General features: G+C 72.2%; 39 protein-coding genes and 5 pseudogenes (1 of these 44 running past the window's edge). 21 read left to right on the top strand and 23 right to left on the bottom strand.

Annotated elements, in window-relative coordinates; genetic code table 11:
• On the top strand, positions 1 to 111 hold the final stretch of the coding sequence (locus ADL12_RS07605; RefSeq protein ID WP_062699886.1) for a maleylpyruvate isomerase family mycothiol-dependent enzyme. It extends 573 nt beyond the left edge of the window; 111 of the gene's 684 nt are visible here — the last part of the coding sequence; its start codon lies beyond the left edge, outside the window; it ends in the stop codon at positions 109 to 111.
• A gap of 26 nt (positions 112 to 137) precedes the next feature.
• Here ADL12_RS07605 and ADL12_RS07600 read toward each other — a convergent pair whose 3' ends face one another.
• A complete protein-coding gene (locus ADL12_RS07600) occupies positions 138 to 485 on the bottom strand; it encodes a hypothetical protein (protein WP_062699884.1) in 348 nt (115 codons plus the stop codon).
• Positions 463 to 720 (bottom strand): hypothetical protein, encoded by a 258-nt coding sequence (locus ADL12_RS53790; protein ID WP_159053102.1) that lies wholly within the window; start codon positions 718 to 720, stop codon positions 463 to 465. The genes ADL12_RS07600 and ADL12_RS53790 overlap by 23 nt, the downstream gene beginning before the upstream one ends.
• On the opposite strand from ADL12_RS53790, the gene ADL12_RS07595 reads away from it, so the two are divergent.
• Together ADL12_RS07595 and ADL12_RS07590 are read left to right on the top strand one after the other, a co-directional pair.
• Entirely contained in the window at positions 714 to 974 is a 261-nt protein-coding gene (locus ADL12_RS07595) for a hypothetical protein (RefSeq protein WP_062699881.1), read from the top strand. The two genes, ADL12_RS53790 and ADL12_RS07595, sit on opposite strands and share 7 nt — an antisense overlap.
• A 114-nt stretch (positions 975 to 1,088) precedes the next feature.
• Positions 1,089 to 1,883, top strand: coding sequence for an SAM-dependent methyltransferase (locus ADL12_RS07590; RefSeq protein ID WP_062699879.1), 795 nt, complete (start codon positions 1,089 to 1,091; stop codon positions 1,881 to 1,883).
• 469 nt (positions 1,884 to 2,352) lie between these two features.
• On the opposite strand, the gene ADL12_RS07585 is transcribed toward ADL12_RS07590, so the two are convergent.
• From ADL12_RS07585 to ADL12_RS07575, 3 genes are all read right to left on the bottom strand, one after another.
• Positions 2,353 to 3,624 carry an MFS transporter gene (locus ADL12_RS07585; protein WP_208614494.1) on the bottom strand — a complete coding sequence of 424 codons (1,272 nt, stop codon included), beginning with the start codon at positions 3,622 to 3,624 and terminating at the stop codon, positions 2,353 to 2,355.
• A gap of 1,057 nt (positions 3,625 to 4,681) precedes the next feature.
• Positions 4,682 to 6,055, bottom strand: coding sequence for a salicylate synthase (locus ADL12_RS07580; RefSeq protein WP_244187812.1), 1,374 nt, complete (start codon positions 6,053 to 6,055; stop codon positions 4,682 to 4,684).
• A gap of 119 nt (positions 6,056 to 6,174) precedes the next feature.
• On the bottom strand, positions 6,175 to 7,869 hold the full coding sequence (locus tag ADL12_RS07575; RefSeq protein ID WP_208614493.1) for a (2,3-dihydroxybenzoyl)adenylate synthase: 1,695 nt from the start codon (positions 7,867 to 7,869) through the stop codon (positions 6,175 to 6,177).
• A gap of 68 nt (positions 7,870 to 7,937) precedes the next feature.
• Here ADL12_RS07575 and ADL12_RS07570 point away from each other — a divergent pair, with 68 nt between their 5' ends.
• The 7 genes from ADL12_RS07570 to ADL12_RS07540 are packed head-to-tail and all read left to right on the top strand — an operon-like array spanning position 7,938 to position 27,624.
• The gene (locus ADL12_RS07570) at positions 7,938 to 17,081 is read left to right on the top strand and encodes a non-ribosomal peptide synthetase (protein WP_062699875.1); all 9,144 of its coding nucleotides are present in this window, start codon (positions 7,938 to 7,940) and stop codon (positions 17,079 to 17,081) included.
• Positions 17,078 to 22,480, top strand: coding sequence for a non-ribosomal peptide synthetase (locus tag ADL12_RS07565; protein WP_063806628.1), 5,403 nt, complete (start codon positions 17,078 to 17,080; stop codon positions 22,478 to 22,480). Before ADL12_RS07570 ends, ADL12_RS07565 begins: the two co-directional genes overlap by 4 nt.
• Complete coding sequence (locus ADL12_RS07560) at positions 22,477 to 23,589, top strand: saccharopine dehydrogenase NADP-binding domain-containing protein (protein WP_062699871.1); 1,113 nt, start codon at positions 22,477 to 22,479, stop codon at positions 23,587 to 23,589. Before ADL12_RS07565 ends, ADL12_RS07560 begins: the two co-directional genes overlap by 4 nt.
• A gap of 5 nt (positions 23,590 to 23,594) precedes the next feature.
• Positions 23,595 to 24,680 carry a Gfo/Idh/MocA family oxidoreductase gene (locus tag ADL12_RS07555; protein WP_208614492.1) on the top strand — a complete coding sequence of 362 codons (1,086 nt, stop codon included), beginning with the start codon at positions 23,595 to 23,597 and terminating at the stop codon, positions 24,678 to 24,680.
• Positions 24,677 to 25,807: a cytochrome P450 gene (locus ADL12_RS55470; protein WP_062699866.1), complete on the top strand. Its 1,131-nt coding sequence runs from the start codon at positions 24,677 to 24,679 to the stop codon at positions 25,805 to 25,807. Before ADL12_RS07555 ends, ADL12_RS55470 begins: the two co-directional genes overlap by 4 nt.
• Positions 25,808 to 25,812: 5 nt before the next feature.
• The gene (locus tag ADL12_RS07545) at positions 25,813 to 26,586 is read left to right on the top strand and encodes a thioesterase II family protein (protein ID WP_062699864.1); all 774 of its coding nucleotides are present in this window, start codon (positions 25,813 to 25,815) and stop codon (positions 26,584 to 26,586) included.
• A 12-nt stretch (positions 26,587 to 26,598) separates the two neighbouring features.
• Positions 26,599 to 27,624, top strand: a complete 1,026-nt coding sequence (locus ADL12_RS07540; RefSeq protein WP_062699862.1) for a methyltransferase — start codon at positions 26,599 to 26,601, stop codon at positions 27,622 to 27,624.
• A 53-nt stretch (positions 27,625 to 27,677) separates the two neighbouring features.
• Here ADL12_RS07540 and ADL12_RS07535 read toward each other — a convergent pair whose 3' ends face one another.
• From ADL12_RS07535 to ADL12_RS07485, 11 genes are all read right to left on the bottom strand, one after another.
• On the bottom strand, positions 27,678 to 29,414 hold the full coding sequence (locus ADL12_RS07535) for an ABC transporter ATP-binding protein (protein WP_062699860.1): 1,737 nt from the start codon (positions 29,412 to 29,414) through the stop codon (positions 27,678 to 27,680).
• Positions 29,411 to 31,213, bottom strand: coding sequence for an ABC transporter ATP-binding protein (locus ADL12_RS07530; protein ID WP_062699858.1), 1,803 nt, complete (start codon positions 31,211 to 31,213; stop codon positions 29,411 to 29,413). Before ADL12_RS07530 ends, ADL12_RS07535 begins: the two co-directional genes overlap by 4 nt.
• Entirely contained in the window at positions 31,210 to 31,959 is a 750-nt protein-coding gene (locus ADL12_RS07525; protein ID WP_062699856.1) for a class I SAM-dependent methyltransferase, read from the bottom strand. Before ADL12_RS07525 ends, ADL12_RS07530 begins: the two co-directional genes overlap by 4 nt.
• On the bottom strand, positions 31,946 to 33,538 hold the full coding sequence (locus tag ADL12_RS07520; protein WP_062699854.1) for an MFS transporter: 1,593 nt from the start codon (positions 33,536 to 33,538) through the stop codon (positions 31,946 to 31,948). Before ADL12_RS07520 ends, ADL12_RS07525 begins: the two co-directional genes overlap by 14 nt.
• A 95-nt stretch (positions 33,539 to 33,633) precedes the next feature.
• Complete coding sequence (locus ADL12_RS07515; protein ID WP_062699852.1) at positions 33,634 to 34,299, bottom strand: TetR/AcrR family transcriptional regulator; 666 nt, start codon at positions 34,297 to 34,299, stop codon at positions 33,634 to 33,636.
• 15 nt (positions 34,300 to 34,314) lie between these two features.
• Positions 34,315 to 36,798: an ABC transporter ATP-binding protein/permease gene (locus ADL12_RS07510; protein ID WP_079051902.1), complete on the bottom strand. Its 2,484-nt coding sequence runs from the start codon at positions 36,796 to 36,798 to the stop codon at positions 34,315 to 34,317.
• Positions 36,795 to 37,775, bottom strand: a complete 981-nt coding sequence (locus ADL12_RS07505) for an ABC transporter permease (RefSeq protein WP_062699850.1) — start codon at positions 37,773 to 37,775, stop codon at positions 36,795 to 36,797. The genes ADL12_RS07510 and ADL12_RS07505 overlap by 4 nt, the downstream gene beginning before the upstream one ends.
• Positions 37,772 to 39,343 carry an ABC transporter substrate-binding protein gene (locus ADL12_RS07500; RefSeq protein WP_159053100.1) on the bottom strand — a complete coding sequence of 524 codons (1,572 nt, stop codon included), beginning with the start codon at positions 39,341 to 39,343 and terminating at the stop codon, positions 37,772 to 37,774. The genes ADL12_RS07505 and ADL12_RS07500 overlap by 4 nt, the downstream gene beginning before the upstream one ends.
• A 130-nt stretch (positions 39,344 to 39,473) precedes the next feature.
• The gene (locus ADL12_RS07495) at positions 39,474 to 40,355 is read right to left on the bottom strand and encodes a metal ABC transporter permease (RefSeq protein WP_062699845.1); all 882 of its coding nucleotides are present in this window, start codon (positions 40,353 to 40,355) and stop codon (positions 39,474 to 39,476) included.
• Complete coding sequence (locus tag ADL12_RS07490; protein WP_062700013.1) at positions 40,352 to 41,158, bottom strand: metal ABC transporter ATP-binding protein; 807 nt, start codon at positions 41,156 to 41,158, stop codon at positions 40,352 to 40,354. Before ADL12_RS07490 ends, ADL12_RS07495 begins: the two co-directional genes overlap by 4 nt.
• Positions 41,159 to 41,226: 68 nt before the next feature.
• The gene (locus tag ADL12_RS07485; protein ID WP_062699843.1) at positions 41,227 to 42,162 is read right to left on the bottom strand and encodes a metal ABC transporter solute-binding protein, Zn/Mn family; all 936 of its coding nucleotides are present in this window, start codon (positions 42,160 to 42,162) and stop codon (positions 41,227 to 41,229) included.
• A 244-nt stretch (positions 42,163 to 42,406) separates the two neighbouring features.
• Here ADL12_RS07485 and ADL12_RS07480 point away from each other — a divergent pair, with 244 nt between their 5' ends.
• The 5 genes from ADL12_RS07480 to ADL12_RS07460 all read left to right on the top strand — a co-directional run bounded on the left by ADL12_RS07480 (position 42,407) and on the right by ADL12_RS07460 (position 46,965).
• Positions 42,407 to 42,718, top strand: a complete 312-nt coding sequence (locus ADL12_RS07480; RefSeq protein ID WP_062699841.1) for a DUF1490 family protein — start codon at positions 42,407 to 42,409, stop codon at positions 42,716 to 42,718.
• An 81-nt stretch (positions 42,719 to 42,799) separates the two neighbouring features.
• Positions 42,800 to 45,079 (top strand): heavy metal translocating P-type ATPase, encoded by a 2,280-nt coding sequence (locus tag ADL12_RS07475; RefSeq protein WP_079051900.1) that lies wholly within the window; start codon positions 42,800 to 42,802, stop codon positions 45,077 to 45,079.
• 176 nt (positions 45,080 to 45,255) lie between these two features.
• Positions 45,256 to 45,558 carry a hypothetical protein gene (locus ADL12_RS07470; protein WP_062699839.1) on the top strand — a complete coding sequence of 101 codons (303 nt, stop codon included), beginning with the start codon at positions 45,256 to 45,258 and terminating at the stop codon, positions 45,556 to 45,558.
• 66 nt (positions 45,559 to 45,624) lie between these two features.
• Positions 45,625 to 45,936, top strand: coding sequence for an ArsR/SmtB family transcription factor (locus tag ADL12_RS07465; protein ID WP_062699837.1), 312 nt, complete (start codon positions 45,625 to 45,627; stop codon positions 45,934 to 45,936).
• 405 nt (positions 45,937 to 46,341) lie between these two features.
• On the top strand, positions 46,342 to 46,965 hold the full coding sequence (locus ADL12_RS07460; protein WP_062699835.1) for a TetR/AcrR family transcriptional regulator: 624 nt from the start codon (positions 46,342 to 46,344) through the stop codon (positions 46,963 to 46,965).
• A gap of 359 nt (positions 46,966 to 47,324) precedes the next feature.
• On the opposite strand, the gene ADL12_RS07455 is transcribed toward ADL12_RS07460, so the two are convergent.
• On the bottom strand, positions 47,325 to 49,040 hold the full coding sequence (locus ADL12_RS07455) for an MFS transporter (protein WP_062699833.1): 1,716 nt from the start codon (positions 49,038 to 49,040) through the stop codon (positions 47,325 to 47,327).
• Positions 49,041 to 49,210: 170 nt separating this feature from the next.
• On the opposite strand from ADL12_RS07455, the pseudogene ADL12_RS56195 reads away from it, so the two are divergent.
• Positions 49,211 to 49,552, top strand: a pseudogene (locus tag ADL12_RS56195) (RNA-guided endonuclease TnpB family protein); the annotation flags it as partial.
• Positions 49,553 to 49,688: 136 nt separating this feature from the next.
• Here ADL12_RS56195 and ADL12_RS07450 read toward each other — a convergent pair.
• A pseudogene (locus ADL12_RS07450) lies at positions 49,689 to 50,371 on the bottom strand (zinc-binding dehydrogenase); the annotation flags it as partial.
• Between the two features lie 78 nt (positions 50,372 to 50,449).
• Positions 50,450 to 50,518 (bottom strand): annotated as a pseudogene (locus ADL12_RS58400) (hypothetical protein); the annotation flags it as partial.
• Between the two features lie 20 nt (positions 50,519 to 50,538).
• On the opposite strand from ADL12_RS58400, the gene ADL12_RS58395 reads away from it, so the two are divergent.
• Positions 50,539 to 50,751, top strand: a complete 213-nt coding sequence (locus ADL12_RS58395) for a hypothetical protein (RefSeq protein ID WP_425265079.1) — start codon at positions 50,539 to 50,541, stop codon at positions 50,749 to 50,751.
• Positions 50,752 to 50,999: 248 nt separating this feature from the next.
• Here ADL12_RS58395 and ADL12_RS07440 read toward each other — a convergent pair whose 3' ends face one another.
• Both ADL12_RS07440 and ADL12_RS07435 read right to left on the bottom strand, forming a co-directional pair.
• On the bottom strand, positions 51,000 to 52,109 hold the full coding sequence (locus ADL12_RS07440; RefSeq protein ID WP_062699828.1) for a sensor histidine kinase: 1,110 nt from the start codon (positions 52,107 to 52,109) through the stop codon (positions 51,000 to 51,002).
• Entirely contained in the window at positions 52,106 to 52,765 is a 660-nt protein-coding gene (locus tag ADL12_RS07435; RefSeq protein WP_062699826.1) for a response regulator, read from the bottom strand. The genes ADL12_RS07440 and ADL12_RS07435 overlap by 4 nt, the downstream gene beginning before the upstream one ends.
• Before the next feature lie 203 nt (positions 52,766 to 52,968).
• Between ADL12_RS07435 and ADL12_RS07430 the strand changes: the two genes are divergently transcribed.
• Entirely contained in the window at positions 52,969 to 54,180 is a 1,212-nt protein-coding gene (locus ADL12_RS07430) for a DUF418 domain-containing protein (protein ID WP_062700010.1), read from the top strand.
• Positions 54,181 to 54,385: 205 nt separating this feature from the next.
• Here the strand turns inward: ADL12_RS07430 and ADL12_RS54870 are convergent.
• Positions 54,386 to 55,102: pseudogene (locus ADL12_RS54870) on the bottom strand (6TM ABC transporter family protein); the annotation flags it as partial.
• 2 nt (positions 55,103 to 55,104) lie between these two features.
• Positions 55,105 to 55,499 (bottom strand): annotated as a pseudogene (locus tag ADL12_RS54865) (histidine kinase); the annotation flags it as partial.
• A 284-nt stretch (positions 55,500 to 55,783) separates the two neighbouring features.
• Here ADL12_RS54865 and ADL12_RS07415 point away from each other — a divergent pair.
• The 3 genes from ADL12_RS07415 to ADL12_RS07405 form a co-directional block, all read left to right on the top strand.
• Positions 55,784 to 56,299, top strand: coding sequence for a hypothetical protein (locus tag ADL12_RS07415; RefSeq protein ID WP_062699820.1), 516 nt, complete (start codon positions 55,784 to 55,786; stop codon positions 56,297 to 56,299).
• 91 nt (positions 56,300 to 56,390) lie between these two features.
• A complete protein-coding gene (locus ADL12_RS07410) occupies positions 56,391 to 57,233 on the top strand; it encodes a DUF4097 family beta strand repeat-containing protein (RefSeq protein ID WP_062699818.1) in 843 nt (280 codons plus the stop codon).
• 70 nt (positions 57,234 to 57,303) lie between these two features.
• Positions 57,304 to 57,671 (top strand): ATP-binding cassette domain-containing protein (locus tag ADL12_RS07405; protein ID WP_425265077.1); only part of this gene is annotated, 368 nt, incomplete at its 3' end.

Here is a 57,671-nt window from a genome sequence, read left to right as displayed (position 1 = left end):
GGCTGGGATGGACCGACCTTCCTTCGCAAGGTCACCGGTCGCGCGACGCTTGACGCGACGGAGACCGCCCAGGTCGGGCGGCTCGGCATTCGGTGGATCACGCTGGGCTGACACCGCGTCGAGTGCAGATCCTGCGGTCAGCTGCATGAGCCGATCACGGTGGTTCGCGGCGTGGGGAGGCGGCTGACGCGACGGGTCCCGGCGGCGGCTTCGCGGAGCCGGACGATCTCTTCGTGCGGTGCGGCGAGCCGGGCCAGGGACTCAGCACGGAAGTCGGTCAGCTCGGTGACCGTCTGGGCTTCGCGGGGATCGGGAATCTCTCCGACCTGCTGGAGCGACTGAAGGCGTCGCTCGAACTGGGTGCGGAGGTGCGCGTATGGGCGGGTGCCGTAGAAGGCGGTGCGGTTGACTGCGGCTTCGCGGGCGAGGGTCTTGATGTCGCACTTTCCGCCGGGCGGGATCTCACCGCTTAGGAGCCGGTCCATGGCGGCCCGGATGCGGTTCTCGTACTCGGTCCGCTGGGCTGCGGAGATTCTCTGAGAGTTCCTCGTCCACGGTGCTGGCGGCGTCGATCTCGGAGATGACGCGGAGGGCCCGGTCGTAGTCGGCTTGGAGCCGGGTGCGTTCGGTCTTGCGGGTGGTGCCGAGCTGGCCGAGGAAGATCTCGGTGCGTTCGGCGTGCTCGGCCCAGACGGGGCGGTGACAAGGTCCAGGTGCCACAGCACGCTGCCGGTCCCGACGTCCTCAACCGGGCAGCTCTGCCGGGCGGCGAGCCCGGCGAGGGTGACGGCCAGAACGCCGCGTACCGCACGTTCGTCCCACGAGACGGCCGGATGCCTGCCGTACCGGGCTACCCGTTCCGCCCGCTCGACCCCGTGCTGCCAGCGCGCTTGGTCCATGCCGTCATTGTGCCGCGCCCCCGGGCCGGCGCTCTGCTCCACCACCGCATCATGCGCCGGTCGTTCGGCGAGTGACGGGGCGCCGTGCAGCGAACACGGGCAGATGATCGCCAAAGATCCAAGCTTCCCCGGTACCTGGCGTGCGATGCAGCTAGATTGCGTGACATCAGGCCAACTCGTGGAGCTCTCATGTCAGTTGAACGTCCGATCATCAACAGCAGCGTGCCGCACTCCGCCCGCATCTGGAACTACTGGCTCGGCGGCAAGGACTGCTACGAGATCGACCGACAGGTAGGCGACCAGATCGCCGAGGCCAACCCGGCCATCCTCGACGTCGCCCGGGCGCAACGGGCGTTCCTGGTCCGTGCCGTGGAGTACCTCATCGCCGAGACCAGCATCCGCCAGTTCCTGGACGTGGGCACCGGCCTGCCCACCGCGAACAACACCCACGAGGTCGCCCAGCGCCTCGTCCCCGAGACACGGATCGTCTACGTCGACCACGATCCCATCGTGCTGGCCCACGCGGAGGCGCTGCTCACCAGCACGCCCGAGGGCTCGACGGCCTACATCGACGCCGACCTGCGCGACCCCGACGCGATCCTGGAACAGGCCGCCAAGACACTGGACCTCACCCAGCCCGTGGCGCTGATCCTGCTGGGCATCGCCGCGCACGTCACCGACGACTCCGTCTACGACATCGTGAGCCGCCTCGTCGACGCCCTGCCGTCCGGCAGCTACCTCGTGTTCTGCGACAGCACCGAGGTCGTCCACCCCGAGCGGCAGCGCGCGATGGTCGAGCAGTGGAACGAGGCGAGTGACAACCCCCGCATCAACCGCAGCCCGGAGCAACTTGCCCGCTTCTTCGACGGTCTGGAACTGCTGGAACCCGGCCTCGTCTCAGTCTCCCGGTGGCGCCCCGCGGCGACCGCTTCCGAAGCGGCGGCCGAGGTCGACGACTTCGGTGGCGTGGCGCGCAAACCATAGTTGAGCCGCGGGACAACGGACGTCATCAAGTCCTCGAAGCTCAGGACGAGTTGAGTGAAGGCGCGAGGTTAAAGAACCGGTGTCGGCACCCTGGAGTGGGCGGCCGGTGGCGGGACGGTGCGCGCGGAGATCCCGCTCGGTGACCTCCTCGACCAACTCGTGGTTGAGCGCGGCGGCACAGGTCGCTCCCATCCCGGCCGCCGTGATCGCCTGGGCCCGTGGATCAACCACGTTCCCGATGGCCCAGAGACCGGCGCGGCTGATGCGCCCGGCGGGGCCGGTGCGCAGGAAGCCCTGCTCGTCCCTCTCGCAGCAAAGCCCTCCCAGGACACCACCGTTCGGGATCCTCCTCGGGAGGAGGAACACCCCTGCTGCCTGAAGTGTCCGCCCGTCGGCGAGTTCTACCCCGCGGAGGTCAACGAGCAACGCCCCCGCCATCGGGCAGGGGCGTTGCTCGAGATGGTCTGTTTCAGGATGCCTTTTGGTCGGCGGGCCTCTCGATCTCGGTGGTCACCCGTGCCCCTCGGAAGAGCACCGGGAGCCACAGGAGACATGCCAGCAGGGGGACCGCGGCGTAGGTGGCCATGCCCACACTGGAGCCCAACCCGTCCATGAGCGCGCCGAGGACGAGATAGCCGATGCCGATGAGCGCCGACTCCACGAATGCGATCATCGACAGCAGGCTCGCCCGGTGGCGCGAGGGCACTGCCTCGTTGAACACGTTGTCCACGATCACGGCGGTGATCTCGGGAATTCCGACCAGAACCAGGAACGCGGCGATGGTGACCCGGACAAGGCCGAGGCCGCTCAGGCCGAGCGCCACGGCGAGCGTCAGGAGAGACACCGGGACGATGACCCGATACCCGATGCGCCGGTCCGCGCGGTCCGACAGCAAGGGAGTGAGTCCGCCGACGAAGAATCCCGCCGATATGACCACGCCGACCCATGCGGTGCCCGCTCCCTGATCGGAGAGGGTCTTCTGCGTAAAAATGATGTACGGCGTCAAAGTCGCATGCATCAATCCGGACACCACGACAAGCGTCACGAGCGCCGGCGTGGCGACCCGAAGCATCGCCCGCCATGCTGTGGCGTCGCCGTGCTCCTTCTCGGCTCCGTCCTGCTCGTCCACCGCGTCCGCGCCGCGGATCTCGGGCACCCGTGACATCAGCACCACCACGGCCAGGACGAGGCACGACGCCGAACCGACGTAGACGACTCCCCAGGAAAACTGCTGCAGTTGGCCACCGAGGACGATGGCGACTCCCGAGGTGACCGTCCCGAGCATGGTGAACCGGGACTTGATCTTGACGTAGCCGGCCGTTGCACCACGACGCACGAGCAGGTCGTACAGCAGGGCGGTGTCCGAACCGGATACACATGCCATGCCCACGCCCTGTCCGATGAACAGCGCCAGGAACACCCAGTAGTTGGAGAACGCCACCTGACCGAGCAGACATCCAGCTATCAGCACCTGGCCGATCACGATGCTGGCACGCCTGCCGATTCGGTCGGCGATGACTCCCGTCGGCACCTCCGCAAGTCCGCTGACCAGATAGAGCAGTGTCTGAAGTAGGGCCACTTGCCCGGCGGAGAAGCCTCGCTCATAAAGGAAGAGGACGAATACGCCACGCTGGAACAGCGAGTTGGCGAGCACGGCGTATACGTAGAACGGGCGCGTGACGCTTCGTGCTGCATCGTCGACTGCAGCCGACCCGCCAAGGGCCTCCGTGGTGCCGGTCATGCTGCGGGCTCCCCCTGGTGACTCCGGTGATCATTGGTGTTGGGCCTCCGCCGTCGACCGGAGCTTCCAGTCCGTACTTCGCGCAGGAGGTGCCAAGTGCTGGAACCGGTGGCGTGCATCTCCTGGAAACGGTTGCGCACATCTTGGAGCCGGCGTGGGCGTGAGGTCAGGGAAATCCCGGATCTCGTCACTTGGTTCCCGGGAGGACGGCCGTGGGCGGCGACTGCGTCCTGTGAGGGTACCGGAGCCCGGTCGGCTCGCACGCGAGTTCTATCACCGCCTGGAATCAGGGTTTCCGCCGTCCTGAAGCGAACGAAGCTTTCAGACACACCAGATCCCCTGGCGTACGGAAGGCCCACACAGTAGTCACCGGAAGAGAGAGCCAAGCCGTCCAGTGTGAGGCTGTGAATGCCGGCCCGCTCCATGGTCGTGATCTCGCGTCCCCAGTCGACGGCCTCGAGAACGTTCGCCTCGGGTGTGGAGCGGTCGATGACGATGCGTCGGCGGGGACCTGGACGCGTGTCGTCGACGGAGATGACCGTCGGACCTGCTGCAGGTACAGCGACAGCAGGTAGAAGGTGCCGTAGGCGTGGGAAAGGACATGCTCGGCGGTGTCGGGCGGCAGGTCGCGGCAGTAGCTCCAGCGGGCCACCGGCCGCGCCGGGCGTGGTGACAGGCCGGAGCGCAGCCGCCTTCGCATCGCCGCGCGGACGACGAGCGGGAAGCCGTCGAGGGCGGAGGTGCCCTCACGCGGCACGGTGGCGGCGAGGAACACCAGCCGGCGGATCCGGTGCGGGAGCAGCGAGGCGACCTGAGGAATGACGACGCCGGCCAGGGAGTGGCCCAACAGGACGACCTGGCGAGTCCGGCCGCGTCGATGTCGTCCGCCACCGCTCGTGCCAGGTCGCCGATGGCCAGCGTGGTGAGATCCGCCGGTCTGCCGGCGCGGCCGGGAAGGTCGGGGGTGAGACACGGGACGGACAGGTGGGGCAGGACGGGCTCCCAGCAGGCGCCCGTGAACCAGCTGCCGGGACCAGGGCTGCGGGCGCCTGATCGTTCATCGCGGCTCCTCGGGTGCCGTGCCGGGGCTGCGGCGGAGGTACGGGGCCACGCTGCGGAGCTTCTCGCAGGTCTCCTCCCACTCCCGTTCGGGTGTCGACTGCCCCATGACTCCGGCGCCCGCCCGCATCCAACTGCGGCCGTCGCGCTGGAAGACGGTGCGCAGGACCAGCGCCGCGTCGAGAGAGCCGTCGGCGTCCGCGGTAAACGCGGCTCCGGCGTACAGCCCTCGGGGTTCGCTCTCGTAGCGGCCGATGGTGCGCAGTGCCTCAGGTTTCGGGCAGCCGGTGGCGGTGATCGCGGGGAACAGCGCCGCGAATGCGTCCCAGGGGCCCTGGTCGTCGGCGAGGCGTCCTGCGGCGCGCGAGGCGAGGTGCTGCACCGAGCCGCGTTCCCGGACCGTCATGAACTCCTCGACCACGACCGTGCTCGGGTGGCAGATGCCGGTCAGTTCGTCGACGGCGAGGCGGACGGAGAGGGCGTGTTCGTGGATCTCCTTCGGGTCGCCGAGCAGGTCGGCCCGTAGCCGCGCGGTCTCCTCGGGGCGGGGGTCGAGGGCGCGGGTTCCGGCCAGCGGCTGGGTGGAGACGCGGCGGGTGCCCCCCTCGACCTCCAACACGGTCTCGGGGCTGAAGCCCGCCGCCCGCCAGCCGCCCAGGTCCAACAGGAAGGACCGGGCGGGGGTGTTGGCGCGGCGGCCCGCCAGGTAGGTGGCGGTCAGGTCGAGGGCCGTATGCGCGGGCAGCGGCAGGGGCCGGGACAGTACGGCCTTCTGGAGGAGCCCTGCCCGGATGTCGGCCACCGTGCGTGCGACAGCGTGCTGGTACGGCCCCGCCCCGGACCCCAGCAGTTCTTCCACGTCGGTGAGGCCGTCGCCGACCGCTCCTGTGGGAATGGCCAGGGCCTTGGCCATGAGGGGCAGGTGTTCCGGGTCCGCCGTGCGTATGCGTGCCGTTCCCGGGGTGAGGGCGACCTCGGTGGCCGGCAGCATGAGGTGGAGCAGCGGGTCGCGGCCCGTGTCCCCTGTGCCGGGGTGCAGCAGGTGGGCCAGTTCGAAGGCCGCCCAGCCGTACACCCGCCAGTCCCGGTACGGCAGTTGGGCCAGGGCATCGGCTACCTGCTTCAGCGGCGCCGCGCCGAGGGGCCGGGTCACGGAGCGGTTGCCGCAGCGTGCGGTGATCCCTTCGGCGTCCAGGGTGACGGTTGCCGCGGGGCCGCAGGCGTAGTGCCAGACCCCGGCGCGTTCGTAGACGACGTACTCGCCGCCGAGCCCGGCGCGCGCGAGGCGGACCGCCGCCTCCGCCGGGTCCTCGGGGGACTCGACGGTGTGCACGGGGCCGGGTGCGGGCAGGGCGTCGGCCCAGGAGCCCAAAGAGTCCGAGGGTGGCAACGAGTCCGAGGAGTGCAACGAGTCCGAGGAATCCCAGGAATCGCCGGACGTGTGGGGCGAGTGTGAAGTCCTGGCAGTACGTCGAGGGTCGGTCGAGCCGGTCATGAACGGGGGTTCCCTTCCTTGCGCCGCGCGCCCTCGGTCGCGAGCTCGCGCGCCAGCGCCGTCAATGCCTTCTTGTCGGTCTTGCCGACGGCCGTCACCGGGAGGGCGCCGAGGGTCTCGACCCGGTCGGGGATCTTGTACGGGGCCAGGCCGCGTTCGCGGAGGAAGGCGGCCGCCTCGTTCCTGTCGGGGGCGGTGGCGCCGGGCCTGGGGACGACGAAAGCGCAGGTGCGCTCGCCGAGCAGGTCGTCGGGGACGGGTACGACGGCAGTGTCCAGGACCGCCGGGTGGTGGGCGAGTTGCTCCTCGACCTCGGCCGCGGCCACCTTGTCGCCGCCCCGGTTGATCTGCTCCTTCACACGGCCCTCGACGACGAGGTGGCCGGTGGGCGTGCGCCGGACGAGGTCGCCGGTGCGGTAGTGGCCGTCGGCGGTGAACGCGGTGGCGTTGTGCTCGTCGGCCCGGTAGTAGCCGCGCAGGGTGTAGGGGCCGCGGGTGAGGAGCCGTCCGGTCGTGCCGGGCGGGACGTCGCGGTCGTCCTCGTCGACGATGCGGAGTTCGTCGTCGGGGGACAGTGGGCGGCCCTGTGTGTGCAGGACGACCTGCTCCGGTGCGTCCGGCTCGGTGTAGTTCAGCAGGCCCTCCGCCATGCCGAACACCTGCTGCAGGACGGGGCCGAAGGCGCCGCGCACCTGGGCGGCGTGCTCGGGCAGCAGCCGGGCGCCGCCGACCTGGAGCAGCCGTAGCGAGGACAGGTCCGCCTCGCCCCACTCCGTCGCCGCCGCCCACATACGGGCGGTCGGTGGTACGAGCGCTGACACGGTGACGCGTTCGCGTTCGACGAGGGCGAACGCCGCGTCGGGGTCGGGCTCGTCCGTGAGCACCGCGGTGCCGCCCGCGTGCAGGGCGCCGAGCACCCCGGGGCAACCGAGCGCGAAGTTGTGGGCCACGGGCAGCGCGGCGAGGTAGACGGTGTCGGGGCCGAAGCCGCACAGCTCGGCGCTGGCCCGCACGTTGTACGCGTAGTCGTCGTGGGTGCGCGGGATGAGCTTGGGCAGCCCGGTGGTGCCGCCGGAGACCAGGAGCAGGGCCACCTCGGAGGCGTCGTCGGGGGCAGGCTGCAGCTCTCCGGCGATTCCCGGGCCGTCCAGCGGGAGGTGCGCGCCCTGGTCGCCGGCCACCAGGACGTGCCGCAGGTCCGGGCACTCCTTGACGACCTCGGTGGCCAGCTCACGGTGGTCGAAGCCCTGATGGATGTCCGGGACGACGTACGCCACCGCCCCCGACAGGCGGCACAGGTGCACGATCTCGCTACGGCGGTGCAGCGGCAGGGCGAGGACGGGGATCGCGCCGAGTCGCTGGAGGCCGAAGAAGACGGTGAAGAACTCCGGCACGTTCGGGAGCTGGAGGACCACGCGCTCCCCCGCCCGGACGCCGAGTCCGGCGAGCCGGCGGGCGACGCGGTCGGCGGATCGCTCCAGTTCCGCCCGGTCCAGGCGTCGTCCGCCGTGCACGAGGGCGGTGCGGTGCGGGTGGGTGCGAGTCCAGGTCCGCAGTAGCTGGTCGAACGTTTCACCTCGCCAGTACCCGGCCTCCCGGAAGCGCGTGGCGAGTTCCTCGGGCCAGGGCGTACAGCCGTCCAGCACGTGGTCCCCCTCTGGTCGTGTCCTGCTCGGCAGGGGCTTGTCCATCCCCCTCTTCATACTGTAGTAAATGAATATCATTTTCAATAACTGATGCCATCGAGGCTGGTGACGCAGTGTCAGAACCCGATCTTCTGCGGACGATCCACCCCCTGCTCGCGGACTGGCTCGGCCCCGACGCCGAGCGGGTCGGCCCTGACGACAACCTCATCGAGCAGGGCCTGGACTCCATCCGCCTGATGACCGTGTCCGCGGCTCTGCGCCGCGCGGGCATACGGCTGACCTTCGCGGAGCTCGCCCGCACCCCCACGCTGCATGCGTGGGAGGAACTGCTGGCCGAGCGATGTCCGAGCGCCGACAGCCGGACTCAGGACCGGACTCAGGAACCGCCCGAGCGCCCCCCGGCCGATGACGAGACCTCCCCCTTCGACCTGGCCCTGATGCAGCACGCCTACTGGGTGGGCCGCGGCGAGGAGCACGAACTCGGGGGCGTGGCCGCGCACTTCTACAACGAGTTCGACGGCGAGGGCGTCGACCCGCAGCGCCTGGAGCGTGCCGTACGCGCCCTGCTCGCCCGGCACGCCCAGCTGCGGGCGGTGTTCGGGGACGACGGCCGTCAGCACACCCCGGCCGCCTCCGCCTGGCCGGGGCTGCGCGTGCACGACCTGCGCGCGCTGCCCGAGGACGAGGCGGACCGCCGGCTGGCGGAGCTGCGGGACACGTTGTCGCACCGCATGCTGCGGGTCGGCGCGGGCGAGGTCTGCGACGTGCAGCTGTCGCTGCTGCCGGGCGGCCGAACGCGCACGCACCTCAATCTCGACATGCTGGCCGCCGACGCGCTCAGCCTGCGCGTCCTCCTCGCCGACCTCGCGGCTCTCTACGACGGTACGGAACAACTCCCGCCCATCGGCTACAGCTACCGCCGCTACCTCGCCGACCGTGCCGCCTCCGCCGAGCGGGAGCGCGACCGCAGCCGGGACGCGGCCTGGTGGGCGGCCCGGCTGCCGGACCTGCCGGGCGCGCCCGCACTGCCCGTCCTCCAGGAGCCGGTCCGACCCCGGGTCACCCGCCGCCACCACTGGCTGCCGCCCGAGGCCCGCGACGCCCTGTTCGCCCGCGCCCACCGGCACGGTGTCACCCCGGCGATGGCCCTGGCTTCCGCGTACGCCGAGGTGCTCGCGGCCTGGAGCGCCGAGCACCGCTTCCTGCTGAACGTGCCGCTGTTCGACCGCGAGCCGCTGCATGCCGACGTACCGCTGCTCGTGGGCGACTTCACCGGGTCGGTGCTGCTCACCGCCGACGTGTCCGGCCGGCAGGTGTTCCAGGAACGGGCCCGGGGTGTGCAGGAACGGTTCCTCGAGGACGCCGCGCACGCCTCGTACTCCGGTGTCGAGGTGCTGCGCGACCTGAACCGGGCCCAGCACGGCGGCGGGCGGGTGCTCGCGCCGGTGGTGTTCACCAGCGCCCTCAACCTGGGCGAGCTGTTCTCCGAGGACGTGCGCGTCTGCTTCGGGCGGCCGGTGTGGATCATCTCGCAGGGGCCGCAGGTGTGGCTGGACGCCCAGGTCACCGAGCTCGACGGCGGTCTGCTCGTGAACTGGGACGCCCTGGAGCAGGCGTTCCCCGAGGACATGCTGGACGCGATGTTCGCCGCGTACCGCACGCTGGTGGACTCCCTCGCCGAGTCCGACGCTCCCTGGGACGCGCCCGTCCCGGACCTGCTGCCCGAGAGCCAGCGGGAGGCACGCGCGCGTGCCAACGCCACCGACGGTCCGCGCAGCGGGCTGCTGCTGCACGAGGACTTCCTGGACCGCGCCGAGCGCACCCCGGACCGGCCCGCGCTGCTGTGGGGCACCGACGGCTGCCTCACCTACGGCGAACTCGCCGACCGGGCCCGGCGGATCGCCGCCGCGCTCGCCGCGCACGCCGTCGGTCCCGGCGACCGGGTCGCCGTCTGCCTGCCCAAGGGGCCGGACCAGATCGTCGCCGTGCTTGGCGTCCTGACCGCGGGCGCGGCCTACGTGCCCATCGGGCGTGACCATCCGCCGGCCCGCCGCGACCGTGTGCTGACCCGGGCGGAAACCCGGGTCGCCTTCGTCACCGAGGACACCGAGGACACGGCGAAGCTGCCCGAGGGGGTGGTGGCCCTGACGGTGGCGGACGCGTTGGCGCACGAACCGGTCAAGGAGCCGGTCGCGGTGCCGGAGGACGACCCGGCGTACATCCTGTTCACCTCCGGCTCCACGGGCGAGCCGAAGGGCGTCGTCGTACCGCACCGCGCGGCGCGCAACACGGTCGACGACCTCGACGAGCGGTTCGGTGTGGGCGGCGACGACCGGACGTTCGCGCTGTCCGCGCTCGACTTCGACCTCTCGGTGTACGACCTGTTCGGGCCGCTGTCCGTCGGCGGCGCGGTCGTGCTCGTGCGGGAGGAGGACCGGCGGGACGCGGCGCGCTGGCACGCGCTGATGGCCCGGCACGGCGTCACCGTCCTCAACTGTGTGCCGTCCGTGCTGGACATGCTGCTCAGCACCGCAGGGGAGGGACTCGCGGCGCTGCGGCTGGTGCTGCTGGGCGGTGACTGGGTGGGCGTAGACCTGCCCGGGCGGCTGGCGGCGCGCGCGCCGGACTGCCGGTTCGTGGCGCTGGGCGGTACGACGGAGACCGCGATCCATTCCACGGTGTGCGAGGTGGCCGGCGCCGCGGTGCCCGAGGACTGGACGGCGGTGCCGTACGGGACGCCGCTGCGCAACGTGCGGTGCCGGGTCGTCGATGCCCGGGGCCGGGACTGTCCCGACTGGGTGCCCGGCGAGTTGTGGATCGGCGGGGCCGGGGTGGCCGACGGCTATCTCGGCGATCCGGAGCGCACCGCCGACCGGTTCGTCCGGCACGACGGGCTGCGCTGGTACCGCACGGGCGACCTCGCCCGCTACCGGCCCGGCGGCACCGTCGAGTTCCTGGGCCGGGCCGACTCGCAGGTGAAGCTGCGCGGCCACCGGGTGGAACTGGGCGAGGTGGAGGCGGCTGTTGAGCGGGCGCCGGGTGTGGGGCGTGCGGTCGCGGCCGTCGTCGGCGAGGCGGACGGAGCAGCGCGGGCACTGGTGGCGGCGTACGCGCCCGCGCTCGGCGAGGTGTCGAGCCGGAACAACGGGATCACTCCGCAGGTCGTGGCCGCACGGCCGGATCCGTTGGAGAGCGATGTCGTCGCGCACGTCATCGGCCGGGTTCTCGACGGCGAAATGCGTCACGCCGAGTCCATGCACGGTCTTGTGCACCTGTGGCGGGACTGGCTGAACCGCCGTCCACGGCCGGTCGACGCGCAGCGTCTGGCCGAGCGCGTCGCCGGAACCCGCCTCGAACCCGTGCTCTCCCGTCTGACCGAGCGGATCCCGGACCTGCGGGCCATGCTCACGGGCGAGCGCGATCCACTGGAGCTCCTCGACGACCCCGTTCTCGCCCCGGAAGCGGCGCTCGATGCGCTGCCCGCCAGTGCGGAAGCCGCCGCGGACTGCGCGGAGGCACTGCGCGCGCTCGCCGCGGAGCCGGGCCGGGGTGGTGTGCTGCGAGTCGCGGTCGTCGGGGCGCGTGGCGGGCTGGGAGTCCTGCGTGTGGCAGGGCAACTACCGGCAGAAACCGTGCAGTTGACGCTGCTCGACACCTCTGCCGGACTACTGGAGCAAGCCCGCGTACGGCTCGCCGGCCTGCCGCACGACGTGCGGTACCAGGCCCTGCCGGACGGTGCGCTGCCCGAGGAGCTGCCCGGCGGGTTCGACGCCGTACTCGCCCTCGGCGCGCTGCACGCCTTCGACGACCCGGCCTCCGGAGTCGCCCAGGCGGCGGCGCTGCTGACGCCCGGTGGCGTCCTGCTCGCTGTGGAACAGGGGGGTCTGCCGCCGCTGGGTCTGATCTGCGCCGCGCTGCCCACGCGGGGGTTCGCGAACGCGGACCAGGCCCGCCGCGCGGCCGGCAGCCCGCTGCTGCCGCCGTCGGCCTGGGAGCAGTTGCTGCGCGGCCATGGATTCGGCGAGGTGGGCACGTCGGTACGCGACCAGGAGCCCGCGCTGCTGATCCGCGCGGTCCGCGACCCGGACGCCCTGCCCTGCGACACCGACCGCGTGCGTGCCTTCGCCACTGACCAGGTGCCGTCGTACATGGTCCCCGACCGGCTGGTCCTGCTGCCGGTCATGCCGCTCACCGCGAACGGCAAGGTCGACCGGCGCGCGGTGCGCGAACTCCTCGCCCGGCACGTCTCGTCCGCACGGGAAGGCATACGGCAGGGCACACCGCCCAGGCCGGGTGTCGAGGAACTGGTCGCCGAGGTGTGGCGGGACCTCCTCGGCTCCCGTGGCGTGCACCGCGAGGACGACTTCTTCGCGCTCGGCGGCGACAGTCTGCTCGCCACGCGGATGCTGCACCGCCTCGGCGAACGCGGGGTGCGTGGTGCCCGCATCGCCGACCTGTTCACCAGCCCCGTACTGAAGGACTATGCCGCGACGCTCACCCTGGACACGGAGCAGCCGACCGCGCTGACGCTCGTACCGGACCCGGAGCACGCGCACGACCCCTTCCCGACGACCGACGTGCAGCGCGCCTACTGGCTGGGCCGGGCCGAGGAGATGCGGCTCGGCGGGGTCGGGTCGCACTACTACTCGGAGTTCGACGGCACCGACGTGGACCTGCCGCGGCTGGAAGCGGCCTGGCGCCGGCTGGTCGTACGGCACCCGATGCTGCGGGCCGTCTTCGACGAGGACGGACGGCAACGCGTGCTCACCGACGCCGAGGTGCCGGACTTCACCATCCCGGTCCGGGACGGCGAGGAACATCTCGCCGCGCTGCGCGAGGAGATGTCCCACCAGGTCCTCGACCCCGCCCGCTGGCCACTGTTCGACGTCCGGGCCGTGCGGTACGGGCAGGGCCGGACGCGGCTCGGCGTGAGCCTCGACAACATCGTCCTCGACGGCCTCAGCATGATGACCGTGTTCACCGAGCTGGGCGTGCTGTACGCCGACCCGGACGCCGAACTCCCGCCCGTGGAGCCGACGTTCCGCGACTACCTCGCCTCCGTACGCCCCGCACCCGAGACGGTCGCCGCCGACCAGGCGTACTGGCGCGACCGGCTGCCCGAGCTGCCGCCGGCGCCCCGGCTTCCGCTGCAACGCGACCCTGCCACGCTGGGCCGCCCCCGCTTCACGCGCACCTCGGGGCAGCTGAGCGCCGACCGCTGGCGGCGTCTGAAGGAACACGCCCGCGAGCACGGCGTCACCCCCTCCACCCTGTTGCTGGCGGCCTACTCGGAGGTGCTCGGCACCTGGAGCGAGAGCCCCGAACTCACTGTCAACCTCACCCTGTTCGACCGGCAGGAGATCCACCCGGACATCAACCGGGTCCTCGGTGACTTCACCTCACTGCTGCTCGCCGCCCACCGGCCGCGGCCCGGCGAGGACTGGCTGACCCGCGTGCGCGGGCTCCAGGAGCAGTTGTGGCGCGACCTCGACCACCGTTCGGTCTCCGCGGTGTGGGTGATGCGGGAACTGGCCCGGGCGCGCGGCGAGCGGGAGGCGGCCGTGCCGGTGGTGTTCACGAGTGCGCTCGGTGTGGACGACGGCGTGTCCATGGACGCGCCCGACGGGTTCCCGCCCCGCGTGTGGGGTGTCAGCCAGACCCCGCAGGTCTGGCTCGACCTCCAGGTCTACGAGGGCCGGGACGGGGTGCTGCGCCATCAGTGGGACGCCGTGCGGGAGCTGTTCCCCGAGGGACTGGTGGAGACCATGTCCGCCGCCTTCGACGAGCTGCTGGGTCACCTGTGCGACAGCGACTGGCGGCTGCCTCGGCCGGCCCTGCTGCCCGACGGACAGCGTGCGGTCCGCGAGCGGGTCAACGCCACGGGGAAGCCCGGCGGCGAACGCGCCCTGCACCTGCCGTTCTTCGAGCGGGCCGCCGCCGAGCCCGACTCCCCCGCCCTGCTCTGGGGCGACGACGGTGTGCTGTCCCGAGGCGAACTGCGCGAGCGGGCGCTGTGCATCGCCGCCGCGCTGGCGGCACGCGGGGTCGAACCCGGTGACACGGTCGCCGTGTCGCTGCCCAAGGGGCCCGAGCAGATCACCGCCGTACTCGGGGTGCTCGCCGCCGGGGCCGCGTACGTCCCGGTCGGCGCCGACCAGCCGCCGGTGCGGCGCGAGCGGATGCTCAAGGCGTCGCGGGCTCGGTGCGTACTCGACGTGGAGTTCCTCGCCGAACCGCTGCCCGCCCCGCTGGCGCAACCCGTGGCCACCGACCCGGACTCCTGCGCGTACGTGATCTTCACGTCGGGTTCCACCGGTGAGCCCAAGGGCGTCGAGCTCACCCACCGGGCCGCCGCCAACACCGTCGAGGACATCAACGAGCGGCACGGCATCGGCCCCGGCGACCGGGTCCTGGCGGTCTCCGCGCTCGACTTCGACCTTTCCGTGTACGACATCTTCGGACTGCTCGGCGCGGGCGGCGCGCTCGTCCTGGTCGCCGAGGAGGAGCGCAGGGACGCCCAGCGGTGGCGCGATCTGGCGGCACGGCACGGTGTCACCGTCTGGAACTCCGTACCGATGCTGCTGGACATGCTGCTCACCGCGTCGGCGGGGCAGGCACCGCCCACGCTCAGGCTCGCCATGGTCTCGGGCGACTGGGTGCCGCTGGACCTGCACGCGCGCCTGTCCTCCGGGGGTGGCTGCCGGCTCATCGCCATGGGCGGTGCCACCGAGGCCGCCATCTGGTCCAACGCCTACGACGCCACCCGTGGCGCACCGGAGGGCTGGCCGTCGGTGCCGTACGGGACGCCGTTGCGCGGACAGCGGTTCCGGGTAGTGGGTCCGCAGGGCGAGGACTGCCCGGACTGGGTGCCGGGCGAGCTGTGGATCGGCGGAGCCGGGGTGGCCACCGGATACCGGGGCGATCCCGAGCGCACCGCCGACCGGTTCGTGACCGAGGGCGGGGAGCGCTGGTATCGCACCGGCGACCTGGGCCGATACCGACCCGACGGGCTCCTGGAGTTCCTGGGGCGGCGCGACCACCAGCTGAAGATCCGCGGCCATCGCACCGAACTCGGGGAGGTCGACGCGGCGCTGCACGCACAGCCGGAGATCGCCCGTGCGGTCACCGTGGCGACCGGGCCACGGGGACAGCAACGGCTGACCGCGTTCGTGGTACCGGAAGGCACGCTCGACCTGGTGGAGGTGGAGCGCCGTCTCGCCGACCACCTGCCCGCGCACGCGGTGCCCTCCGCACTCGTGCCCCTGCCCGATGGGCTGCCTCTGACCGCCAACGGCAAGGTCGACCGTGCCGCGCTCACCGAGCACGCGGCCGGACTCGGGGTGTCGTCCGGCGGGACACGGCAGCCGACCGGCCTGGTCGAGGAGCTGGTCGCCGCAGCGTGGCGGGACCTGCTGGGGGCCGAACAGGTCGGCAGGGACGACGAGTTCTTCGCACTCGGCGGCGACAGCCTGCTCGCCACGCGCCTCGTGGCCCGGCTGCGCGAGGCCGGGGTGCGCGGCGCCCGTATCGCGGCGCTGTTCACCCACCCGGTGCTCAAGGACTACGCCGTCACCCTGGCCCTGGGCACCGAGAAGCCCGCCACGCCGGTCCTGGTGAGCGATCCGGCGCACGCGCACGAGCCGTTCGAGGCGACCGACGTGCAGCGGGCGTACTGGATCGGGCGGACCGCGCAGCTCGACCTGGGCGGGGTCGGCTCGCACTACTACAGCGAGACCGACGAGGAGTACGTCGACATCGCCGGGCTGGAGCGGGCCTGGCGGCGGCTCATCGCCCGCCACCCGATGCTGCGGGCCGTCTTCGACGAGGACGGGCGCCAGCGCGTGCTCACCGACGCCGAGGTGCCGGACTTCACCATCCCGGTCCGGGACGGCGAGGAACATCTCGCCACCCTGCGCGAGGAGATGTCCCACCAGGTCCTCGACCCCGCCCGCTGTCCACTGTTCGACGTCCGGGCCGTGCACTACACGGCGCCGGACGGCGAGCGCCGGACCCGGATCGGGATCAGCCTCGACAACCTGCTACTCGACGGCCTCAGCATGATGATCGTCTTCACCGAACTGCGGCAGCTGCGGGACGACCTGGACGCCGAACTCCCGTCGGTGGACGTGACGTTCCGGGACTATCTCGCCTCCGCCCGGCCGCCGGACGGCACGCTGGCGGCCGACCAGGAGTACTGGCGCGAACGGCTCCCCTCGCTGCCCGCGGCGCCCCGGCTGCCGCTGCTGCGCGAGCCGTCGGCGGTCGGGCGCCCATGCTTCGAGCGACGCGCCACGCATCTGCCGTACGACAGATGGGAGCGCGTGAAGGACCGTGCCCGGGCCTACGGCATCACGCCCTCCGTGCTGCTGCTCGCCGTGTACGCCGAGGCGCTCGGCGAGCACGCCGACAGCCCCGAACTCACCGTCAACCTCACCCTGTTCGACCGGCAGGAGATCCACCCGGACATCAACCGGATCGCCGGTGACTTCACTTCGCTGCTGCTGGCCGCCCACCATCCGCGGGCGGGCGAGTCCTGGCTCGCGCGACTGCGGGGGTTGCAGGCCCACCTGTGGACCGACCTCGACCACCGGGCGGTCTCGGCGGTGTGGGTGATGCGGCAGCTCGCCCAGCAGCGCGGCCCCGGTCAGGCGGCCATGCCGGTGGTGTTCACCAGCGCGCTCGGCATCGACGACGAGCGGGCCCGGCTGCTGACCCCGCCGTACTGGTCGGTGTCCCAGACCCCGCAGGTCTGGCTCGACCACCAGGTGCTGGAGGACGCCGAGGGGCTGCGGCTGACTTGGGACGCGGTGACCGGGCTGCTGCCGGGCGACCTGCCCGAGTCGCTGATGTCCCGTCAACTTGCCTTGCTGGAAGAGCTGTCCTCGGCCGACGACTGGGACGCGTTGACCCTCATCACGGGTCTGCGGGCAGGAGAACAGTCCGCCGTTCCCGTGACGACGGCCGCCGAGGCCGACGCCGGCGGCCCGCCGCGCGGCACCACCGAGGAACTCGTCGCCGAGCTCTGGTCGGAGCTGCTGCCCGACACCCCGCTCGCGGGCCGCGAGCAGGGCTTCTTCGCGGCCGGCGGCGACAGCCTGCTCGCCACCCGCCTCATCGCGCGGCTGCGCGAACGCACCGGCGTGGAGGTCCCGCTGCGGGAGTTCTTCGCCACCCCGTCCGTGGCCGCGCTCGCCGCCGCCGTGGACGACATCACCGACCGCACCACTGATCAGAACTGGGAAGAGGGGGAACTGTGAGCGCCGCCGAGCTGGTGTCGGAACTGGCCGCCGCTGGGGTCGAGTTGTGGGAGGAGGACGGCCGTATCCGTTTCCGGGCGCCGCAGGGCGCCCTCACCGAGGAGCTGCGTGAGCGGCTGCGCGCCGACCGCGACGCCGTACTCGCCCATCTGCGCGACCCCTTCGCCGAGCCCCTGGTGCCCGACCCGGACGGGCAGTACCTGCCGTTCCCGCTGACGGAGGTGCAGTCCTCGTATCTGCTGGGCCGCACCGACGCCTTCCCGTACGGCGGGATCGGGTGCCACGCCTACCTGGAGTACGAGCTGCCGGGCAGCGTCGCCCCCGAGCGGGCCGCCGGCGCGTGGCGGGCGCTCGTCGAGCGGCATGACGCGCTGCGCACCGTGTATCACCCGGACGGGCAGCAGGTGCTCAAGGACCTGCCTCCGTACGAGATTCCCGTGGCCGGGGCCGAGCAGGCGGAGCGGATCCGCGGGGAGCTGGCGCAGCGCACGTACGACCCGGCTGCCTGGCCGCTGTTCGACGTGCGGCTCACGCACTCCCCCGAGCGGCTGCTCGTGCACCTCTCCGTCGACCTGCTCGTCACGGACTTCTCCGGAGTTCAGCAACTGCTGGGCGAACTGGAGCAGTTGTGCCTCGAGCCCGACCGGGCACTGGAGCCCGTGCCGGTGTCCTTCCGCGATCACGTGCTCGCCGAGCGGCGGCTGCACGACAGCGCGCGCTGGGCCCGTGACCGGGCCTACTGGCTGGACCGGCTCGATGATCTGCCGCCCGCACCCGAACTCCCCGTGCTGAGTGAGGAGTCGGGCGCAGGCGTGCGGTTCCGGCGGCTGGCCGACCGGCTGACCGTGGAGGAGTCGGCGGCTCTGCGGCGCCGGGCCGCCGGACGCGACCTGACCGTGTCCACCGTGCTGCTCGCCGCGTACGCCGAGGTGATCGGCCGGTGGAGCGCCAAGCCGCGCCTCACGCTCAACCTGCCGGTGTTCGCCAAGCGCCCGGTGCACCCCGACATCGGCCGGGTCGTGGGCGACTTCACGTCTGTGACGCTGCTGGCCGTCGAGCCCGAGGCCGAGAAGGGCTTCGCGGACCGGGCCCGCGTGCTCGGCGGGCGGCTCTTCGAGGACCTCGACCACGGGCTGTACTCGGGCGTGGAGGTGCTGAGGGAGGCGGCCCGCCGCTCGGATCGGCAGGCGCTGATGCCGGTCGTGTTCACGAGCACCCTTCAGGGCACCGAGGTGCCGGCCACGGGCCCCGGCAGGGTCGTGTACGGCGTGACGCAGACGCCGCAGGTGTGGATCGACTGCCAGGTGATGGAGTCGGGCGGGGAGATCCTGCTGGGCTGGGACGTGCGGGAGGGCGTCCTGCCGGAGGGGGTCGCCGACGACGCGTACGGGGCGTTCGCTTCTCTTGTACGGGACTTGGCCGTCTCCGACGCTCCGTGGGACAGCACCGATCCGGTGCGGCTGCCCCAGGCGCAGACGGACCGGCACGCGGAGGTCAACGCCACCACGCGGCCCTTGCCCGAAGGGCTGCTGCACGAGCGGGTGTTCGCCGCGGCCGTCGCGCACGCCGACCGCCCGGCGGTCATCGCACCCGACCGCAGGCTCACGTACGCCGAACTCGCCGGGTACGCCCACGCGGTGGCCGCCCGGCTGCGGGAGGCCGGGGTCACGCCGGGCGACCGGGTCGCGATCGTGATGGACAAGGGCTGGGAGCAGGTCCCGGCCGTGCTCGGCGCGTTGGCCGCGGGCTGCGTGTACGTGCCGGTGGACACCGTCCACCCGTCCGCGCGCCGCGCGAAGGTGCTGGCCTCCAGTGGGGCGGTCGCCGTGCTCACGCAGGCGCGGGTCGACGGCTCGTACGAGCTGCCGACGATCGCCGTCGACGCGCTTGAGCCGTCGGAGGTGGTGGAGTCGCGGCCCGTGGACCCCGACCAGGCGGCGTACATCATCTACACCTCCGGGTCGACCGGTGAGCCCAAGGGCGTCGTGGTCTCCCACCGGGCCGCGCTCAACACGGTCGCCGACATCGACGAGCGGTTCGGCGTGGACTGCGGCGACCGGGTTCTCGGGCTCGCCCAGCTGGGCTTCGACCTGTCCGTCTACGACCTGTTCGGTCCCCTCGCGCACGGCGGCGCGGTCGTCCTGCCGGATGCGGAGCGCCGTGGCGACCCCTCGCACTGGGCCGACCTCGCGGCCCGCCACCGGGTGACCCTGTGGAACTCCGTGCCCGCACAGCTCCAGATGCTGTACGACTACCTGGCCTCCGGCGCCGGTGCGGCCGACGTGGCAGGACTGTCCGGGCTGCGGCTCGGGCTGCTGTCCGGCGACTGGATCCCCGTACGCCTGCCGGACCGGGTGCGGGAGCTGCTGCCGGGGCTGCGGCTGATCAGCCTGGGCGGGGCGACGGAGGCGGCGATCTGGTCCATCCACCACCCGATCGAGCAGCCCGTCGACCCGGACCGGCCGAGCATCCTGTACGGCAGGCCGCTCGCCAACCAGACCTTCCACGTCCTGGACGAGGCACTGCGCCCCCGGCCTGACTGGGTGCCGGGAGAGCTGTGCATCGGGGGCAGCGGCCTGGCGCTCGGCTACCACAGGGACCCGGAGACGACGGCACGGCGGTTCGTCACCCATCCCGTCACCGGGGAGCGGCTGTACCGCACCGGTGACCTGGGCCGGTGGCTGCCCAGTGGGGACATCGAGTTCCTGGGGCGCGAGGACGGGCAGGTCAAGATTCGCGGCCATCGCATCGAACTCGCCGAGATCGAAGCCGCGTTGACGGGCCTTCCGGCGGTCGGCGGGGCGGCCGTGCTCGCCGTCGGCGACGATCCGCTGCAGCGCCGGCTGGTGGCCTTCGCGGAACCGGCGCGCGTCGCCTCGGTCGTTGAGGCGGGCGAGGCCGCCATGGCACGCCGGGCCCGACTGGCGGCCGACGCGTTCGAGGTGGCCGAGCCGGAGCGGATCGCCGAGTTCGCCAGGCTGCTGGACGAGGCGTCGCTGGCGTCCATGCTCGACGCGCTGCGCGCCCGCGGCCTGTTCGGGGAGCCCGAGGCCGCCCACACCGCGGACGAGGTGGCGCAGGCGGCGGCCGCACCGCGCCATCACCGCGTGATCCGGCGCTGGCTGCGCGTGCTGCACGACGAGGGGCTCCTGGACCTCGGCGCAGGTCGTTACCGGCTCGCGGGTGACGCGCCCTCGGCCGCTGCGGCGTGGGACCGGGTCGCCGCCGTATGGAGCGACGAGCTCGGGCCGACCGACCTGCTGGCCTATCTGCGCGCCAACGCGGACCAGTTGGGCGCCCTGATGGAGGACCGGGTCGCCGCCGTCGACCTGCTCTTCCCCGGCGCCCGGATGGAAACCGCCGACGCGGCCTACCGCGAGAACGTCATGTCCGCCTACCTCAACCGTGTCGTCGCCGAGGCCCTGTGCACGGCGGCCGAGGAACGGGCAGCGTCCGGCCGGCCGTTGCGCGTGCTGGAGGTGGGCGCCGGAACGGGGGCGAGTACGGCAGGGGCGCTGGCCGCGCTGGACGGGACGCCGGTGGAGTGGCTGTTCACCGATGTGAGCCCGTTCTTCCTGGACAAGGCGCGCGAGCGGTTCGGGCCCGACCCGAGGCTGCGGTACGGGCTGTACGACGTGGACCGTGATCCGGTCGAGCAGGGGCTGGTCCCGAACTCGTTCGACGCGGTGGTGTGCGCGGGCGTGCTCAACAACGCCCGTGACACGGCGGCGGCGCTCGCCGCGCTGCGCTCGCTTCTCGTGCCCGGCGGACTGCTGCTGGTCACCGAGCCGACCCGGGAGCACTACGAGATCCTGATCTCGCAGGCGTTCATGATGACCGAGGCGGAGGACCTGCGGCGCGCGGACGACACGGACGACACGGACGCCACCTTCGTCACCCGCGAGCAGTGGCTGCGCCTCTTCGCCGAGGCCGACGGCAAGAACGCGCTCTGCCTGCCCCAGGAAGGCCACCCGCTCGAGCCGCTGGGCCAGCATGTCTTCGCCGTGCGGTTCAAGACCGACCGGGCCCTCGTGGACCCGGCGGACGCCCTCGACCAGCTCGCGACGCGGCTGCCGGTCTACATGCTGCCCGCCGCGCTGCACGTCCTCGACGCGCTCCCGCTCACGCCCAACGGCAAGGTGGACCGCAAGGCTCTCGTGGCCCGGGCGGCCGTCACGGTCGCAGGGCAGGACACGGCCACTGTGGAGGAAACCGCCTCGCCCGCCGACGAGTTGGAGGAGCGGCTGGCGACGGTGGCCGCGGCGGCACTCGGTGTCGCCGCCGTACCCCGGGACCGCAGCCTGTTCGACCTGGGCGCGGACTCTCTGCTCCTCGCCCAGCTGTCTGCGCGGCTGATCGAGGAGGTGCCGCAGGCGGCGGACCAGCAGTTCGACACCCTGCTGCGGGAACTCCTCAACCGCCCGACGGTCGCCGACCTGGCCCGCCATCTGCGTGGGACGGACGACGCGGAGGCCGGTACGGGCGAGGCGAGTGCGCTGCTGCCCCTCGGCGACGCACCGGACGGCGGGGTCCTGCATGTGCTGGTGCACGAAGGCATCGGCACCATGGCGCCGTACCGCGACCTCGCGGCCCGGCTCACCGCGTACGGGCCGCTCGTCGGTCTGGCCGTCGGCGATGTCGAGGCGTGCACGGAGATTCCGGCGGAGGAGTTCGTGGAGCGGCTCGCGGCCGAGCACGTACGGCGATTGACCGCGACCGGTGCCGACCGGTTCCGGCTCACCGGGTACTGCCTGGGCGGCCAGCTCGCCACCGAGATCGCCCGGCAGCTCACCGAGGGCGGGGCGCACGTCGACCGGCTGACGGTGGTCAGCAGCAGCCCGCCCGCCTTCGTGTGCGAGGACGAGCTGCTGATCGAGCACGCCTTCGCACGGGTGCTCGGCGCGGACCCGGCGGCGGCCGGATACCCGGACGACGAGGAGGAGCTGGGGGCGGCGCTGCGGGCCGTCCTCGACACCACCCCCGGCCGGGTGCCGGCCGGGGCCTTCGCCGCCCTGTGCGGTGAGCCGCGCCTGGAGGCGGTGGCCCGCCGCATGCGCTCCCTGGCCGAGGTACCCCAGCCGGAGCGGCTCGCGGCGATCGCCCGCACCTTGGGTGGGGACGGGGATGCCGCCCACGTGCCGGGCCTGTACCGGGTGTTCCGGCACGCCTTCGCCGCCGCGTCGCTGCACACCACCCAGCCGTACGCGGGCGACATCACCCTCGTACAGCCGCGGGGGCGGCTGCGGTTCCTCGCGGGCTTCGGGCAGGAGGCGGACGAGCTGTGGCGTGAGGTGTGCCTCGGTGATCTGACGGTGTTCGACGTCGACGGCGACCACTTCAGCTGCCTGCGCGCGCCGCACGTCGACCAGGTGGCCGCGGCTGCCGGAGGCACACCGTGAACCGAGGCCGTACCGCGCCGGTCGCGGTGGGCGTGGTCGGGGCGGCCGGGGCGGTGGGCCGGGCCGTGCTGGACGAGTTGCTGCGGCTCGGGGTCGGGCCGGTGCGGGCGGCGGTGCGTCGCCCGCCCGGCCGGGCCCTGCCCGCGGGGGTCGGGCTGTGGCCGGATCCAGTGGACGTGACCGACGCGCGGGCCCTCGCCGCGTTCTGCGCCGAGTGCCGTGTCGTCGTCAACGCCACCGGGCCGGTCCGGGCCGTGGGGCACCGTGTGGCGGCCGCGGCTCTCGGGGCGGGTGCGGACCTGGTCGACGTGAACGACACGGCCGAGCTGTCCGAACCGCCGCCGTACGAGCGGCTGTTGCGGTGGCGGACGGCGGTGATCGGGGCGGGGCTGATGCCCGGGCTGGCGGGGCTGCTGCCGGGGCTTCTCACCGAAGGCTGGGAGGACAAGGGCGGCACACTCACCGTGCGCATCGGCGGGCTCCCCCACTTCCCGCCCGCCGCGGCCCGGGACTTCATGGACCGGCTCGCCCGGCCGGGCGGCGAGGTGACGGCCGTCTGGCGCGACGGGCGCCGAGTGCCGGGGGCACTCGCTGTGGAGCGGGAGGCGAGGCTGCCGTACTTCCCCGGGGACGTGACGGCGATCCCGTACCTCACCGAGGAGGCCGTGGCCGTCGCCCGTCGATACGGGCTCGGCGAGGTGCGCTGGTACACGGTGTTCGGCGGCGAGCACACCCGCGCGGTTCTCGACCGCTATCGCGCGGGACTGGCGCCGGGCGGCCGGGCCGTGGACGAAGCGGCGGACGAGCTGTCGCGCGCCACGCTCACCGATCTCGCGGGCCGCGCGCCGTACCAGGCCGTGACCTGCGAGCTGGACGGGCGCGCGCTCGTCCTCACCGGCACCGACTCTTCGGCCCTCACCGGAACCACCGCCGCCCACGCGGCACTGGCCGTGCTGGGCGGTGAACTCCCGCCCGGGCAGCTGCACTTCGCCGAACTCCCCGATCCGGCGCGCCTCACCCGGCGTATCGCCCAGGCCCCTGCCGTGACCGGGCTGCGGCTGCTGGACGGGCCGCTCGCCGAACTCCCCCTGGAAGAAGGAATCCTGTGACTCCCGTGACCCGAGTCGTCGTCTGCGGCACCGGTTTCGGCCGCGTGTACCTCAGTGCCTTCCGGGAACCGGGGCCTGACTTCCCTTTCCGGCTGACCGGCGTTCTCGGCCGGGGCAGCGCCCGCTCCAAGGCCTGCGCGGAACGCTATGGGGTCCCCCTGCTCACCGACCCCGACGAGGTGCCCCGACACGCCGACCTTGCCTGCGTGGTGGTGCCCAACGGGGTCGGTGGCGGGGGCGGCGCGGCGCTGGCGCAGCGGCTGATGGAGCACGGGGTGCATGTGCTGCACGAGCATCCGATCCACCAGGTGGAACTGGCAGCCTGCCTGCGCACAGCGCGCCGCCAGGGCGTCCAGTACCGGCTGAACACCTTCTATCCGCACCTGGCTCCGGTGCGCCGCTTCCTCGCCGCGGCCCGTCATCTGGCCGAGCGGCAGGAGCTGCTGTACGCGGAGGGCGCGTGCGCCGTGCACGTGTCGTACGACCTGATCGACATCCTCGGCCAGGCGCTCGGCGGACTGCGTCCCTGGCAACTCGGCGAACCCATGGCCGGCGGAGGGCCGTTCACGACCCTGGAGGGACGTCTCGGCGGAGTCCCCCTCACCCTGCGCGTCCTGAACCAGCTCGACCCTGAGGACCCCGACAACCACACACACCTCCTGCACCGGGCCACCCTCGGCTTCACCGGCGGCACGCTGATCCTGGCCGGAACGCACGGCCCGGTCCTGTGGAGCCCAGCCCTGCCCGCCCCGCGCGGGGACGACGGCGAGCTGGACTTCGACGCCGAGGCCCACCGTCTGGTGCACCTGCCGAGCGTCCAGCCGGTCGGCCCGGCCGAAGCGCCCACGCACCGGGAGGTGTACGCCGAGGCGTGGCCGGACGGCGTACGGCGGGCGCTGCGGGCGATGGCGGACTCGGCCGGGGCGGGTGAGGACCCGATGCGCGCGGGCCAGTACCACCTCACCCTCAGCCAGATCTGGCAGGACCTCACGGCCCGGCTCGGCTATCCGGACCTCGTACGCCGCCCCGCGCCGGAGCCGGTCACCGCGCCCGACCTGGTCGCGGCGGTGCGTGAGCGGGAGGGCCTGTGACCACCTCGGCGGCTGCTTCCAGCCCCTCCGCTGCTTTCAACCCACTCGACCTGAGGCACACGGACGACCCGTATCCCCGGCTGGCCGCGCTGCGCCGCGAACGGCCCGTCTCGACCCCGCTGCCCGGCTGGCACGTGGTGGTCCGCGACGCGGATGTGCGCGCGGTGCTGGCGGACCCGGCTCTCTGGTCGAGCCGCCGCAACAACACCTCCGTACCGGACACACCTGAAGCGGACCGGGAGTTGGCCCTCTCCCAGCTCGACCCGCCCGCGCACACACGGCTGCGGCGGCTCCTCTCCCCCGCCTTCGCCCGCACCGTCGTGGCGGAGCTGGAACCCGTCGTACGCGAACGGGCCGAGACGCTGGCGGGCCGCTTCGAGCAGGGCACGGACACCGATCTGGTCGCCGCGTTCACCGTGCCACTGCCGCGCGCCGTGCTGGCCGCCTTCTGCGGGGTGGACGAGGCCGATGCGGTGGCCTACGAACGGTGGGCCGGCACCTTCACCGACCTGCTCGGCCAACGGGCGCACCCCGAGTGGCCCGCCTTCGAACGCTGGGCGCTGCGGACCGCCGACGGCCCGGCCCTGAACGGTGTCCTGGAGCAGCTGGACCGCACCGAGGCGGTGACCTTCCTGCACTTCCTGATCGTGGCCGGGGTGCCCAACCTCCGCCATGCGCTGGGGAATCTCGTGCTGCGGCTGCTGCGCGAGGACCACTGGCGGGCCGAGGGACTGCCGGAGGCGATCGAGGAGTCGCTGCGCCTCGACCCGCCGGCGCTGTGGCAGATGCGTACCGCCACCCGCGACACCACCGTGGCCGACACACCCGTACGGGCCGGGGAGCGGGTGATCGCCGTCGTCGCCTCCGCCAACCGCGACCCGGCCCGCTGGGGTGCGGACGCCGACGCGTTCCGGCCCGACCGGCCGGGCGTGCGCGCCCATCTGGCGTTCGGCAAGGGCCCGCACGCCTGCCTCGGCGCCTCCCTCACCCGACTCCAACTGCGTGTGGCTGCCGAGGTGTTGACCAGGCGGTACCCGAAGATGCGGCTCGCCCCCGACTTCCGTTTCCGCCGTGCCGGCGACTTCATGAGCCGCGGCCCCGCCGCGCTTCCCGTCCACCTGGAGTGACTCCTGTGACCAGCTTTGCTTCCTCCTGGCTGCGCCGCCCGCTGCCCCGCCCGGCAGCGCGCGTGTCGGTGGTGTGCTGTCCGCACGCGGGCGGCAGCGCCGCCTTCTACACCGCCTGGGCCCGGCTGCTGCCGCCGCATGTGGAGCTCGTGGCTGTGCAGTACCCGGGCCGGCAGGACCGGCTCACGGAACCCGCCGCCGAGACCATGGACGCGCTCGCCGGTGCCGTCGCCGAGGCGCTGCGCGCCGACCGGCCGGACCGGGAGCACGTCCTGTTCGGGCACAGCATGGGCGCCTCGGTCGCCTGGGAGACCGCCCTGCGGCTGGAGCGCTCGGGCGCGGGCCCGCGGCATGTCGTCGTCTCCGGGCGTCCCGGACCACACCACCAGCGCCCCGGCACGGTGCACCTGCGGGACGACGACGGCCTCGCCGCCGAACTGCGCCGCCTCGACGGCACCCACGCCGCTCTGCTCGACGACCCCGAGGTACGGGCCGTGCTGCTGCCCGCCGTACGCGCCGACTACCGCCTCATCGAGACCTACCGCCCGGACACCACCGCCCGGCTGCACTGCTCCCTCACCGCCCTCACCGGGGACCGCGACGAGGAGGCCACGGAGGCGGACGTGGCGGCGTGGCGCAGCGCCACCTCGGGCGCCTTCGGCAGCCGGGTGCTGCCGGGCGGTCACTTCTACCTGGTCGCGCAGGTGGAGCGGGTCGTCGCGGCCGTCCTCGATGTCTGCGGCGCGTCCGCCCCTGCCGTGCACCCCGTACTCCCCTGAAGCTGGAGCGACATGACCACCCTTCCGGAAGCCGCCCCCTCGCGCGTCGACCTGGCCGCGCTCGCCGACCTCGTCACCCCGTGGGCGATCAGGGTCGCGGCGACCCTGCGCCTGGCCGACCACATCACCGCCGGTCACACGGCGCTGCCCGACCTCGCCCGGGCCGCGGGCGCCGACCCGGACGCGCTGCGCCGCATGCTGCGCGTGCTCACCGGCCGAGGCGTCTTCGCCGAGCCGGTCGAGGACACGTACGCCCTGACACCTGCGGCCGAACTCCTCAAGGAGAGCGGGGCGTTCGGGTTGCGCGCCTGGTACGACCTGGACGGCATGGGCGGGCGCATGGACCAGGCGTTCGGGCGCCTGCTGGACACCGTGCGCACCGGGGAGCCCGCCTACCCCCTCGTGCACGGCCGGTCCCTGTGGCAGGACACCCTGGACGACCCCGAACTCGCCCGCTCCTACGCCGACTTGATGGCCGCGCACACCAGGTTCGCGGCACCGGAGGTCGTCGCGGCGTACGCCTGGCCCGAGCGCGGACACGTGGTGGACGTCGGCGGCGGTTCCGGATCGCTGCTCACGCGGCTGCTCACCGCGCGCCCCGGGCTGCGCGGCACGCTGCTCGACCTGCCGGAGGCGGCCGAGGAGGCCGGGCGTGCGCTGGCGTCGGCCGGGCTGGCGGAGCGTGCCTCGGTGCATCCGGGCAGCTTCTTCGACCCGCTGCCCGCGGGAGCGGATCTGTATCTGCTCACCTGGGTCCTGCACGACTGGAGCGACGAAGAGGCCGAGCGGATCCTGCGCCGGTGCGCCGAAGCGGCCGGCGAGGACGGCAGGATCCTCGTCGTGGAGAACCTGGTCACGGACGGACGCCGCGCCGACGTGGCCGCGGCCATGGATCTACGGCTGCTGGTGCTGTTCAGCGGCCGTGAACGTACGCCCGGGCAGCTGGACGACCTGGTGACGCGGGCGGGGCTGCGGGTCACCGGCCGCCAGGTCACCGGAACCGGCATCCACCTGGTGACCTGCGCGCTCGCCGGGTGACACGCAAAGTGGAAGGGCGGCACGGTGATCCACCGTGCCGCCCTTCCACACATTTACGGACGCGCCGCCAGACGCCACCCGCTCGCCTGCTCCCGCTCGGCCCAGAACGCCGCATAGCGTCCGCCGAGCGCCATCAGCTCCTCATGGGTTCCCTGCTCGACGATCCGCCCGCCCTCCAGGAACGCGATCAGGTCGGCACCCCGGATGGTGTCGAGGCGGTGGGCGACGACCAGCACGGTCCGGTCCGCGGTGAGCGCGGTCAGGGCCTGCTGAACTGCGGCCTCGTTCTCGGCGTCGAGCGCCGAGGTCGCCTCGTCGAGCAGCACGATCGGGGCCTGCTTGAGCAGGGCACGGGCGAGGGAGATGCGCTGCCGCTCGCCGCCGGACAGGGCCGCGCCGCCCTCGCCGACACGGGCGGCCCAGCCGTCCGGGAGCCGCTCGGCGATCTCGTCGACGCGGGCGAGCCGCCCGGCCAAGCGCACTTCTTCGTCCGTGGCGTCCTCGCGTCCGGCGCGGATGTTCTCCTCGATCGTGCCTGCGAAGAGGTACACGTCCTGGAAGACCATGGCGAGCCGCGCCATCAGCTGGTCTGTCGTCAGATCGCGGACATCCGTGCCGCCCACGCGGACCGTGCCCGCCGTCACGTCCCAGAAGCGGGCCATGAGCCGCGTCACCGTCGTCTTGCCCGAGCCGGAGGGGCCGACCAGCGCCACGGTGTGCCCGGCGGGGACACGCAGGTCGAGCCCGTCGAGTACGGTGCGCCCGTCGCCGTAGTCGAAGGAGACACCGTCGAGTTCGATGCCGTACGCCTCCGGGAGCGGCGCCGCGGTCTCCGGCTGCGGCAGCGGATCGGCGGCCAGCGTCTCGTCCAGGCGCTCCAGGGTGCCGCGGGCCATCCGCAGGGAGCCGCCCAACTCGGCTGCGGCGCCCATGGGTTCGACGAAGCGCACGGCCAGCACGAGCACCGCGATCAGTTCACCGGCGCCGACCGATCCGTCCACCGCCAGGACCGTGCCGAGCAGCAGGACGCAGGTGAAGCAGAGCTGCACGGCGAGCGCGAAGCCCGCGATGCCGGGCACGCCGATGCGTACGGCGGCGCGGGCCCTGGCCTGCTGGTCGCGCAGGGCGGCGTCGAGGAGTTCATGGTCCTCGGCGGTCCGGCCGAAGGCCCGCAGCGCGGGCTGGTGCCGGGCGAACTCCACCAGCCGGTCCGCGGTCTCGGCCGCGGCGGCATGGGACTGCCGGTCGACGCGGGACATCAGCCGCCCGGACCAGCGGTACGCGGCGGCCGCGACCGGCGCCGCCACCACCATGGCCAGCGCGAGCCGCCAGTCGAAGACGAACGTGGCCAGGACGACGACGGCGGGCGTGACGAAGGCGTTGCACAGCGGCCGCAGCAGGTTGGCGGCGGCGTTCATCACCTGGACGACACCCTGTCCCGCCAACTGGCCCAGCGGGCCGGTGCGTTCGCCGCCGAACCAGCCGAGCGGCAGCGCGACGACATGGTCACCGATGCGGTGGTGCAGGGTGCGCCCGAGCTCGGCGCTGAAGCGATTGCCCCGCACGGTCGCGCCGAACGCGGCGGCCCCGTAGGCGACCGTCGCGGCAGCGAGGGCGGCGACCCACGGCCAGGCGGCCTCCGGGTCGTCCCCGAGGAGCCGGGTCAGCAGCGGCACCAGCAGGGCGTACGCCACTCCCTGGAGGGCGGCGGCGCCGGCCGCCCAGAGCAGGACGCGGCGCAGCCCCTCGGTCTGCTCCCGTCCCAGTACGCGTGTCAGCAGCGCGGTCATCGCGCGGCTCCCTTCTGCTGGAGGGCCCACATGCGGGCGTAGCGGCCGTCCAGGGCCAGCAGTTCGGCGTGAGTGCCCTGTTCGGCGATGTGTCCGCCGTCCAGGACGACGATGTGGTCGGCGTCCCGTACGGTCGCGAGCCGGTGGGCGATGACCAGCAGCGTGCGCCCCGCGGCCAGCGCGGACAGGGCCTGCTGGACGGCCGCCTCGGACTCGGGGTCGGCGAAGGAGGTCGCCTCGTCGAGGACGAGGACGGGCGCGTCGGCGAGCAACGCCCTTGCCACGGACAGGCGTTGGGACTCACCGCCGGAGAGCAACGCGTCCTCGCCGACCACCGAGTCGTAGCCGCGCGGCAGCACGGTGATCCGCTCATGGATGTGCGCGGCGCGCGCGGCCTGCTCCACGGCCACGTCGTCGGCATTCGGACGGCCGAGCCGGATGTTGTCGTGGACGGTCGTGCGCAGCAGATGGGGTTCCTGGAAGACGAAGGACACCTGGTGGTACAGGTCGTTCGGGTCGATGTCCCGGACGTCCGTGCCGCCGATCCGCACCGTGCCTGCGGTCGTGTCCCAGAAGCGGGGCACCAGCCGGGCGAGGGTGGACTTGCCCGAGCCGGAGGCGCCGACCAGGGCGGTGACGGTGCCCGGCCGCAGGGTCAGGTCGATGCCGCTCAGGACGTCCGTGGCACCGTCGTAGCTGAAGCCGACGCCGGTCAGCTCGACGCGGCCGTCCGCTCCCGGCGCCGCAGGCTCGGGCGCCTCGGGCAGGGCGGGGGCTGCCAGCAGCGCGTGGATCTCGCGGGCGCTCTGCAGGCCGCCCTGGACGGCGTGCCCGGACTGGGCGAGTCCCATCACGGACCCGGTCAGCGCCGGTCCCAGCAGGACGAACGGCACGAGGTCGACGGCGTCGGTCCAGCCCTGGGTGACGAACAGGGTGCCCGCGGCGGTGGCGACGAGCAGGGCGGCCGGGCCGGACAGGGCGAGGCCGGCTGACGTGCTCGCCCGCGTCGTACTCATGATCCAGTCACGGAAGAAGACGGAGAAGCTGTCGGCCGCGTCGTCGTAGGCGCGATGGGCGCGCGAGGTACGGCCGTATGCCTTGATCACCGTGATGCCGTGGACGAGCTCGACGACGGCCGCGTTCACGCCGCCCATCGCGCCGAAGAAGCGGGCCGTGACCTCCTCGCCGCCGGACATGGCCTGCTTGAAGAAGTAGGCGCCGAGCAGGAGCGGGAGCAGGGCGACGAGGGTGAGCCGCCAGTCCACGGTCAGCAGATAGACCAGAGCGGTCAGCGGCGCGACGACCGCGGCGGTGACCTCCAGCGCGGTGTGCGCGACCAGGTGGTGCAGCGTGGAGATGTTGTCGCCCGCCGCCTTCTTCACCTCGCCCGAGCTGTTCTCGGTGAACCAGCCGAGCGGCAACCGCCCGAGGTGCCGGGCTATGCGGCGGCGCAGCCCGAGTTGGAAGTCGGCGTCAGCGTGGTGGGTGAGGACGCCGGCGGTGGCGTACAGCACGAGCCGGGCCACCAGGGCCGCCACGGCGGTCCAGGCCGCGGCCCAGGCGCGGCTCTCGTCCGGGCCGCCGGACGCCAGCAGGGCACGGGCCAGTTCGGCGACCGCGATGAACGGGATCATCGAGCAGACCGCGGCGGCCGCCTGCGCGACGACCGCGGCGATCAGGCGCCCGCGTACAGGGGCGAGCAGGTCACCGAGGCCTGGCGGCTTGCCGGGGTCCTCCGGTGGCAGAGGGGCGGTGTCGGGGGTGCCCTCTCGCGTGTCCGCGAGGGCCGCGCCGGTCATGAGTGTTCCTCTCGGGTGGTGACGGGACGGAATACGGCGAAGTCGGGGGCGAGCGGCGTGCAGAGGAGTCCGGCGGCGCCGGCTTCCTCGGCGAGGACGTCGATGCCGATCCCCGACCAGGGCAGCGGTACGGCGTGTTCACGGACGACCGTCTCCCCGTCGCGCACGCGGTAGGTGAGGGTCCAGCCGTCGTCGGCGCCCTCACTCCACGACTCGTAGGTCAGGTCGCCCACGCGACGCGTCGCCAGCCGCAGCGGGGCCCGGGTCGGGGGTGCGGTGCGGTCGAGGACGTCGACGACGGCGGGCGCTCCGGGCGCCAGCCGCTCGCTCAACAGCCGCCACAGCGCGGCGCGTTCAGCGGACCCGAGATGTCCTACGACGCCCAGGGCGACGGCCGCGCACAGGCGGCCCGGCAGCCGCGCGTCGTGGACCGTGCCCGCGGTGACGGTGACCCGCTCGGCGAGCGCGGAGCGGCAGGCGAGCCGGGTGGACAGCGCGATGCGCATCCCGGCGGACGGCTCCACCGCCAGCACCTGCGCGCCGGGAACGGCGTCGGCGGCGGCCTCGGTGGACAGACCGGTGCCCGCGCCGATGTCGAGCAGGGGTCCGTCCGCCGGGTCGACGCCGTCCAGGGCACGGTGCAGCAGCGGGCCGAGCCGCGCCCAGGCGGGAGCGGCGAGCAGGTCGTAGAACTCGGCGGCCGGACCGTAGAGGTCGTGGACGGCGGTGGTGTCAGGCAGGGGCATCGGCCGGCTCCTTCGCGGTCAGCTGGTCCCGGTCGCGGATGAGCGTCCACGAGGCGAGGGCGGCGAGCAGGCTGACCACGGCCGCCGCGAGGCAGATCGTCGCCAGGCCGCCGGTGAGCGCGGAACGGGCCGCGTCGAGGACCGGTTCACGGGCGGCGGTCGGCAGGGCGCGTTCGAGCTGTCCGAACTGCCCGGCGGCCACGGCGTCCCTCACCTGTTGCCGCATGCCTTCCGGGACGTTGAGCGCGGCGAGCCGCGCGTCGTCGAGGTCGTTGTCGATGCGGGTGCTGAACACGGCGCCGAAGGCGGCCACTCCGGCCGCCGTGCCGAGCGGGAAGAACGTGTTGGTCATCCCGGACGCCATACCCGCCCGCTCCGGCGGTACGACTCCGACGGCGATGCCCATCAGTGGCGGAAAGGCGATCGCCCCGCCGATGCCGAGCAGCACCAGTCCGGGCAGCATCACCAGCCAGGAGTCGTCGGGCCCGACCCGCGCCATGGTGAGCAGCCCGACCGCGGTGATCCCCGTGCCGAGCGCCATGACACCACGCGTCGGCATCAGCTTCAGGAACAGCCCGCTGAAGGGAGCGACCAGCATGATGAAGGCCGTCATCGCCAGCAGACGCAGCCCGGTGCCCAGCGGGCTGTACCCGAGCATCCCCGACAGCCACAGGATCAGGTACGGCAGCACACCGAAGCTGACGACCCGGCAGACGAAGCTGAGCACGATCGCGCCGGTGAACGACGGCACCCGCAGCAGCCGTACGTCGAACATCGCCGCGTCTCGGCGCTTCACCTCCCACGCCGTGAACGCGGCGACGAGCAGCGCCCCGGCGACGAGGGGCAGCAGGGCGGAGGCCGAGGTCCAGCCGTCCTCGGGGCCGGTCACCAGGCCGTAGTTGAGGCCGAGCAGCGCCCCGGCGGCGAGGAGCAGCCCGCCGAGGTCGAACCGGCCTTCGGGGCGGGGCAGTTGGCCGGTGCGGTCGCCCGGCACGCGCAGCACGGTGCCGACGAGGATGAGGACGCCGACCGGCAGGTTGAGGTAGAAGATCCACCGCCAGTCGAGGCCCTCCACCACGGCGCCGCCCACCAGCGGGCCGAGGGCGGCCGCGACGCCGCCCGCCGCGGAGAACATCCCGATGGCCGACTGGCGGCGCCGACTCTCGTAGGCCCCGGCGATGAGGGCGAGCGCGGTCGACATCACCATCGCCCCGCCCAGGCCCTGCACGGCGCGGCAGGCGATCAGCGTCCCGACGCCGGGTGCGGCACCGCAGCCCGCCGACGCGGCGGTGAAGACCGCGACACCGGTCAGGAACATGCTGCGGCGGCCTATGCGATCGGACAACGCGCCCGCGGGCAGCAGGAGGGCGGCGAAGGCCAGCGTGTAGGCGTTCACCACCCACTGGAGGCCGGTCAGTCCGGCGTCGAGATCGGCGGCGACTTCGGGCAAGGCGACGTTGACGACGGTGATGTCCAGCGTCATCAGCACGGCGGCCAGTGACGTCATGGCGAGCAGCCAGCCGCTGCCGGCCGCCGGGCCGGTCTCGGCGGCCGGCTCCTGGCGTACGTCCTGGGTCATGGGCAAACCCCTTGTAGACATGGGTATACGGCGTATACATGTGGGCGGACGGAGACCGACGAGGCACCGCGTGCGAAGTACGTGCCCCTCGAGCCTCAGTCGGGCAGCAAGCCCCGTAGAAGGGCCCTCAGGCCGGGCACGAACGCGTCCTCCGCCTCCGCCTGGCGCGGCGGGCGGGCCAGCATCCGGGCCAGCCGGGGATGGTCGGTCATACGGACTCGGGTCATCAGCTCATGCCGGGCGGGGCGGCCCTCTGGCCGCAGCGCGGGCAGGTACGACAGGTGCCCGAAGGTGTACCACCACAGCGCCCAGTAGGCGTCGGCCGCCTCCTCCTCGGTGAGCCCGGCCTCCTCCAGGAGCGCCAGCACATGCTCGACGAACCGGGAGGCGCGCGGCCCGAACAGCTCGCCGGCCTTCAGGACTTCGGCCACCCACGGCTCGGCCGTCAAGTGGTCGTGCAGCACACGGAAGGCCAGGACCAGCCGGTCCGAGGGCGCCCCGTCGCTGTCCGGGAGCACCAGTTGCTCGGCCACGTCGTCCAGCATCGCGACCAGCAGCTCGCGCTTGTCGCCCACGTGCCGGTACAACGCCATGGCCGTCACGCCGAGTTCCGCCGCGACACGGCGCAGCGTGACCGCCGACAGCCCCTCGTCGCGGGCCACCCGCCGCCCGGCGGCCACGACGGTCGCCCGGTTCAGCGGGGCGCGGCGCTTGCCGGTCCCGGGGCGCGTTCCGTCGCTGTCGGTCGTCGAGCTCGGCATACCGCCACCTTAAGGTCACCGTGTCACGTCCTCTCCGGCGGGCCGCGTCCGGTGCGGCAGCGCCGCCACCAGGGCGCGGGTCACGTCGTGCTCGGGCCGGCTCAGCACCCGGGCCGCCGGCCCCGTCTCACGGATCCGGCCGTCGTGCAGGACCGCCACCCGGCCGCCGAGGCGGGCGGCGACCGACAGGTCGTGCGTGACCATGACGACGGCGATCCCCAACTCCGCCCGCAAACCTGCGATCAGCTCGGTGACCGCGGCCGCCACCGACGGATCCAGGGCGCTGGTCACTTCGTCGCAGAGCAGCACCTCCGGGCCCGCGGCCAGCGCTCGCGCCAGGGCCACCCGCTGCCGCTGCCCGCCCGACAGGGCTCCGGGGAGCCGTCCGCCCAGCTGCGGATCCAGGCCCACCTGCGCGAGCAGCCGGTCCACTTCCGCCGGTTGCCGCGCCGCCGGTATGTCAGGGCGGAACACGAGCGGGCGGCCGACGATCGCGGCCACGGTGTGGCGCGGGTTGAGCGAGGCGTACGGGTCCTGGGGGACGAGCTGCACTCGGCGGCGCTGCCCGGGTTCACGGTCGCGCACGTCGCGGGCCAGCTCCTCGCCATGCAGGCGTATCTCGCCTCGCGTGGGGGTGTCGAGTCCGGCGAGACAGCGCAGCAGGGTCGTCTTGCCGCAGCCGGAGGGGCCGACCACGGACAGGCAGTCTCCTGGGCCGAGGGCGAGGGACACCCCCTCGAGCACCGGCTTTTCCCGGGCGAGTGCGATCTCGGACGCGCGCAACAGGGCGCCCTCGCCCTCGGGTTCATCCGGGCCGGCCGACGCGAGGGCTCCGGGGCGGGCGGCCGCGACCAGCGCTCTCCCGCGTTCACTCACCGGATCGGTCAACACGGCTTCTGCGGGCCCGAGTTCGACGATCCGCCCGCCGTCCATGACGGCCACCCGGCCGGCCACGGAGGCGACCGACGCGAGGTCGTGCGAGACGAGCAGGACCGCCGTGTCCGTCTCGCGCCGCAGCCGGGTCAGGTCGGCGAGGAACGCGGCGGCGGTGACGGTGTCGAGGGCGCTGGTCGGTTCGTCGAGGACCAGCAGCCGGGGTTCGGCGGCGAGGGTCACCGCCAGCGCGGCCCGCTGACGCTGGCCTCCCGACAGCTGATGCGGCAGGCGGTGGGCGACCTCCTGCGGCCGGTCGAGCCCCGCGAGCCGCAGCGCCCGCTCGATCCGCTCCGGCCACTGCTCCCTTGGTACTTGGCGAGCCCGCATCACCTCGCTGATCTGGGTGCCGACCCGCAGATGCGGGGCGAGCGCGGTGCGCGGATCCTGGGCGACGTACCCGCACACGGATGCGCGCAGCCGCCGTAGCCGACGCTCGTCCAGCGTCATGGGGTCATGACCGTCGAGCCGTACGGCGCCGCCCGTGTGCCGCAGCCCCGGCGCGACATGCCCCAGTGCCGCGAGGACGAGCGTGGTCTTGCCGCTGCCCGACTCCCCCACGACGGCGAGGAGTTCACCGGGCGCGAGGTCGAGGTCCACAGCGTCCAGCACCGTGTGTCCTTCGCCGCGCTCGACACGCAACCCGCGCACGGACAGCAGAGCCCCCGACACCTCAGAAACACCCTGCGCGACCTTGCGCCGACGGCCGACGACCCTCGCCTCCGGTCCGGGGAACGCGACGTCGAGCAGCAGGTTCGTGGCGAGCAGGAGGACGAGGAGCAGGACCGCGGGCGCGAGGACCGCGAGGGGCTGAAGGGTGAGGCCGTCGCGGTTCTCGAGGACCATCAACCCCCAGTCGGCGGCGGGCGGTTGGGCACCGTATCCGAGGAAGGCAGCGGTGGCGACGACCGTCACCGCGCCCAGGAAACGCACCCCTGCGTCGGCCGCGAGCACCGGAGCGAGGTTGGGCAGCACCTCGCGCCCCAGCACGTTCGCCGTGCGCTCGCCGCGGGCGACGGCGACCTCCACATAGTCCTGGGAGAGGATGCGCAGGGTCGCGGCCCGGACCACGCGGATGCTCTCCGGCAGCAGGACGAGCCCGGCCGCGAGTGCGACGCCCGCCGTGCCGCGCCCGGTGGCCACGACCACCACGCTCAGCAGCAGGAAGGCGGGCAGCCCGAGCAGGACGTCGGCCAGGCGCAGGATCAGGGTGTCGGTCCATCCCTTGCGGTAGGCGGCGGTCATCCCGGCGACCGCGCCCAGGGCGCAGACCGCGGCCGTGACCAGGAGCCCGTTCAGCAGCAGGGAGCGGCCGCCGGACAGCACCCGGCTGAGCACGTCGGAGCCCAACCGGTCGGTTCCGAGGGGGGCTTGGCGGCTGCCGGGCGCGTACGGGATGTCCAGGGGCTCGGTCACGGGGTACGGCGCGAACAGTGGTCCGAGCAGGGCGACGGCGGCGACGAGCAGCAGGACGGCCAGCGCGGCTCGTCCACGCCATCGCCGCCGTGCCGGCCCGTCGGCCTCGGGGGCCGCCAGGGTCGGCGGACGTTCGGAGATCAGGGTCATCGCGGGCGCCTCTGCACGGGATCGAGGAGCGGTACGGCCAGGTCGGCGAAGAGGTTGGCGGCCACCGCGACGGCCGCGCCGAGCAGGGCCACCGCCTGCACCACCGGGACGTCCCGGGCCGCCGTGGCGTCCACCAGGAGCGCGGCGATGCCCGGGTAGCCGAACAGGGACTCCGCGACGAGCGCCCCGCCCAGCAGGTAGGCGACGGAACGGGCGAGCATCGGGACGGCGGGGCCGAGCCCGGCGGGCAGGACGTAGCGCAGGGCGACCCGGCTCTCGGGCACCCCGTTCAGTCGCGCGGCCTCCACCGCCGGGGAGCGCGCGGCCTCGGCCACGCCCGCCCGCACCAGCCGAAGGTTCTGGGCGAGACACACCGAGACGAGGGTGATCACGGGCAGGACCAGCACGGACGGTTCGTCGAGCGGACCCTGCCCGGCACCGAGCAGGGACACGGCGGGCAGCCAGCCGAGACCGGCCGCGAACACCGCCATCAGCAGAGCGCCCGTGACGAACTCCGGTACGGCGGCCAGCCCGAGAGCCGTGCCGGAGACGAGCCGGTCACCACGCCGCCCGGCCCGCAGCCCCGCCCACAGCCCCAGTCCCACGGCGAGCGGCACCAGCACGGCCGTGGCGGCGAGCCCCAGCACCAGGGAGTTACCGAACCGGTCGGCGATCACCTCGCCGACCGGCCGCCCGCTCGCGTAACTGGCACCGAAGTCACCCCGCACGGCGTGCCCGAACCAGTCGAGGTACCGCAGCGGCGCGGGCCGGTCCAGCCCCAGCCGGTCCCGCAGCGCCGCGACGGCGTCCGCGGGGGCCTGCGGGCCCAGCCGGGCAGTGGCCGCGTCGCCGGGGGCGGCCTCGGTGGCGGCGAACACCAGCACGGACACGGCGAACAGCACGAGCAGCGCGCCTGCGCTCCGCGCCGGCCACAAGCGAGACCGCGGGCGCCGGACTCGCGACTGCGACGAGCTCATTCGACGAACGCGTCCCGCAGACTGGGAAAGTCCGCGTAGCCGCGCGACTTCACCCCGTGCGCCTTCGCGGCCGAGCCGGACACCGTGGGCACCCGCGCGAACAACGCGTCCCCGCCATGCTCATGGAGATGCCGCAGGAGGTCCGTCACGCGCGCCCGGCGATCCGCCTCCCGCGTGGCGCGGTTCATGGCGGCGATCAGCGGGTCGAGTTCTGCCGCGCCCTTGGTTCCGGTGAGCGGGAAGGAGGCCGTCGAGCCGTAGTACGTGCGGATCGCCAGCGGCAGCGGATTGGGGTGGTAGGCGGCGGTCTGGACGGGCGTGCTGAGGATGGTCTTGAAGTCGCTGTAGTAGTCAGCGGCGGGCACCTTGTCGAGCGTCGCCTTGATCCCGGCCTTCGCCAGCATCGGCACCATCGCGGTGGCGCTCTCCTCGGTGCCGTAGTCGTAGTCGGAGGTGCGGATCCGTACGGAGAGCCCTTCCTGGCCGGCCTGGGCGAGAAGCTTCTTGGCCTGCTCGGGGTCGTACTCGGTCTGCGCGATGTCACTGTCGTAGTACGGCTGGTGCGCGCCCACCAGGTCGTTACCGACCTCGCCCTGACCGAGGGTCACGGTGCGCACCAGGGACTCGCGGTCGAGCGCGAGCTTCACGGCGCGGACGACGCGTGCGTCCGTGAAGGGCTTCAGCCCCAGGTTCATGGGGAGGTTGAGGTCGACCCACAGGTCCTTGGGCGGCGTCTCGATGCGCAGGGCGCTGTTGCCGCGTTCGGTGCGTACGGCGGTGAGGGCGAGCCCGCCGGCGTACTCGAACTGGCCCGACTTCAGGCCGCTGAGCCGGGCGGCCGCGTCGGTGACGGAGATCAGCTCGAGCTCGTCCAGGTACGGGCCGCCGCCCGCCGCGTCCCAGTAGTCCTTGCGCGGGACCAGCACGCTGCTGCGCCCGGCCTGCCACTGCTTGAGCACGTACGGCCCGCTGCCCACGGCCTTGGCGAGGTTCTTGGTGCCGTCCGGGAACACGAACATCGAATGAGCGAGGGCGAGATCGAAGAACCCGTCGGCCATGGTGAGGGGCAGTTCGACGGTCCGCGCGTCGCGGGCGCGCGCGTTCTTGAGGTCGAGGTGAGTGGCGAAGCCGCCCTGCGGGCTCCGCTTCTCGACGAGCGTGCGCAGACTGAACAGCACGTCGTGGGCGGTGAGTTGGCGTCCGTCGCTGAAGGTGACGCCCTTCCTGACCCGTACGGTCCACTTCGTCGCGTCGGAGTTGGGTTCGACGGTCTCCGCCAGCCGCCAGACGGGCTTGCCGCCGTCCAGCTCACCGAGGCTGTCCCAGACGACCCGGGCGCGCACGTAGTCGATACCGACCCCGGCGGCGAGCGTGGGGTCGGTGGACTCCGCGCTTCCCCCGATGAACGCCGCCCGCAGCTTCCCGCCCCTGCGCGGGGCGACGGACGGCTCGGCGCCGGCGGGCTGTTCCTTCCCGCTCCCGTTTCCGCAGCCCGCCAGCACTCCGCCGACGGCGACCGCAGCCGCCCCTCCCGCGACACCGCGCAGCGCGGCACGCCGACCTATCACGCCGGTTCCCTCTCCCCTTGCACACACCGGACCCGGGCAGCCGAACGACCGGATGCCCGAGGTATACGACGTACACACAGTACCGGTCTCGAAAATCGTTTTCAATAAGCGCGGGTGGTCCGCCTGAGCGTCAGCCGGGCTCGGGAACCGTTCTCCCGGCCCCCCACTGCCGAGTCCGGTACGTACCCACCAGCCGGCACACGAGGTAGATCGCGAACGAGATCGTGGTGACGTACGGGCTGATGGGGATGGAGCTGCCCAAGGCCAGCAGGATGCCGCCCTCGATGGAGGCCATCGCGAAGACGACGCTCAGCACGGGCAGCAGCACGGGCGAGGCAGTGATCCGGGCCGCGGCGGCCGCGGGCGTGACGAGCAGACTGAGGACCAGCAGCGCGCCGACGATCTGCACGGACAGCGCAACCGCGAGGCCGAGCACGAGCATGAAGGTGAACGACAACCCCCGCACCGGCACACCTCGCGCCTCGGCCACATCCGGGTCGGCGCTGGCGAAGGCGAGCGGCCGCCACATCACCGCCAGCGCCACGAGCACCACCGCCGACGTGCCGAGCAGCCACGACATCTGCGGGGTGTCGACGGTGACGATCTGTCCGGTGAGGATGCCGAACTTGTTCGCCGCCCGCCCCTCGTACAGCGCGAGGAAGAGCACGCCCAGTCCGAGGCCGAACGGCATGAGCGTGCCGATCACCGAGTTGCGGTCCCGGGCGCGGGAGCCGAGCAGACCGATCGCCCCGGCCGCGATCAGCGACCCCGCGATCGAGCCGGCCACGATGTTCACGCCCAGCAGCAGCGCGGCCGAGGCGCCCGCGAACGACAACTCGCTGATCCCGTGCACCGCGAACGGTAGGTCCCGCATGATCACGAAAACGCCCACCAGGCCGCCGATCAGGCCGAGGGCGGCGCCGGCGACGAGGGAGTTGCGGACCAGGTCCAGCAGTTCGCCGTAGTTGTCGAAATTGAAGATCTGCTGCCAGATACCGTCGGCCATCGTCATGGCAGTACTCCGCGGGGTGGTTCATGGTGATGCGCCGGTGCCGTCGCCTCGTCGGGCACCCCCACGACCGTGATCCGGTCCCGGACGCGGATGACATCGACCTGTGTGCCGTACAGCTGCGACAGGGACTCGGAGGTCAGCACCTCGTCGGGTGTCCCGACCCGGTAGCCACCCCGGGCGAGGTACAGCACGCGGTCCACCATGCCCAGCACGGGGTTGATCTCGTGGGTCACGAAGACCACCGCCGTGCCGTGGGAGCGGCGTCGGGCATCGACCAGTTCCGTGACCGCCCGCTGGTGGTGCAGGTCGAGGGAGAGCAAGGGTTCGTCGCACAGCAGGATGCGGGGATCGGTCGCCAGGGCCTGCGCGATGCGTACCCGCTGCCGTTCGCCGCCGGAGAGCAGGCCGACCGGGACGTCCGCGTAGGCGGCGGCCCCCACCGACTCGAGGACTTCGTCCACTTGGCGACGCACCGCGCGCGTCCGCAGTCGGGGCCCGAAGCCGTGCCCGTCGATGCCGAAGCGGACCAGGTCGCGGGCCCGCAGCATGGCGTGCGCGGACAGCGTCGCCTGCTGCGGGACGTAGCCGATGTGCCGGCTGCCGCCGTGGGGCGGGTGGCCCAGGACCGTCAACGTGCCCGCCGACAACCGCCGTTGCCCCAGCAGGGCGCGCACGAGGCTGGTCTTGCCCGATCCGTTGGGGCCGAGCACCGCCAGGAACTCCCCGGGCCACACGTCGAGGTCCATCTCCTGCCACAGCACGCGCTCGCCGTAGGACAAGGCAGCTCCGCGCAGGCTGATCACCGCGGCGTCGGCCCCAGGATCGTCGATCCTGGCCTCTCTGGCGCGGGGCAACGACGCCACAGCGACCCTCACTTGCCCAGAGCGCTCGCGAGCGCGTCGACGTTGGCGGTCATCCAGCCGACGTAGCCCTTGCCCTCGGGCAGAGTCTCGGTCACGGGGACGACGGGGATCCCGGCGGCCTTGGCCGCCTGCTCGACCTTCTCGGTCTGCGGGCCGGTGGTCTGGTCGTTGTAGACCAGCGCTTTCACCTGCTTGCCGGTGAACAGCGCCAGCGTTTCCTGCAGCCTCCGCGGGGAGACGTCGTCGCCTTCCTCGATCGCCTCGCTGAACTCCTCCGGTGTCTTGTTGACCAGTCCGCTCGCCTCGGTCATGTACAGCGGTACGGGCTCGGTGATGGCCACTGGCTCACCGCCGTGGTCGGCCTTGATCTGCGCTTCCTTCGTCTCCAGGGGCTTGAGCTTCGCCTTGAACGTCCCGGCGTTCCTCGTGAAGGTGGCGGCGTCGTCGGGTGCCGCCTTGCCCAGGGCGGCCGCTATCCGGTCGGCGAGCCTGGCGACGGTGGGGAAGTCGTACCAGACGTGCTCGTTGAGCTCTCCGCCCGCAGGGGCGCTCTTCCCGGAGACATCGACCGCGTTGATCACCTCGGCGGACGAACCGCCGCTCTTGAGCATGCGGTCGATGAAGTCGTCGTAACCGCCGCCGTTCTCGATGACGACCTTCGCCTTGGACAGCGCCAACTGGTTCTGCGTGTTGGCCTCGTAGGAGTGCGGGTCCCGGTCGGGATCCCTGATGATCGAAGTGACCTGGACCTTCCCGCCGCCTATCTGCTCGGCGATGTCCCCGTAGACATTCGTCGAGGCCACCACCGGGACCGAGGACGAGGCGGCCGGGCGCTGCGCGGCCTCGTCCTCACCTCTGGAATCGGACGAACTGCCGCAACCGGCAAGGAAGACCAGGGAGATGCCGGCTGTGAACGCCCAACAGCGGGACGAGGACACACGCATGGATTCCTCCGCGGCACGGTGATGTATCCGCCGAGCTCAGCCGGTCCCGGCTTCAGCACCACGCTAGGTGGAAACGAGTGTCAAGACCATCTCTCAGTCATACAACATGGCATTCATTACCGAAAAGTTTACCCTCCGCATGCCTTTCCGGCTCAGGTGAGACTGGTGCGCAATATCGCTCATGGGGCGACAATTGACATACCGCGTCGAAGACGGCTGAATCCGTTCCGCGAAGGAGACCACGATGCATCCCGCCGCTCTCGCAGGTGCGGCCGTGGGCCGCATCGCGCACTATGCCCTGTCCGGAACCGCGGGTGTACTGGTACTGCGGGGCGCCGCCAAGGCCGCCCCCAAGGCGAAACCCGCGGCCCGCAGGCTTCTGGTCAGCGGTATCGCCGGTGGCATCACGACCGGGCGACGGCTCGGGGAGGCCGCCGAGGAGGCCCGCCTGAAGGCGGGGGACCTGCTGGCCGAGGCCAGGGAGCAGTTGGGCGAGGAGGCGGCGCCTCCCTCGGCGGTCGGGGTCGAGGGACACGACCACGATCACGAGCACTGACACGACCGCGAGCACTGATCGGTCACGAACGCTGACCGGTCACGAGCGCTGACCGGTCACGAACGCTGAGAGGCGATCGCCATGTCCGCACCCGGCGACGTTCCCCTGCCCCGTTCCGGCTCCGCCTCGGCCTCGGGTTCCGCGTCCGTCGTTCCAGGATCCGGGCCTGGCGCCGGCTCCGGTGTCGTGGTGCGGTCCGCCGCCGCGGGCCGCGTCCGGCTGATGGTTCCCTGGTTGCGGGCGCGGCCGGGCTGTGCCGGGATCGTCGACGAGCGGTTCACCGATCTGCCGGGGTTCCGGGCGCTGCGGATCTTCCCGCGTACCGGTGGCGTGATCGTCTGGGTACAGCCGGACCTGGTCGATGTGGACCGGCTGGTCGCCGCCCTGGACGAGGCGCCGCCGCCGGGAGTGCCCGCCAGGGCCAGCCGGTCCGTACCCGACTCCTCCACGGGGGAGGTCGCGCGGCTGGTGGTCGGCGGCGCGGTGCTCGCTCTCGTGGGCGTACGACGGCTGCTCGGCCGGCCCCCATGGACCCCGGCGGGCTCGGCCGGCCTCCTCGGCGCGGTCACCGTCTTCACCGGGCTGCCGTTCTTCCGCGGCGCGGCACGCACCCTCGGCGGCAGACGCCACGCCGGCACCGATCTGCTCGTCACGACAGCGACCGTGATCTCACTCGTGCTGCGCGAGAACGTGGTCGCACTCATGGTGCTGTGGCTGCTCAACATCGGCGAGTTCCTGCAGGCCATCACCCTGCGGCGGACCCGGCGCGCCATCGAGGAACTGCTCTCCATCGGCGAGGAGCGGGTCTGGCTGGTCCGCGACGGCGTCGAGGTGGAGGTTGACCTCGCGGAGATACGACCCGGCGACGTGGTCGCGGTCTATGAACATCACCGCATCCCCGTCGACGGCATCGTCGAGTCCGGCGAGGCGCTCGTGGACCAGGCGGCGATCACCGGCGAGGCGCTCCCGGTCTACGTCCAGCCCGGTGGCGAGGTCTACGCGGGCACCCTCCTCACCACCGGCTCCCTGACCATCCGGGCCACCTCGGTCGGGCAGGACACGGTCGTCGGGCGGATCATCACCCGGGTCGAGGAGGCGCAGGCCGACCGCGCCCCGATCCAGACCGTCGCAGCCGCCTTCACCCGCCGCTTCGTACCAGTCTCGTTCGCCCTCGCCGGCGTCACCTATGTCCTGACCCGCGACGCCAGGCGGGCGATGACCATGCTGCTGATCGCCTGCCCCTGCGCCGCGGGCCTCGCCACCCCGACCGCGATCAGCGCGGCCATCGGCAACGGCGCCCGCCGCGGCACCCTCATCAAGGGCGGCACCCACCTGGAGGGGATCGGCCGCGTCACCGCCGTGGTCTTCGACAAGACCGGCACCCTCACCCTCGGCCGCCCCCTGGTCACCAGCGTCGTCACCCTCGACGAGACGGTCACCGCCGACGAGGTGCTCAGCCTCGCCGCCTCCGGCGAACTGCACGCCCGGCACCCGCTCGCCGAGGCCATCGTCCGACGCACCGAAGAACAGCACCTGCACATCCCCATCCACCAAGCCTGCGAAGTCGTCCTCGGCATGGGCGTACGCGCCGAACTCGACGGCACCCGCCTACTGGTGGGCAGCCCCGCCTTGCTGCGCCGCCACGGCCTGGAACTCTCCGAGGTCGCCCAGGAGTGGACGAACCGACTGCGCGCGGGCGGCGAGACCGTCATCTGCCTCGCCCACGACGAGAGACTGATCGGCATGCTGGGCCTGTCCGACGCGGTACGCGGCGGCGCCGACACCGTCGTCCGCCAGCTCACCGACCTCGGGGTGACCCGCATCGTGCTGCTCACCGGTGACGCGCCCGAGACCGCCCAGGCCGTCGCCGACACGCTTGACATCACAGAGGTACACGCCCACGCCCTGCCCGAGGCCAAACTCCAGCTGATCCGCGACCTCCAGGCAGACGGGCACAGCGTCGCGATGGTCGGCGACGGCACCAACGACGCCCCCGCCCTGGCGCTCGCCGACGTCGGCATCGTGATGGGCGCCCACTCCTCCCATGTCGCCCTGGAGACCGCCGACATCGCCCTGGCCGGCAACGACCTGCGTAATGTCCCCGCCGTCGTGGAACTCAGCCGGCACACCCTGCGTGTCGTACGGCAGAACTACACGCTGTCCATCGGCGTGAACCTCGCCGGGCTCATCGCGGGTGCGGGCGGCTCCATCAACCCCGTCCTGGCAGCCCTGCTGCACAACACCAGCAGCATCGCCGTGGTCGCCAACTCCGCCCGCCTGGTGGGCCACACACCGCACCTGCCGAGCGACACCGCCGGACGACTGCGTGCCGCACCGCTCGAGGAGCGGCGAGTGCGCTGACGCCGATTCCATGGGCCCACAGGCTCGCCCGCATCGAAGTCGGCCATGGACGCCCCGAGTTCACCAGAAGTCCGCCGCCGGACCACCAACGCATGCAGTAATCGCTATATGTTAATGTCGCCATGCACTGCCCGCAGCGAGAGCCGCGGACGCACGACCACGCACAAGGAGCCCCCATGGCCACCGCAACCGAACACCGCACCCACGTGGACCACTCGCACACCCACGGCGAGGGCTGCGGCCACGTCGCCTTCCCGCACGGGGACCACACCGACTACGCGCACGACGGCCACGTCCACCGGGTCCACGGCGACCACATCGACGAGTGCACGGAAACCGGCCACGCCGTGCACGACGGCCATGACCACCAGCACGGCGAGGACTGCGGCCACGTCGCCGTACCGCACGACGACCACACCGACTACGTGCACGACGGTCACCGTCACGCGGCCCACGAGGGACACTGGGACGACCACTGACACCTCGCCCCCACCGAGCGATCAACCGCCACACTGGAAATCGTTGCCATATGCTAATGTCTGCATATGGTAACGACTTCCCCTCCCCCGGCGGACGAGCCGCTACAGACCCTGCAGGCCGCAAGCGACCTGCTGCGCGCACTGGCGTCACCCGTCCGGCTGGGCATCGTCCGCGAGTTGGCCGACGGCGGGAAGTACGTGCACGAGCTGGTGACCGCCCTCGGCGTCAGCCAGCCCCTGGTCTCCCAGCACCTGAGGGTGCTGCGCACCTCCCGAATCGTCACAGCCCGGCGCCAGGCCCGTGAGACGCGGTACAGCCTGACCGACGACCATGTGGCACACATCGTGCTGGACGCCATTCGGCACGCACAGGAGTAGCCACCGCCAGTCGCGGCAACATCCTGAGGGCCGCCCGGCTTCCCGCTGGGCGGCCCTTGGCATGCCGTGCTGTTGAACAGCAAGTGCGGGACGCCGGGCCCGTCGACGTGCCTGCGGAAGTACCGGTCGTTGGTGAACATGGCGTGGGTGCGGTAGGCCGAGGCGAGGGCCACGTTCATCGCGTCCGCCGGCCCGATGCCTTTGCCGCCGCCTGCGGAGGCATGACACACCGTGGGCGATACAAGGAGCCCGACACTTCCCTCGGATCATCGGCCGACGTACGGGCCGGGACGTCATGCCTGGCAGGGCCGGCCCCGGGGGACGGCGGCCCCGCCTGCGACAGGGCGACCAACAGCTTCTTGTTCAATCGACTTGCTCGTGAGACTAAGTCGGTAATATGAGCCCATGGCTCACGTCCCAGCGGCCGAGCGCCGCCCTCAGCTGATCAAAGCAGCCATCGACCTCATGACGAGAGAAGGAGTCTCGGCCGGAAGCACACGTGCCATCGCCACCGAACTGGGCGTCGCTCAAGCCACCGTGCACTACACGTTCGGCACGAAGGAAGAGCTCTACCGCGCCGTCATGGAACAGCTCACGGCGGAGCTGCTGGCGCAGGTCGAGCAGGCCGTTCCGGAGGATGCTGGATTCGAGGAGGCGGTCGGCACATTGGCCTCAGCCCTCTGGAGGACGGTGCGCGAGAAGCCAGGCCACCACCTCCTCCTCTCGGAGCTGAGCATGTTCGCACTCCGCACGCCCGCGCTGGGCGAAGCCCTTGAGAGCCACTACCGTGGCGTGGTCGAAGTGACGGCGAGGCTCGTGACGCAGGCGGCCGAGCGCGCAGGTCAGCCCTTGGCCCAGCCCGCAGAAACAGTCGCGCGGTTCTTCCTCTCCGGTTTCGACGGGCTCGTTATGCAGCGCCTGGCCCATCCCGACGAAGAGGCTGAGGCAACGTGCCTGCAAGCCTTCATCGCCGCCGTTGTGGCGCTGGCACGCGGTCAGCTGAGTCCCGTGGCCCTCCCGGCGTTCTGACCGAGCTCGACGACGACCGGCGGTGGAGTCCGGTTCCGGGGCCCCTGAATCTCATGGGTGCCGGCTCGTGCGGTACTGCCCCGGCGCCACGCCGTGCTCGCGCTTGACGCGGGCCCGAAGGCACGGGCGAAGGGGATCGTCAGCTCGCTGATTCGGCTGTGCCCAGCCGAGGCCGTGTGGCGGGACGTCGCGATCGACAGCGTGCTCGTCCTCGTACGGCGTACACCCCCGTCGCCCGGAGCAGCGCCCCCGAGCCCGGTGACACCGCCCCCAGGCCGACCGATCGACAGGGGAGAACAGTCACACCGGGCCCGGAGGCCGGCGGCCTCCGGCGGGACCGCGAGGAACATGACGGGGGATCACGGATTCGAGTGAGTGAACTCGGGCTCCTTCTCCTGAGCGACCGAGGTCTTGATCCCTGCTCCAGCCTTGGCCGTATTCTCCGCCCCTGCTTCTGCACTACGGCCCTTGCCCGGAAGCAGGAGGGCCACGGACACCGCCCCCACTCCCAGGATCGCCGCGCCCACCAGGCTGGTGTGGGCCACCGCGTCCGCGAAGGACGAGCCGACCGCGTCCGCCATCCGGTGCGCGCTGTCGGTGAGTTGGCCGGCCTGCTCCTGGAGCTGCGCGGCCTGCTGCGGGTCGGTCGCCCGCGCTGCTTGTCCGGCGAGCTGCCGTGCCTGGTCGCCGATGCCCTCGGCGACCCCGTACCCGGCGGCGACCGAGTCCTGCGCCTGGCTCAGCGCGTCGGCCGGGAGCTTGCTGCCCGCGGTTGCGTCCGACAGGTTCGACGAGTACGAGGTCGACAGCAGCGAACCGAGGATGGCGATGCCGATCGCCCCGCCCAGTTCCTGCGAGGTGTCGTTGACCGCGCTGCCCACGCCCAGCTCCTCCTCAGGGAACGCACCCATGATCGCGTCCGTGCAGGGCGAGAGCGCCAGGCCGATCGCGAGCCCGAGTGCGATGAGGGGTGCCACGAAATCGGCGTACGACGACGACTTGTCGACCTGGGTGAGCAGCGCGAGTGCCAGCGTGCCGCCGGCCATGCCCGCGACGATCGTCGCTTTCATGCCGATGCGTGGGGTGAGGTAGCCGGTCAGGGCGGAGCCGGCGAAGACCGCGCCGGCGAGCGGCAGCATGCGTATGCCGGTCTCCAACGCGTCGTATTGCAGGACGAACTGGAGGTGCTGGGTGAGGTAGTAGAAGGCGCCGAAGACCGCGAGGAGGAACAGTACGACGGCGATGTTGGCACCCGTGAACGCGCGGTTCGCGAAGCGGCGCGGGTCGAGGAGGGGATGCGGGTGGTGCAGCTCCCACAGGACGAACCCCACGAGCCCCACGACCGTGACGACCGTGCCCGTGAGGGCCTTGGCGTCCCAGCCGTGCGGGGCCTCGATGAGTGTGAAGACCAGCGCGGCGATCCACACCACCGACAGCAGTCCGCCGACGTAGTCGATCCGCGGCGCGTGCGTGGCCTTGGACGGCGGTACCAGGACGAAGGTGCCGGCGATGGCGAGGGCGATCACGGGAACGTTGATCAGGAAGGTGGACTGCCAGCTGAAGCTTTCCAGCAGCATGCCCGCGATCAGCGGTCCGGCGGCGATGGCGAACCCGGCGGTGCCCGCCCACAAGGTGATCGCCTTGGTCCGCTCGGCGCGCGGGAAGGTCGCGGCGAGCAGGGAGAGCGTGGCGGGCATGATCAGCGCCGCACCGACACCCATCACCGCGCGGGCCGCGATGGCCCCGGCCGCACTGTCGACGAGTGAACCCCATATCGCTCCGCCGCCGAACAGGACGAGCCCGAGAACGAGCGCGCCGCGTCGGCTGTACTTGTCGCCGATCGCGGCGAACAGCAGCATCAGGGCGGCGTAGGGGATGGTGTAGCCGTCAATCACCCACTGCAGGTCCGTGCTGGTCAGGCCGAGGTCCTGGGTCATCGAGGGAGCCGCGACCGTGAGGGCGGTGTTGGCCATCACGATCATCAGCAGGCTCAGACAGAGTACGAGCAGAGCCCACCAGCGCCGGGCGTAGGGGCCGTTCATTCTCTCGACCGGTTCGTCCATGAACACACGCATGAGCTGGGGTCCTTTCTCGAAGAGGGTCCTCGCCATGCCCCTGCGGGCAGGGGGGGTGCACGGAGCGGCAGGGAATGCCGCGAGCACCCGTTCGACAGACTTTATCATTCGACAAAGTCGGTAGCTCGAATCCGGTGTCACGTAGCTGCTGTGAGATGCGTCGCCCAGGCACCATGGCCGGCAAGGCCGCTGACGCCGCCGTCGGCGCCACCAAGGCTGCTCTGATCGAGATGGGCCGCAAGCACGGGCGGGACATCCGCCTCGTACACCCCGCGCACCCACGATGGACTGCGCGCACTGCGATGCGAGAGCAAAGCACGCTCCCCCACTGCCTTAAGGGCGTGGGGGACCCCCAGCCACTGGGCGAGCGCACCTACACCTGTACCGCGTGTGGAGATGTGTCCCCACAGGACAAGAATTCCGCCCGCGTCATGCTCGTCCGGGCTGGTCTCAACCCGGCTGGTGCTGATGGCGGAAGACCTCCTGGAGCGCTGCTCCAGGAGGCAGCCTGAGCCAGGAATCCCCTTCCCTTCAGGGAAGGGAGGATTCAAAAGCTTCGGCAAGACGGTGCGTTGCACCGCACGCAGCGGCCCCGCGCCTCCCGAGCGGCTCGGACATCTCGTCGCTGGAACGGGCAGGGCCGCGGAGTCAGGGCGTGAGTACGGGCCGGACCGGGTCGCCGATCTTCCTCTCCAGGCGTGCGACGGCGTCCGCCGCGTGGGCCAGGGGTACATGGGCGGTGATGGGCGGGGCCAGGTCGATCCGTCCGGCGGAGGCCAGGCCGATGAGCTCTTCCACGTGCTTGGGCTCGGAGCCGCAGTGGCCGCGGATCTGGTTGCCCTGGAAGCAGAAGCCCACACTGTCGCCGATGGTGATCGGCTCCGGCGTGAGCCCTGTCAGGACCAGGACCCCCTCGGCACCGAGCGCGGCGGTGGCCTGTGCGCGGGCCGCGGGGGCGCCCGCGAAGTCGAACGCGACCTGGAGGCCCCGTCCGCCCGTGGCTTGGTCCACCGCCTCGGCGAAGTCCGTCGAGGCCGGGTCCAGCGCGACGTCCGCCCCGAAGGCGAGGGCGCGTTCATGGGCGGTGGACAGCGGGTCGACGGCGATGATCGGGGCCGCGCCGACCATGCGGGCGAGCCGGATGCCGTGCGCGCCCAGGCCGCCCGCACCCCAGATGCCGATCCACGATGGCGGCGTACGGGGTGGAAACCGCGTCGGGAATGATCGCGGCCTGGTCGAAGGGCACGCCGTCCAGGATCGGGAGCAGGGTGTCCTCGCGGGCGACGGCGTACTGGGCCCAGCCCCCCGTCGTAGTCCACGCCGCGCGTGAGGCGGCGGGCCATCAGGTCGGTCATGGCGAGGTGGATCACGGCTTCGGAACGGTGCGGGAGGGTTTCGTAGTCGCGGGCCAGGCGGCGGTGGAGCATCAGCCGGCCGTAGGTCCGCTCGACCGTCCACCTCTTCGGAATAGGGCGAATCCCCTGGCCCCGGGGGCACGTTGGACGATTTCGAGGTCGATGCCGAGGGCGGCGGCGTGCTCGACGAAGTGTTTGCGGTAGCCGCCGTCGCCCCAGACCTTGCGCAGGGTGGGGTGGTCGGCGGCGGCCCGATCGAGGAGGATTCGGCCGGCGATGGAGTCCTGGACGCCGGCCGCGGTGACCAGCACGGCGAGAAGCAGGCCGAGGGGTGGCGGCGCTTGCCTTCCAGCTGACGCACCAACTCCCTGAGCAGACCGTTGAGCTGGGCGAAGATGCCGTCCTTCTGCCACTTGGCGAAGTAGCCGGGCCCCGGCGCTCGAAGCGCCAGGCGGACAGCACCGGCAGGCACAAGCCGACTCCCGCCCCAGCAGTCACCCCACCCGCCTCTGCCTGAAGAATCGCCGCTACAGGCTCATACACAACACGCCAGTAGGCAGCGCAAACCAGAAGTTAACACCGCACTACAGGTGAATACGACCTCTCAGTCCGTGCTGAGGGGAATGCGCAGCCGCACCCGGTAGCCGCCCTCCGCGGTCGGGCCCGCCTCCAGGCTGCCGTGCAGGATGTCGGCCCGTTCCCGCAGGCCGACCAGGCCCTGCTGTGAACCGGGCAGGGACAGGGAGGGGCGTGTGGGCGGGGTGTTGGTGACGGTCACTCCGACGTCGTCGCCGTCCTGCCACAGTTCGACGCGGGCCGTGGCGCCGGGGGCGTGTTTGCGGACGTTGGTCAACGCCTCCTGCACCGTCCGGTAGAGGGCCCGTTGTGCGGGTGTGCCCACGGCGGGCGGAAGCTCACCCGACAGCTCCGCCTGAGTGCCGCTTGATTCCACCAGTTTGTGCAGGTCGGCCAGGGTGGGCTGGGGAGTCAGCTCCGTGGCACGGCCGCCGGAGGCGCGCAGCAGTGTGACCATGGTGCGTAGTTCGTCGAGCGTGTTGACGCTCAGGGAACGGATCGTGCGGGCGGCCTCTTTGGCGTCCGCGTCCTGGGTGGCGACCTGCAGGGCTCCGGCCCGTACGGCGATCAGGCTGACCTGGTGGGAGACCACGTCGTGCATCTCGCGGGCCAGCTGGGCGCGTTCACGGGCCAGCACGGCCTGGGCATGCAGCACCTGCTCGTGCTCCCTGGCTTCCTCGATCTCGACCAGCCGCCGCGCCAGGTCCCGTTGCGCCTGGAGAAGCTGGCCGAAGAGGACCGGGGCCGCGGCGGTCGCCAGGTTGTACACGAAGATGACCAGCGTCATGGTCCGGTCGTACTCGGTCAGGGTCCACGGAATGCTGCCCGCGAGGGCGGACAGGGCGACGCACCCCGCGAGCAGACGTCGGTTGCGGGAGCGTTCGGCCACGGTGAACAGCGCCACCAGCACAGCGACGGCGACATCCTGCATCAGCGCGATGGGCAGGGTGAGCAGGAACACGCCGAGCGGGAACCTGCGCCGGAAGGCCAGCGCGGCGCAGCCGAGCGCGGCCAGCGCGAGGCCGAGTCGTGTGTGGTCCCACATGTTCAGCCATACGTCCACGGCCGCCACCGACACCAGGACGAGGTCGACGACCGGCGCGGGCACCCGCTGCCACAGTGCGGGGGCGCGGCTCATCGTCCGGCCCTGGGCTGCGGGCGCTCATCGAGCAGTCCGGCCCGCTGCGCCAGCAGCGCGGCCTGCACCCTGCTGGTCACCCGCAGCTTGGTGAGGATGGCGCTGACATGGTCCTTGACCGTGCCGGCGCCCAGGTGGATACGCGCGCCGATGTCGGCGTTCGACAGGCCCTCCGCCACCAGGACGAGGACATCGCGCTCGCGGGCGGTGAGCAGCCGCACCCGGGCCGCCTCCTCGTCGACGACCGCCTCGGTGCCGGGGTGGCTGTGCAGCAGCGTCCGCGAAGCCTTGGGGGAGAGCACCACGCCGCCCGCGGCCAGGGTGCGCACCAGGTGGGCGAGCTGCTCCGGCTCGGTGTCCTTGAGCAGGAACCCGGCCGCGCCGGAGTGCAGCGCGGTCAGGATGTACTCGTCGGCGTCGAACGTCGTCAGCATCGCCACCACCGGAGCGTCCGGCATCGTCCGCAGTTCGCGCAGCACGGTGAGCCCGTCGACGTCCGGCATCCGGATGTCCAGCAGCACCACGTCGGGCCGTTCCCGGCGGACGGTCTCCACCGCGTCGCCCCCGCTCGCCGTCGCGACGACCTCGATGACCTCGGACGCGCCCAGGATGAGCCCGAACCCCGAGCGGACCAGCGCCTCGTCGTCCACCACCACTACCCGGATCAAGCGCGCTCCGCCTCACCTTCGCCCAAGCCGTCCGATACTTGCCGCCTCGACCCTAAAGCCCCCGGTCGGCCCTGGTGACCCGGCGAACCGCAGCTCCAGCCACCCGGCGGGGTATCACCCACCAGTCGGCAGGGACACTACGGCCTTCCGTCGGATACTCCATGATCGGTCCGGTCTCCAGCCTGAGTGGCATGACGCATCCCCCGGACTCCCCGCTGCTCCCGGCCGACGCACCGTCCCCCGCACACGAGCGCACCAAGCCCTCGCCGGGCGCGCCCGGCGTGGGCCGACTGGTCGGGCTGGATCTGGCCCGAGGCCTGGCCGTCTTCGGCATGTACGCGGTTCATGTGGGCCCCGCCCCGGGCCAGGAAGGTGTCATCGGCTTCCTGATGGAGCCGGCGCAAGGCCGCTCCTCCGCTCTGTTCGCCGTCCTGGCCGGCTTCGCGGTCGCCCTCATCACCGGGCGCCGCACACCGAAGACCGGGCGGGCCGGCCGCCAGGCCGTCGCCAAAGTCGTCATCCGGGCCGTGATCCTGTTGGCCCTCGGCACCGCGCTGACCATGACCGGCACCCCGGTCGTGCCGATCCTCGCCTTCTACGGTCTGTTCTTCCTGCTCGTCCTGCCGCTGTACCGGCTGGGCGCCAAGCCGCTGGCGCTGATCGCCGTGGGTTGGGCGCTGGTGGGCCCGCAGCTGCTGTACGTGCTGCGGGCGTTGGTCGGCGACCGCTCGTTCCCCACCTTCGGCGAGGCCGACGGCATCGTCTCGCTGTTCTTCACCGGCGGCTATCCTGCCCTGACCTGGGTCCCGTTCGTCATCGCCGGTATGGCTGTCGCCCGCCTCGACCTGGCCGCCACGGCTGTCCGGATACGCCTCGCCCTCACCGGCGTCGCCCTCGCCGTCACCGGCTACGGCGGCTCCTGGCTGGCGTTGCGTCTCGTACCCGGTGCCGTCGCAGCCGTCCGGGAGAGCGAAGCGGGAGTGGGCACGTCGTCCATGTCGTCCGCATCTCCCGGCACCGCCGGCATCTTCGGCGACACCCCCGCCGGGCTGCTGGTCGCCTCCCCGCACAGCGAAACGACCCTGTCCATCGTGGGCAACACCGGTGTGGCGATCCTGGTGATCACCGCGTGCCTGGCCGCCATGGACGCCTTCCCCCGGCTGCGCCGCCTGGCCAAGCCCGTCATTGCCGTCGGCTCCATGTCGCTGACGGCGTACGTCTACCACATCGTCGCCATCTGGCTCCTGGGCACCGAACAACTGACCGTCCCGCCCCTGTACATCCTGCTCGGCTTCATCGCGTCCGTCACCGTTCTCGCCACCATCTGGTCCCGCTTCTTCCAACGGGGGCCGCTCGAATGGCTGATGGGCAGGGCGACCGGGATCGCCGGGCGCATTCAATGAGAGGAACACGGGGCGCTGCCCCATGGCGGGGGCCCATCGGCGAGGTGTCGAGGCAGGTGCGCGGTGCAGAGGCGGCCTGGGACCAGGCGTCGAATTTGTGGCAACTCGTCGCCCTGCGGCCGCCGTAGCGCTACTTGTCGACGCGTGGGGTTGTCCGGCCGGGGATGCACCGGCCGGACGATCCGGCAACCGTCTGTGTGAGGGGTCATCGGACGGGGGCCAGCAGCTGTGTGGCCGCCGGCTCCGCGTACAGCTGGTCGTGAGCGACCAGTTCCGCTTGTGTGCCCACCGCCCGTACCCGTCCGGCGTCCATCACAACAATCCGATCGGCCTGGGCCACCACCAGCACAGTGGTCTCGCGGGCGGCTTCCGCGATGACGTCCCGCAGCGCCGGCTCGTTGACGGCGTGGAGTTGCGAGGTCGCCTCGTCCAGGAGCAGCAGGCGGGGCCGCCGCAGCAGTGCGCGGGCACTGTCGACTCTGTCGACAGACGCTCCGCCCGCGTGATCCGGGAGATCGTGGCCGCGCCCCGCCTGGTACCGGGTGACGGCCTCCACCAGCTGGGACACCGGATCGATCAGGTAGAAGAGGTACAGCAGGAACGCCATGAGGGTGGACACGGAGATCGCCCCGGACGCCGCCCGCGCCCCGCCGACCCAGAGCACAGCGAGGACGACAGCTGTATGGCGCAGGCGGCGGCACGACGGGCGTGGCGCCCCGAAGGCCCGCTCCAGCACGGTGGAGATCTCCCCCACCGCCTCCTGCGAACGCTCCGTGGCCCGCGCGATCCTCGGCACCAGGGCGAGGGCCCTGCCGATCAGCACCAGCACGCCCAGACCGGTGGCCGCGGAGACGACCGCCCGGGTGGTGACCGCGCGCAGCAGCGTCGTGTCGGAGGTGACCCGGGACATCAGGTCCCCCGGCGGGATCCCAGGTGCTGGATGTTCAGCGCGGTGATCACAGATGCCGGCCTCGGGAGGGCCTCGATGTCCTGCCCGCGCTTGCGGTTGCGGCCCCCGCCGGGGACGTTGCTGTGGGCCAACTCGTCGACGATCGCGACCTGCGGCCGACGTGCGAGGACCGCGGACAGGTCCATCTCCTCGAACCGTCCGTCGCGGTAGGTGCAGGCCGCGCGTGAGACGGTCTCCAGGCCGTCGAGCATCGCCTGCGTGTGCGGGCATCCGTGGCACTGCGCGAACCCCACCACATCCGCCCCGCGCGAGGCACGGCGCCGCCCCTCGTCGAGCATCCGGTAGGTCTTGCCGACCCCCAGAGCCGCCCCGAGGTAGACCTTCAGTCGTCGGGCCGTACGTCACTCATCGCCGCCGACGCGCTCAGCTCACCGGATCAACTCCCTGGCGCACCAGGGCTCAACCCCATGTGCACAAGAGTTCCTCCTCCCAGGAGGACGGGCGGGGGGGGAGTCCGGTGGGCTCGGGGCTTGTTGCGACACCACGTGGCACCGCATGGCACCGCATGGCGCCACAGCGGCCCGGGGCTCCCGCTTCGCGTTTCCGCAGGTAAAGAAGCCGACCTTGAGCTCACCGAACGCGAGATGCCATCCAGGCTTGCGAATGGCGCCACTGTGGTGCCATGATGGCGTCATGGACCTCACCCCGTATGTCGACACCCTCCGCCGTGAACTCGCGGTGGCCGCCGAAGCCGGCGGGGAAGATGCCCGTGAGCTGGCCGAGAGGCTCACCGCCCCCCTGGAGTCGGCGACCCGGCTGACGATGCTCAATGTGCTCTCCGACGCGATGGACGAGATCACCCGCGAGCTCGCCCCCGGCTCGGTCGACGTACGGCTGCGCGGGCTCGACCCCGACTTCGTGGTGACACCGCCGCCCGCCTACGGCGAGGCCCCCGCGGAACCGGCCACGCAGGTCGAGCCGTTCAAAGCCCCGGCCCCGGCCGACGACGAGGGCGGCACCGCCCGCGTCAACCTGCGTCTGCCCGCTCACCTCAAGGCCCGTGCCGAGGAGGCCGCGAGCCGCGAGGGCCTGTCGGTCAACGGGTGGCTGGTGCGCGCCGTGTCGGCCGCGGTCGACGGCGGCCCCCGGCCGCATACGCCGGAGAAGACCCGGACCGTCGGACAGAGCTTCACGGGCTGGGTGCGCTAGCCGCACCCCCGCCCGCCAAGAAAAGAGCACTGCACCCACACCACGTCCCACCAGCGGGGACGCCCCAAAGACTCAAGAGGACGGGACAGCCATGCCTTCTTTCGACACTCCCGAACCGATCTCGGTCAACGCCCACGTGGGCGCCGGTTCCATCCGGTTCACCGCGGCCGACCGCCTCGACACGGTCGTCGAGGTGCAGCCCCGCGACCCGAAGAGGGACAAGGACGTACGGGCCGCCGAGCAGACCGAGGTCACCTACGCGAGCGGCGTCCTGACCGTCAGGACGAAGGAGCGACGCATGATCGGGTCCTCCGGCGTCGCCGACGTGACGGTCGGACTGCCCACGGGCTCACACGTCGAAATGACCGGCTCCTGGGCCCAGGTGCTCGGCGAGGGCAGGCTCGGCGAGGTCCGGATGAAGACCTCGACCGGTGATGTCCGCCTCGACACGACCGGGCCGCTCCAGCTGACCGTCTCCCACGGCCCGATCACCGTCGACCGGGTCGAGGGCAAGGCCGAGATCACCACCAGCTCCGGCAGCGTGCGCGTCGGCCTCGTCGACGGTCCCGCCGTCCTGAAGAACTCGCACGGCACCACGACCGTCGGCGCCGTGACCGGCGAGCTGCGGGTGAACGGCGCCAACGGCGGCATCGACATCACGCGCGCCGACGCGTCGGTCATCGGCACCACGACCAACGGCTCCCTCCGTGTCGCCGAAGTCTCCAGCGGCGACGTCCAGTTGGAGGCCTCCAACGGCTCCATCGAGGTCGGTATCCGCGAGGGCACCGCCGCCTGGCTCGACGTCAGCTCCAACCGCGGGCAGGTGCGCAACACGCTCGCCGCGTCCGAGGCCCCGGAGCAGACCGAGGGCACCGTCAAGGTCCGCGCACGGACCAACTGGGGCAACATCGACGTCTTCCGCGCCAAGGCCTGAGCGCCACCTCCTCAACAGGCCCCATCCCCACACCACTTCAGCCTTCGCAAGCCTTCGATCGGAGGGCCCCATGGCTTCTTCTGTCATGCCCATGCCCAGGCAGGCCGACGGTCACCCGTCGCCGGCCGCCATCTCCACCCTCGGTCTGCGCAAGTCGTACGGCGACAAGACCGTCCTCGACGGCATCGATCTGCGCATCCCGGCCGGGTCCGTGTTCGCGCTGCTCGGGCCGAACGGCGCAGGCAAGACCACCGCCGTGAAGATCCTCTCCACGCTCATCACCGCCGACGGCGGGCAGGCCCAGGTCGCGGGCCACGACATCGCCACGTCACCGGACGGGGTGCGTGCCGCGATCGGTGTCACCGGGCAGTTCTCCGCCGTCGACGGCCTGATCACCGGCGAGGAGAACATGCTCCTCATGGCGGACCTGCACCACCT

Source organism: Streptomyces regalis, from assembly GCF_001509475.1.
Classification (GTDB): domain Bacteria; phylum Actinomycetota; class Actinomycetes; order Streptomycetales; family Streptomycetaceae; genus Streptomyces; species Streptomyces regalis.
Note: the sequence above shows the minus strand (reverse complement) of the source record. Positions and strands in the feature narration are given on the sequence as shown.

Excerpts from the sequence above, each read along its gene's own strand:
- ADL12_RS07600 (WP_062699884.1), bottom strand. The coding sequence starts at position 485 with ATGGACCGGCTCCTAAGCGGTGAGATCCCGCCCGGCGGAAAGTGCGAC.
- ADL12_RS07590 (WP_062699879.1), top strand. The coding sequence starts at position 1,089 with ATGTCAGTTGAACGTCCGATCATCAACAGCAGCGTGCCGCACTCCGCC.
- ADL12_RS07585 (WP_208614494.1), bottom strand. The coding sequence starts at position 3,624 with ATGACCGGCACCACGGAGGCCCTTGGCGGGTCGGCTGCAGTCGACGAT.
- ADL12_RS07575 (WP_208614493.1), bottom strand. The coding sequence starts at position 7,869 with ATGGACAAGCCCCTGCCGAGCAGGACACGACCAGAGGGGGACCACGTG.
- ADL12_RS07540 (WP_062699862.1), top strand. The coding sequence starts at position 26,599 with ATGACCACCCTTCCGGAAGCCGCCCCCTCGCGCGTCGACCTGGCCGCG.
- ADL12_RS07535 (WP_062699860.1), bottom strand. The coding sequence starts at position 29,414 with ATGACCGCGCTGCTGACACGCGTACTGGGACGGGAGCAGACCGAGGGG.
- ADL12_RS07530 (WP_062699858.1), bottom strand. The coding sequence starts at position 31,213 with ATGACCGGCGCGGCCCTCGCGGACACGCGAGAGGGCACCCCCGACACC.
- ADL12_RS07525 (WP_062699856.1), bottom strand. The coding sequence starts at position 31,959 with ATGCCCCTGCCTGACACCACCGCCGTCCACGACCTCTACGGTCCGGCC.
- ADL12_RS07520 (WP_062699854.1), bottom strand. The coding sequence starts at position 33,538 with ATGACCCAGGACGTACGCCAGGAGCCGGCCGCCGAGACCGGCCCGGCG.
- ADL12_RS07515 (WP_062699852.1), bottom strand. The coding sequence starts at position 34,299 with ATGCCGAGCTCGACGACCGACAGCGACGGAACGCGCCCCGGGACCGGC.
- ADL12_RS07510 (WP_079051902.1), bottom strand. The coding sequence starts at position 36,798 with ATGACCCTGATCTCCGAACGTCCGCCGACCCTGGCGGCCCCCGAGGCC.
- ADL12_RS07505 (WP_062699850.1), bottom strand. The coding sequence starts at position 37,775 with ATGAGCTCGTCGCAGTCGCGAGTCCGGCGCCCGCGGTCTCGCTTGTGG.
- ADL12_RS07495 (WP_062699845.1), bottom strand. The coding sequence starts at position 40,355 with ATGACGATGGCCGACGGTATCTGGCAGCAGATCTTCAATTTCGACAAC.
- ADL12_RS07485 (WP_062699843.1), bottom strand. The coding sequence starts at position 42,162 with ATGCGTGTGTCCTCGTCCCGCTGTTGGGCGTTCACAGCCGGCATCTCC.
- ADL12_RS07480 (WP_062699841.1), top strand. The coding sequence starts at position 42,407 with ATGCATCCCGCCGCTCTCGCAGGTGCGGCCGTGGGCCGCATCGCGCAC.
- ADL12_RS07475 (WP_079051900.1), top strand. The coding sequence starts at position 42,800 with ATGTCCGCACCCGGCGACGTTCCCCTGCCCCGTTCCGGCTCCGCCTCG.
- ADL12_RS07470 (WP_062699839.1), top strand. The coding sequence starts at position 45,256 with ATGGCCACCGCAACCGAACACCGCACCCACGTGGACCACTCGCACACC.
- ADL12_RS07465 (WP_062699837.1), top strand. The coding sequence starts at position 45,625 with ATGGTAACGACTTCCCCTCCCCCGGCGGACGAGCCGCTACAGACCCTG.
- ADL12_RS07460 (WP_062699835.1), top strand. The coding sequence starts at position 46,342 with ATGGCTCACGTCCCAGCGGCCGAGCGCCGCCCTCAGCTGATCAAAGCA.
- ADL12_RS07455 (WP_062699833.1), bottom strand. The coding sequence starts at position 49,040 with ATGCGTGTGTTCATGGACGAACCGGTCGAGAGAATGAACGGCCCCTAC.
- ADL12_RS07440 (WP_062699828.1), bottom strand. The coding sequence starts at position 52,109 with ATGAGCCGCGCCCCCGCACTGTGGCAGCGGGTGCCCGCGCCGGTCGTC.
- ADL12_RS07430 (WP_062700010.1), top strand. The coding sequence starts at position 52,969 with ATGACGCATCCCCCGGACTCCCCGCTGCTCCCGGCCGACGCACCGTCC.
- ADL12_RS07415 (WP_062699820.1), top strand. The coding sequence starts at position 55,784 with ATGGACCTCACCCCGTATGTCGACACCCTCCGCCGTGAACTCGCGGTG.
- ADL12_RS07410 (WP_062699818.1), top strand. The coding sequence starts at position 56,391 with ATGCCTTCTTTCGACACTCCCGAACCGATCTCGGTCAACGCCCACGTG.